The sequence below is a fragment of the Tunturiibacter gelidiferens genome (genome assembly GCF_013410115.1).
Classification (GTDB): domain Bacteria; phylum Acidobacteriota; class Terriglobia; order Terriglobales; family Acidobacteriaceae; genus Edaphobacter; species Edaphobacter gelidiferens.
Window position 1 is genome coordinate 230,686 of sequence record NZ_JACCCV010000001.1, and the last position, 57,671, is coordinate 288,356.

Sequence of the window (57,671 nt, forward strand, 5' to 3'; positions counted from 1 at the left end):
CAGCGGCGGAAGAGATTGGATTCTTCAGAGGAAAATCCGCCGAAGCTTGTGATCCTGCGACAATGGCGTCGCCACTCGCATCGACGGTCAATGCAGTCGATTGATCGGTGCTAGGACCGTTGTAGGGATCCACGCTGCCGCCGATGAAGGTGGAATAGATTACCGCGGTCCCTGCGGGGTTCAGCTTGGTCACAAACACTGCAAGCTTGTTCGTCCCGGTGACGCAGCTGTTACACGTCGCCGGATTCGCCATGGCTGGAAAGGCTACTGGAGCTTCGCCAGTGATGTACGTGTCACCGCCGGCGTCAACTGCAACTGCTGTCACAGACACGGACGCATTGCCAAGGAAAGTCGAATAATCCAACACCGGGTCAATCACTAGCGGCTGCGTGCGGTCGTAATCTCCCAGATGAAAGCTTACGGCTCCATCTGCCAACACAAATTGCGCCGGAACCTCGCGACGATCACCGCCAATCATCTGGTAGGCGTGCGGATGACGCAACGTAATTTCGCTCTCGTCCAGGGAAATACGCAGATCACCGGAACCGGTCAGATCGACCTTGCGAGCACCATCGAGTTGCAGGCGAATACTTGAAGGCGTAGCCCCAGGATGCACGATGTAGTCATGCTCCACCTGGGATCCATTGCCATAGTAGGTAAGGTCGATTCCGCGGTAGACCTCCTCATATGTCACTCTGCCGTACCGCTGCACATGTTGGTGCCAAGCGGAGATTTTGTCACCAAGTAGATAATTCGACTCTCCGCCGAGCTTGTCCGCGGCATGAGATGGTGCATCTGCGCGGGCGCCCGCTAAGCGAATCGAGAGCTGCTGGCTCCGTCCGTTTGTCTGGGGAAGCGACAGGCGCATCCAATTGGCTGAGAGCTCTGCCTGCATGGCTCCTGTAAGTACCAGATAATCTGTGCCCGGAACTGCCTGTCCGACATTGGCTTCGAACGCCAGCGGGAGCCGCTGCAACCGAATAGAAGCGCTGTCGGGGTCTCGTCGAGGCGCCGAGGTGTCGTTGGTTTGCCCATAAGCGCAAACTGAAGTTAGTAAAAAGCACCAAAACAGGTAGGGGCAACGCAAAAAGTGGCGCATCAATTCTCCAACACGGCAGGTGTAGCTCGATTTCTACGGAACTAAATCACTTTATCGCGAGCACCTCTTTTTGCATAAGGAAAAACCACTCGACAGTCTGGCCGTTGATCAGCATCTCCGCTTGGTTGTGCTTGAAGGATGGAGTAGGCAGAACCGGAGTGAGAAATACGTCGTACTTCTGGAAGTACACGGCATAACCATCGTTCAGTCGCTCCGCAGCTTGCACTGCGTCGATGTAGTCCGCCGCTGGAGTGTCAGACAGTGAGAGCATGAACCTGGCCATGTATGAAATTTCATCCTCGCTGCGGCGCGCCGTCTTATTCACGAATCCGGGCTTCATCTCGAGGACATGCAGACGACTGAACACATCGAGCGCGAAGTCGCGCTCGATGTGCAGGAATGCGCACGGACTCGACTGTGTGCCCGAGTTCCTTGAGCACTTCAGCAGCAGCTTCCACCGTGGCCGCGACCTCGCCGTCGATCGGACCACAGCCAAGCCCCACCAGCCAGCCCACACGAAGCGGACGCTTGTTGGAACTCCCAATTCCGTTATCGAACGAGATGGCGTTGCTGGAGTAGTCGTCCTGTCCGTCCGGCCCAGCGAGTTGGGAAAAAGCCAACGATAGATCGCGGATACTGTGCGCCATCGGGCCTACATGCCAGAAACGGCGCGGCTCACGCGGCCAGATACCGGTCATGGGGACACGCCCGTGGGTGGCCTTGAGCGAGAGAATGCCGGTGTGCGCTGCAGGCCCCCGTACGGAGATAGCAAGGTTAGTACCAGGCCAAGCGGAGACATGCCTGCCGCAATCGCCGCCGACTCGCCACCTGGAGCCACCCGGCGTCAGAGCCAAGTTCCAGGAATGAACCGGGACGACATGAAACCACGTACCGAATCTACTCTGACGCGCCTTCCACTGCGATACCAGAGTTGAGCATAAATACCAAATCGCAGGTCGAGCTTTTCTTACCGCAGTACACAACCGCATCGCGCAGCACACGCGCAGACGATCCGGCTGGCTCCGCGCCGGGCAAACGCAGCGACTTTGCCTCGTCCAGCAGGGGCTTCAGTTTTGCATCACCGGAGACGAGCATAGCTGCCGCGATACCATCGGCGTCCAACTGGAGACGTACTGTGCCGCCACCCTCCGCACCCGCGCCATTCTTCACGTGGTAGCTGCGAAAGTCCTGCATCGACGTTGCAAAGTGCTCGCCGCTGGGCGCCTTGACCCCGGCCTTCTCAAGACGCGCAATGGCCGCAGCCACTTCGGCAAAGTCCTGCTTCGCATCGGCCGCATGCTCCGCCTGCTTCGCAAGCCGGTACATCCACAGCGCATCTGCATTGCGGTCCAGACCCTCGAAGGCCTGCGCCAGGTGATTGCCGACGATTACGTTTTGCTGTGAGAACCATGCTGCGCGCAGGTACGGCTCGGCCTCCTTCGGCTTGCTCTCAAGCAGCAGAATGTAGCCCAGCGTGTCCCACGAGGCTGTTAGGTTCGCCGACTCGGCAAAGGCCTTCGTATTCGCCTCTTCCAAAACGTGCGAGGCGGTCGCCTTTTCCAGCAGATCGACCGAACGGCGCGACTGCGTCTCCGCGAATGGCAGATCGATCTTCGTCTCCGACAGCACGTAGACGTTATTGTTGATGACATCCGGATCATCGCTACCGTCCATAGCCTTCTTCGCGGCCATGGCGGCTTCTTCGTTGCGATGCAGTTCGTACAGCGTGCTTGCCACCTGCGAGGCCACCGCGCGGTCTTCAGGCTGGCGCGCCTGCAGATCGCGCAGAACTCCGAGCGCATGCGTGTAGTCGCCCTGTTTGCCAAACACATAGACTCGCATCTGCTGAACCCGTTCGCCGCTACCGCCGTATCTGTTCAGTAATCCCTCCGCATCGCTGTAACGCTGCTTGTTGCTGTATTCCTGGGCCAGTCCGAGAACCATCCAGGGGTCGTCATCGGGATGTGCCTTCATCTCCGCTTCGACATCGCGGGCGCCGGAGTCAAGATCCCCGTCATTCGCCTTGACGAGCCCAAGCATACCCAGGACGTAAGGCGCATCCGGCGAACTCTTGCGTAAAGCTTCGAGGCGGCTGCGGGCCCCACCCAGATCTCTTCGCTGCAGCATAGCGGTGATCTCTACCAGCTGCTGTCGCGTGTCAGAGGGGTTCGGGGGCTCGGCCGCAGGCGTCGTATCCTTGGCCGGCGTGGTGGATGTGCTCTTCGCGCCCTCCTTGTTGATCGTGAGGTGATCGGGCGGGATGAGCCGCAGGTAAGGCTCCCCATCGTTCACCAGAGTTGCTTTCTGAAAGGCAAGGTAATCCTTCCACCGGTCACGCGGCAGCTTATGCACCTTGACGACCAGCTTGCGATCGGCGATGACCTTCCCGTCGACAAGGCGATATGTCTTGTCGTAGGTTGCGAACTCCCGGGAGACATGAACGGCGTCGGGCAGCTCTGCACGATAGCCCGCGGGAAGGGCCATAGTGCTGTGAGCCTCGACGGTACGCGGTGCGCCAAGGTCGATATCGTGTTCGGGCGCCTTCTCTTCGCTCACAAGAGTGAGTTCAACTGCGGGGAAGAGAGGCAACGATTGATTGTTCTCCCATCCAGCGTACTTCTCGCGGCTGTAATCGTAGGTGATCTTCACCGGCGCAGCTGCGTTGGTCTGCCGCATGTCCGTGCCGCTCACCTTACCGCTAAACCCCATTGCCCCCGAAAGGTACTGCATCGCGTCGTCCCATTGCGCGGGTGATAGCCGCTGCATCATGGAGCGCAACTCCAGCTCAGTGTCAGATCTCGCAGTCAATACCATGTGGCTCTTCAGCAGGCCGTCACTGTCCAGCGTGCCCTCGGCGACAAAGTCTTCGTGGTAGGCATAAGGCGGGTTCGCCGGAGTCTTCTCAATTGTGGCCGGAGCCTTATCTGGGATGACAAGCGCCTGCTGGTCGCGGATGACGGGCATAAGCACGCGGAAGGGTGCGACCTCAGCGGTGGAGTCGATCCAGACTCGCTCCGGCTTGCCGGCAGCGTCAGGCAGTTCGAGTGTCGTGATGGCGTGGTTGAAGACCGCGGGTGATGGCACATCCATTACCGGCGCAATCCCCGCCCCGATCAGCACCGGTGCCGTGGTCATCCCTTTCGCGCGCAGCAGGCTCTCCAACAGAGTGTCCTTGTCCTTGCAATCGCCGTAGCCGTGGTCCAACACCTCGTCGGGTGTATGCGGCTGGAAGCGGCCAACACCGAATGAGAGCGAGATGTAGCGGATCTGTGTCGCAACGAAGCGATAGAGCGCCTCTGCCTGTTCCTGAGGTGTCTTCGCATTTTTGGTCAGCTCATCGGCCTTTGCTCGCACGCTGGCGGTAGGCTGGAGGCGCTGCTCTGCCAAACTGCGGTACCAGTCGCCCACCTCTGCCCAGCTATGAAAGGTGGTCCATGCCACGCTGGGCAGCTTGCGTCCGTCGGAGTCCTCGTCCGGATCCTTCACCTCGGCCGCAGTCATCTTGCCGTTCTCGTCGCGTGCGCTGGCCTTGGTCTGCGAGGAGGTCCACGTCCACACCCTCATTCCGTCGCGCGTCACCGACATCGTTTTGTGGTTAGGGCTCCAAACCTGCACGTAGGTCTTTTCCGGCACGGCAAGCGTTAGACTCTGTTCCAGAACCACGCCACCCTGCACCAGGAAATGCTCCGCCCCCCAGAATTGTCCCGGCGCTTGCGCCTTGGTAAGGACTGTGTGGAACTGATATTCGAGCCGGTCGCCCGACGCAAGGCTACGCACGGGGAGGTGTTTCTCTTTCAGGTCCGAGTACATCGGCGCTTCGCGGGTTACTTCTGCGGGCATCTCCATGGCGTCGTCGACTGGCGTGTTTACCGTGCCGCCGTCCGGCTTATGCACGCGTACGAATTCCATCGTCGCGGTTGAATTTGCTGAAGCGTAAGGCAGATTCAACACGCTGAACTGCCGCGCCACGCCGTCTGACTGAATGCGCACGATCACATGCTGCACTATGTCTCCGGTGCCGTCGGCCTTCATTGTTGTAGTGGTGTCGTACCGCTCAAAGACAAACGGCTCGTCGCGGTACGGATCCACGGAGGAAGCCGGAGTTTGAGTATGGGACGGCAGCGGCAGAGTCGCAATTACGGCAGCGGACAACACAATCAGACGGAGTTTCATGGATGTAACTGCGTGTATAGCAGATTTCGGGAACCGGGTACATACCCCACATTGCCCCCCGACCAGCCACCACAGTTAGAATGACCTAGCCCGTCCCTCGTCCATGTGACGATTGCTCAACGTAAGCCGACTTATCGGTACTGACCTGCTTAAATGAGCGTTGGGCAACATCGATGGACCTACAATTAAGTGGCGGTTGGTAATAAATAAAAGATGTACGTTCCGATTGGAATCGATTCCCATGCAACGTGCTCCCTTGGTTAAACTTGTCTTTTTCCTGGTTTTGTTCTTCATCTCGGCAACAGTCCAAGCCGTAGACGTTCAATCAACCGAGGATCACCCGACCTGTCCTGGGTTGAAGCTGGAGATTGGAATCCCCGACGATGTCGTTCGTCCTCAATCCGATGTGCTTCTGGAACTGAGGCTGACAAATGTCGCGCACGAGGCGATACTACTTCCGTCAGGTTCACCAGACTTCTGGTCCTACGAATTCGAACTGAAAGACGAGCGCGGTGCTCTCGTCCCGCGAACGGCGGAGTGGATGCATGCTCTTTCACAACGTCCTACGATCGTCACGGCAAACGTGTCCATACCACTTTCCGCCGGAGCCTCGCTGACAAAGGCTGTGTTGCTTGAAAAACTCTTCGACCTGACCAGGCCGGGTCGATACACACTTCGCGTCTCATTTGGTTCGGTCATGTGTGGCAACTCAGCTAAACACGTCACCTCCAACTTGGTTCAGTTCACTGTTGGCGCTCCCTCAATTCGGCCTTTAACGCCTAAAGCCGCTGAAAACGTTTGAGAAATGGGTTTCCCGAACAGTCCATAAGGCTAGGACGAAGGCACTGAATAACCGTCTCCTTCTCGACTCCAACCGCCATCGCGATAGAGTTTATGAGCGGGTTATTATCCGCCATCGAATCCAGCGTCCCAAGTTGATCGTCGTTTTCAAGCCATGCGCAGAGGCTTCTGACGGACACGTCGTTCCCGACCGCAATCCTGAGCATCCAGGACGACAGAATCTCATCATTAAGGTGGCCCGGATGCCATGGTAAGAGATTTGACACCTTCGTCACCCCCTTATCTGGCTGGCCGCGTACAACGCTACTTCGTACTGGTACGAATTATCGTTGTTCAGCACGAATTAGCGGTGTTTTTGACAGCCAGCCCCGTACTCTCCGCCTGCTCCTGCGCATGGTAGCTGCTCCGCACCAGCGGCCCGCTCTCCACATGCCTGAAACCCATCCCCACCGCCTCATGCTTCAGAAAAGCAAACTCCTCCGGCGTATAGTACCTCGCCATCGGCAGATGATCCCTGCTCGGCCGCAGATACTGCCCAATCGTCAGAATATCCACCTTCCGATCTGCCAGGTCGCGAAACACCGCCAGCAGCTCGTGCATCTCCTCGCCCATCCCCACAATAATGCCTGTTTTGGTTACAATCTGGTCGCCATCCCGGTCGTCGAACATCTCCGCAGCAAGCTCCTTCGCATGCTCTAAGAACCGCAACGACTTCTCATACCGCCCACCCGACTTTGCCACCCGGTAAAGCCGCGGCACCGTCTCAATGTTGTGGTTCAGAATCTCCGGCCTCGCCGCCACCACCATCCGCAGCGCCTCTTCGTTCCCCTGAAAGTCCGGCGTCAGCACCTCCACCCTGCACCCCGGAGCCTGCAACCGGATCTCATCAATCACGCTCACAAACGCCCGCGCCGCGGCCACATTATCGTCATCGCGATTCACGCTCGTAATCACCGCATGCGCCAGTCCAAGCTGCGCGACAGCATAAGCCACCCGCCGCGGCTCATCGAAATCGATCGGCTCCGGCTTCCCCTTCGGCACCGCGCAAAACCCGCACCGCCGCGTGCAAAGATTTCCCAGCATCATGAACGTCGCAGACTTCTGATTCCAGCACTCCCCAATATTCGGGCACTGCGCGCTCTCGCACACCGTATGCAGGTTCAGCTCCCGCGCCATCTTCTTCAGGTTATGAAAGGTCTCCCCCATCGGAGCCTTCGCCTTCAACCACGCCGGCTTTGGCGCAGGTTTGCGCGGCGTCAGATCAATCTGTATCAGCTCTGCATTCAATTGGGCCACCGGTGGAGTCATCCCATCCATTGTATCCAACCCGCCCAAACGAGCCGAAGACCCGCCTCCGCTAGCCAGCCTTAGCGCGTCGGTCTGTGCCGTTTCACATCTCTCAACAATGGACTACAAACAGCTCTCCCAAACAACATGAGCCAGCGAAACGCTGGATTCGCTGGCTCTTTCCGCATCGACAAAGTTGACATAGTCAAAGGCGATCACACCTACCCAGTCCTATAGGTTCAGCGTCACCTTAGCGTTATCGACTACTTTCGCCCATCTAGGATCTGTCGAGCCGCTCGAGGCGTATTCATCGTGCCAGTTCCACCACTTATACGGCGGCGTCTGCGGATAGCCCGCAGGCGAATCCTCCCACTCCTCCTGCCGTCCAAGCGCGGTCATGTCGAGATAGCTCCACACGTTGCCCATCGCCTCATCGCCACGGCTGTTGATGAAGTAAGTGCGGTATATCTTGTCGCCATCACGAATAAACGAATTATGGCCGTGCCACTGGTCCACACCGAAGTCCACGTCGAAGCTATCCGTGATGGTGTACCACGGCATCGTCCAATCCATCCGCTTCTTCAGGCGCTCAATGTCGGGCTGCGACGCACGCGAGGCGTAAGCCAGAGTCGTGTCACGCGCATTCAGATGCGACAGATGCGACACCTGATCGGCGCCCAGCGAGCAGCCGCGGCACGCATGATCGGGCCAGCCAAACACCCCCGGCTCGAAGAAAGCCCGATAGACGATCAACTGACGGCGCCCGTCAAACAAATCGAGCAGGCTCGCCTTCCCGTTCGGTCCGTCGAACTCATACTTGTTCTCCACCGCCATCCACGGCATCCGCCGGCGCTTGGCAGCCAACGCGTCGCGCTCGTGCGTCACCCGCTTCTCCTCGGCCAATAGACTCTCGCGAGCCGCCATCCACTCCTCTTGCGACACGACCTTCGCATTCTCAATCACGCTGGTTGCCATCTTGATCTCTCCTTTGATTTGAGTTCGAGACAATACCTCCTGCTCCATTTCCCCTTCCAAACAGCTTGGATGGAGTTGGTTCAGGATGGTTGTCCACAGCGTTCTTCACACCGAACTTCTTGATTGCGATCGCCGAAAGTCCGCCCGTAGAGGTGACACTGCCGGCGATCAGCACTGCGGTTGCGATGCACACTGGACACATGGGCTTCTCCTCCCTGCGGTGCGGCTGACTTACGCCGGCTGAGGTTCCTGCTGGAGAGCTGAGCGCTCGTCGGCGCTCGGGCCCCAGCTTGACGGCACAGGAACGTCGAGCAGGCGCAGGTAGACGCAGAACTGACCGCGGTGCTGGTACCAGTGGTTGAGCATGATATTGCGCAGGAAGACGACGCGCGGCATAGCTGCGATCTCCTGATCGCCGGCGACGATGCGCCAGGTTGCGTTCATCGCGGCGTCATCGAATCCCGGCAGAACCTCGCGCACAGTGGCCACGCTCTGGTCGAAGGTGTCGAGGACCTCCTGCACGCTTGCGGGCTGCGGGAATTGGAACTCTGGCGGCGGGATCTGATCCTTCTGAGCGCCGCGGACGACTCCTCCAGGCACGAAGGCGAGGTGATACGCCAGTTGCCCAGCGGTCAAGGACCTGGAGTGAGGCTTCCAGGTGAGCTTGTTGTCAGGAAGGCGCTCGAGGAATCTCCGCGTGACAGGAACCTGATCTTCAAATTCTGCCAGTAAGGATTGTGCGAGCATGCGGTTCTCCTTTCGGGTTTGTGTCCTTAAGACGGATTGGGATTTGAATTGGCCTAGTCCCGGGTAGGGACGCTAGAGCTGCCTCTGCCTCGAGCTGCTATTTGCGAGAGGCCTCGGCATGCCTGCGAACACGCTCATGCATTGAGTTCCAGCCCTTCGGCATCCCTGCCTTGTGTTCCTCAGTCAGCAGTCCGAGCGCCGTGTGCCGGAAGACGATCAACGTTCCTCCATCGACCTCCTTCAGCCGGTACTGGACGTTGTTGACCATCGGGAACGATGCAAACAACGGACCTGCGAACTCCAGCAGCGTAGGCCGCTTGATCGCCTGCACATTGGCCCAGAAGTGCCCATTGCCGTCGCCCAGGTCGCGATACCACCTTCCACCCGGCCACGGTTCGATCTTCATGTTCATCGATTTGCCATCCTCGGTCTCGTTGCCGGGCCCCAGCTGCTCGAGCAGCGCGGCAAAGGTTACGTCCAACGGCGCCTTAACGTGGATCTCCTGATTAAGCGTAAAGGTTAGGTTTTCAAGGGTCTGTTCTGGGGCAATCATCGTCTCTCCTTTGGGTCTGAAGGATTGAAATCCGGGGAATTGAAATCTGCTGAGCTCTGGCGGACCGTTGCTTCCGCCAGCTCCTTCACACGAAGCAACTGGTGCTGCCAGTAACGCTCGAACGTTCCGGCCCACTCGTGCAGAGGGCGTATCGCCTCCGCATTGGTCCGGTACAGCTTTCGGCGCCCCTGGCACCGCATCCGAACCAGCCCCACGTCGTGCAGCACGCGCAGGTGCTTGGAGATCGAAGGCTGCGGAAGGCCCAGCGCTGCCACAATCTCGCCGACCGGCCGCTCGGCTCCGGCAAGATAGCTCAAAATCTCCCGCCGGCGGGGCTCAGCAACCGCGTTGAACGTATCCGAAGTGGTGGTCGCTCTTGCCATGGCAAAACATTACATACCCATATAGGAATATGTCAAGCGGTTTTGCCTTTGACTTCCGCACAAGGCTGACAACTAGAGCAAAGTAGCCGCTGGCGTAGAGTCTGCCGTGTCCTTTGGTTGTCATTTCCGAATGGAATCTGCGGTTGCCTTCCTCCACACCAACAGCAAATCCGCTTCAACCAGTGGCAAGGGAGCCCTCTTCTCTAGCCTCATCCGAAGGATGATGGACCGGATGACCTCGCCAGTCGCGGAACCATGACTCCTCACCCCGGTACACACAAAGTAATGACCCGGAAGTCGTAGACGTAACTAAAGAAAGAGCATCAACAGATTACGAACAGGGGATATGCTCGCCTCAAGGACTCTTACGACCCCATGCGCCGTCTTCGACCGGCCGCGCAAAGCCGAGAAATACGGAGGATCCACCTCGATGACGCGAACCTCAATCATGCGGACGATAACGCGAACGAAGACCATCTCTCTCTCGGGATTGCTTGGCTTGGCCCTGGCTTTCTCCTCGACGGGCCGCGCCGCTGCGCAGATACAGACCGCACCGCAGATACAGCCCGCCCAATCAGCCCCCCAGCCCGCCTCGCCAGTGCAGCCCACAGACGCATCCCAGCCTACAGACGCGTCCCAGCCCACAGCCGGGCAAGGGCAGACCAGTCAGCCCCTCGATGACAACAAAGTCACATCGTTTCCAGCCATCTCGCAACCCGCCGCACCCATCGTTGCGAAGGATAAAAAAGGAAAGCAGGAGTACACCGGACCGACGACACTGGTGGAGCTGCCGCCCACGCCGATGCTCGACGCAGAAGGCAAGCAGCAGCAGGACCCCGAAGGCAAGCTGATGTTCAACCCGCCCATCCGGCAACAGCGCGACAAAAAAGGACACCCGCTCTTCGACGCTGAGAACAAGCCCGTGATGCAGACCAAAAACGAACTCGGATACGACGAGAACGGCAAGAAGCTGCACGCCCCGAAAGAAAAGCCGCCAAAGACCGTCTCAGTCTCCATCAGCCGCGGCACCCTCACCGTCGACGGAATGACCGGCAAGGCCGCTCTCAACTACGAGATCAAGGACCTCAAATACATCTACGTCTACGTCCCCGGTGTCGGCACCACGATCATCTCAAACGATCCCTTCCCCGGCGCCGTCGAACAGAAGAGAGCCTTCGACGACAAGACGCTCACCGTAACCGTCGGCGATCACGTCCTGCAGTTAGCCTCCGACAATCGTCTTCTGGGCAAGGCCCCGGAGTCTGCCTACGTCCTCGTCGACAGAAGTTTTTCCGTGCCGACCAAATTCCCGGTGGTCGGTTACGGACCCATCCGTGTAGCTCCTTATGCATGGCCCGGCTCAAAGGAGAACGAGGTCTTGACCGGCGCAGTTGAGGCCCCTCCCCTGCCTGCTGATCTGCGCCCAACTCCGCTTCTGCAGCCTTGCCCTGCAGGCCAGATGCGAACGGCCGGCCCTGCCGTGCTCCCTGGGCAAACCGCCGCGCCGCGCCCCTGTGTCCCCATCGCCTCGGTCCAAACGAACGCGACCTACGCCAACCAGGCAGCTCTACCCATGAGAAACGCAAGCAAATAATCGAAGCAAACAACCCGGACAGAGAGCGAGGCGAGCAAGATAAGAAGTGAAGGGCCGGAAAACCTGCGCCCCCGACCGAAGGGAGGACCCACGCCCCGAACCCGCCAAGACCGGTACACAAGTCACGAAGTGACCGCCCTCCGCGCAGGAGGCCCGTCCGGCAGGACCAAAAATAAATCCGAAAAAGCTGGCGTATCTTTCAACCCCCAAAAACACGCGGCGAAACACCACACTCCCACCAGCAATCCACCACAAACTCACCACCAAAACACCACACCCAAAACCAGCTTTTTTCCAAAACCCCCTCAAAAACACCAGCAAAACAGCAAAACCATCACCCGCCACCACCCCGCAATTTTTTTCTCTCCTCATGCGCTTTTTTCGTCGCGCAGTAGATCACCCGCTCCACCTCCGCGACCACTCCCCCCGCATCGTCCTTCACCTCCACCAAAAATTTCACATCCGCCCGCCCCTCCCCCTCGAGCAGCGCCCAAACCTCAGCCAGCCGCTCCGCCGTCAACCGAAACTCCGCGCGAACCCGCCCCAATCCAGGCTTTTTGTAACGTATCGAAGCCGCCTTATCCCAGACCACAAACTCCGGTCCAAGATTCGTAGCCAGCATAATCATGTAAAACGGATCAGTCAGCGCGAACAGCGACCCGCCAAACTGCACCCCCACATAGTTGCGATTCCACGGCCGCAGCGGCATCTCCACGTCAATCGCGCGCAGATCCTTATCCAGCCGCGTCACCTTGATGCCCGTCCCAAACAACGGCGGCCACCAACCGATATGGCGCAACCACCAACTCATCGCAACCGATCCCGCACTTCCGTCCTCACCAGATAAAGAAAGAACACCAGCGCAAACAATCCCTGCACCAGGAACGGCCCAGCGTGCGTCTTCTCAAACACAAACAGATTGCCGAGGCAAAGCGTCAAACATCCACCCAACACCAGCGCCCATCCCCATCGCCGCAGCCGCAGCAGCCCAAACACTCCCGCCGCCAGCAGCGTGCACAGCGCCAGCACACCATACTTTCCCGGTCCTGCACCAAACTTCCCGTTCAACGCAGCGAACGCGTTCACCATCGTCAACACCAGCATGAACAGCGCGATCCCCGCCACACCCGGCAACATCCCATGCGCCCGCGCTTCGAGCTTTTTTATCTCATCCGGATCACTCATAAAGTATGCAGATACGCCAGCAAATCATCGAGATCCTGCGGATCCAGCGTATTCCCTTGAGCAGGCATCAGATTGCGTCCATGCACAATCGTCTGCGTCACGCGCTCATCATTTGCGGGCGCGCCACTCGACAAATACGGCTTCTTGAACATCCCAATCAGCGCCGGCCCATGCAACGGCGCATCCTTGCGGTCGTAGTGGCACTGGGCACAATGCGCCTCATACACCCCATGTCCATGCATCTGCTGCGCATTCAAATCCGCCAGTGGAGTGGGCGGCGCTATAGACTTACATCCAACAAGAACCCCCGCCAAAAACATCAGAGACAAAGCCCGAATCATCCTCTAATTCTCTCATCCATCTCGCGAAATCAGTTCTCTGCCGCAATCGCTGCCACAATCTTGTCCATCACATCGCGGTCCGCATGCGTCTGCGGCAGATGGTTCCCCACCATGATCGAAAAGATCACCGTTCGCCCGCTCGCACACTCGACGTACCCACTAAGTGCACGCGCCTCTCCCAGCGTCCCGGTCTTCGCAAACACCTTCCCCTTCAGCGGAGACTTCGCAAACCGCCCCTCCAGCGACCCATCCACTCCACCCACCGGCAGGCTGCTCTTCCAATCTGCAAACCACGTCTGCCCGCTCGCATACTGCAGCAAACGCGCCGTCGCCCGCGGCGTCACCAAATCATGCCCACTCAACCCAGACCCATCGAGGAAGACAAAATCATCCTTATCAATCCCTGCATTCACCAGAAATTGCCGCACCACCCGCGCCCCTTGCGCAATCGTCCCATCTCTCCCCCTCGCCAAGCCAAGCTGGCGAAGCAACAACTCTGCATGCAGGTTTTGGCTCGTCTTATTCGTCACTACGACATCCTCAGCAAGCGCATGGGACACATGACTCGCAAGTGTTCTCTCTTCACCCGTAACAGCAGCCTCAAACGCCGCATCATCCGCCGGTTCAATCCTCTGCTGCGGCGACCCCCCCTTCGTCGCAGCATCCTCAATCGCGCCCGACTCTTTCCAGAAACTCTCCGTATCCATCAACACTCGATGCCGAGCCCTCGCCTCGCCTGTCACATGAACTCCGCGAGCGTCCAGCATTCCCTTCAGCGCCAGCGCCGCATACTGTGCCGGATCCTCAATCGCAATCTCCTCCACATCCGGCTGCCCATGCAATCCGATCGCTCCATAGATTCGCAACACCTTCGATCCCGGCGCCCGCTCCATCTGCACCGTGCTCCCACTCTTCACCGCTCCCGTCGTCCCTGCAACATCCAGCGTGTAATAAGTCATTGCCGGATCGAACACCACACTCGCGGGCGCGCCCACCGCGTCTCCCGGCGTTATCGTCACCTTGATCTGGTTATCGTTGACCGACAGAGCCGACACTGGCGCACCATACCCCCAAACCGCATCGTCGATCGCCCAGTCCTGTGCATAAGGCTCCCACGGAAACACCGTGTCGTCCCCAATCACATCGCCCTGCACACTCTTCAATCCAGTCGCGGCCACCTGATCCGCCATCTCCTCCAGATATCGCAACGGAGCAAAGCCGGAGTCCTCTGCTGCAGCCTTCTCTCCGGGCACCGGCGCAACATAGGGCAACACGCGGCCCGACAGATTCGCATCCCCGTTTCCAACCAGCACCAGATGTCCCGTCAGCTTCCCGCCATCGTCAAAGACACCCCGCGCCAGAACCTTCGTCTGGTAGGTCGCCTTTGCTCCCAGCAGGGCCATCGCTGCCGCAGTAGTAAACAACTTCGCATTACTAGCCGGCTGAAAAAGCTGACCGTCATTCAGCGCGTAAATCGGCGCCCCATCGATTCCCACCACCGCGATGCCCCAGTGATCTCGCGCCACTACAGGCTCCTCCAACAAGCCGGCAATCGCCTGCGCCAGAGACGTGCAAGGCCCGCTTCGACCAGCCTTCAACACAACCGACGCGTCGCATCCAACGCCCTGCGTCTGCGCCAAAAGCGTCTGCGCGCACACCGCAACTCCCAGCAAACAACATGGACCCCATCCGGAAAGCCTCATCATCCGCGCAGTCTAGCATCCTGTTTAAAGATCACGTCCTGCCGGACGAGCTCCCTGCGCGGGAGGCGGTCACTTCGTGACTTGTTTACCTTTGTATTGATGAATCAATCTGTAGTAGTCCTCCCGTTGGTCGGGCACAGGCTGATTCCGACCAGCGGGAGGACCCAAGCCAACCATCCTGCCAAGACCGGTACACGGGTCACGAAGTGACCGCCCCACGCGCAGTGGGCCCGTCCGGCAGGACAAAGCTAAAATCCAACCATGCCTTTCACCCCCCGCACCCAACACGACTGGCACCTCCGCACCCGCACTTTGCAACTGGGCCAGAGAACCATCGTCATGGGCATCCTCAACATCACACCCGACTCCTTCTCCGACGGTGGCTACTTCTACTCTCCCCACCACGCCCCCGAGCGAGCCCTCGCCCAGGCCCTCAAGCTCCTCGAAGAGGACGCCACCATTCTCGACCTCGGCGGCGAATCCACCCGTCCCAACGCGACACCTCTCACCACAGACGAAGAACAATCCCGCATCCTCCCCGTCCTCGAATCCATCCTCAAAGAAAAACCCGGCACCATCCTCTCCATCGACACCTTCCACGCCACCACCGCGCGCCGCGCCCTCGAAGCCGGAGCCGAGATCATCAACGACGTCAGTGGCCACCTCTGGGACCCCGACATGTCCAAAACCTGCGCCCAGTCAGGCTGCGGAGCCATCCTCATGCACACGCGGGGCCGCCCTCAGGACTGGTCAACCCTCCCTCCACTAGCACCCGAAGCAGTCTTACCCCTGATCCTCACCGACCTAGCCGAGCGCCTCGAAGCCGCCACCGCCGCCGGCATCCAACGCAACAAAATCGTCGTCGACCCAGGCTTCGGCTTTGGCAAGCGCCTCGACGAAAACTACCCGCTCCTCGCACACTTTGCCCAACTCCAGCAGTTCCACCTGCCGATCCTCGCCGGCGTCTCCCGCAAAGGCTTCCTCGCCCACACCCTCACCCAAAGCCCTAGCCTATCCGTTCTTCTCGAAGGAGCAACTCCCTCGATGGACGACCGTCTGCACGCCACCACCGCCGCCAACGTAGCCGCTATCCTCGCCGGAGCCCACATCCTCCGCACCCACGACGTTCGCCCCACCGTCGAAGCTGCCGCCATCGCCGACCAGATCCTCAAAGCGATCTGAGAAACGGTGTCCTGCCGGACGGGCCTCCTACGCGGAGGGCGGGCGTTCCCACGCCTTTCTAAAGCTTCGCGCGGTCCTCCCGTTGGTCGGAATCATCTTCCTTCGCGACCAACGGGAGCGCCACGCAAAGCGGTAAACAAGTCACGAAGTGAGCGCCCCACGCGCAGTGGGCCCGTCCGGCAGGACAAGCGCCTCTAGACCGGATTTCCCGCCGAATCCGTGCTCCAGCTCTCCGTCTGAAACGCAATAAACACAGCCGTCCAGGCCCCCTTCGACGGCAGATTAATAAACAGCGCCCCATCCTGCCAAACGCCATTATCCCCACTGAAACCACCGCCGCTGCCGCCCACAGGATTCCCCTGATTCATATGAATATCGTGAATCCCATCCACCTTCCCCGAATCGGCAAACGCGCTCCCAAACGCATAGATCACGCCGTCCTTATCCGCGATCGTCATATTCAGCAGCGTCACCACAGCGTTTTCGAGTGCCTTCGCCCGCGCCCGCTGCACCATCTGCTCCTCTGCGCTCCCACCCTTCGCCTGCGCCTTCAGTTGCGGCAGCAGAGTCATCTGCGCTTTCGTAATCATCGGCCCGCCATTCACGGTACTCCGGACAAAATCCAGTGCCAGCCCACCCGCCTCACTCTTCAGCGCCGTCATTCCCATCGGCAGCGTGGTCACTCCCGCCAAATCCGGCGGCGTAAAGTCTTCAACAATGTCGTACAACACCTCCGAACCATCCACCGACTGAATATTCACCGCCACCGTAAATGGCCCACCCGGAGCCTGCATCGTGATCTGGTAGTGCGTGCTCGCGCCCGTAACCACCTTCCCCGCCGTCGGTTTTCCCGCCAGCACACTGTAGTTCGTAATCGGCATACCTATTCCTCAACCTTTCGAAAACAAAACGCATCACGGACACGATCTCACACACCCGCCTCGTCTTCTACGTCTTCCTCCTCGTCATCTTCATCGTCCTCTTCCTCCTCTGCGGCGTCGTCATCTTCTTCCTCAAGCTCCTCATCACTCCCATTTCCTGGTGTCGCCGCAGCCGCAGCCACACTGCTGACCGAGTTATCAAACATCGCCGTCGCATCCGGCCCAATCGTGCGCAAGATCTCATCAAATCCATAGTTCCTGATAGCGTCTGCCATCTCATCTCTCCTGTTTCCACAAAAATTTAGCGGCCCGCTACGGCCGGTATCTCCAACCTGCCCCGTTGGATGCTGATTGATCCCCCATAGCCAACCTTCCCATTTTCCAGAGCTTTCTTCTTCCACCCGCGGTATCCTCAGGGGAGAAGGAAATACGAATATGCTCGCAGCCCTGCTTGCCCTCGCCGCCGCCAATCTGATCTGCCTCATCCTCCTTCTGCTCCGTAAGCAACCGGTGCCCGCAACGGACGCACGCCTCGCCCAGCTGCCCGACCAGCTGACCCGCCTCGACGCGAGAAACGAGGCGCTCGATCGTCACCTCCGCAGCGAACTCGCCCAGTTGCGCTCCGGTGCCGCCGACGAGGCCCGCCGTACCCGCGAAGCAGCCGCAGCAGACTTCACCAGCCTGCGCACCGAGATCACCGCCACCATCGCCGAACTCAGCGGACTTCTCCAGAACGGCCTCAACGCCTTTCGCAGCGACAACAAGACCTCAGACGAAGTCCTCCGTACCGCCGTTCAGCAGAACCTCGACGCCATCGCGCAGCGCCTCACCTACTTCATCGGCGAGGTCAACCGCAATCAGATGGAAGCCCGCGAAGCCCTGCACAGTCGCCTCAACGAGCTCTCCGGCGAAGCTAACGACCAACAGGAAAAGCTCCGCTTTACCGTCGAAGACCGCCTTACGAAACTCAACGACGCTAATACCGCCAAGCTCGAGGAGATGCGCGTCACCGTCGACGAAAAGCTGCACGCCACGCTCCAGACCCGGCTCACCGAATCCTTCGGCCAGGTCACCACGCACCTCGGCGAAGTCCAGAAGGGCCTCGGCGAGATGAAGGAGCTAGCCACTGGCGTAGGTGATCTCAAACGGGTTCTCTCCAACGTCAAATCACGCGGCGTCGTCGGCGAGTTCCAGCTCGGCCAGCAGCTCGAGCAGATGTTCTCCCCCGAGCAGTACATCAAAAACGCCCGCATCAAACCCGGAACCCTCGAGTCCGTCGAATACGCCCTCAAGTTCCCCTCCGGCGAAGGCCAGACCGGCCCCGACAGCTACACCCTCCTCGCCATCGACGCCAAGTTTCCCAAAGAGGACTGGGAGCGCCTCGAACACGCCTACGAGACAGGCGAAGGCATTGAGGTAGCCGGAAAGGCCTTCGAGCGTGGCATCCGCGCCGAAGGCAAACGCATCTGCGACAAATACATCGACCCACCCACCACCATGCCGCACGCCATCATGTTCCTACCCACCGAGAACCTCTACGCCGAGGTTGTCCGCCGCCCCGGCCTCCAATCCGAGATACAGTCCAGCTGCCGCGTCACCATCGCCGGGCCCTCCACCTTCATGGCCATCCTTACCAGCTTCCAGATGGGCTTTCACACTCTCGCCATTCAGAAGAAGGGCGACGAGGTCTGGCGCGTCCTCTCCAGCGCCAAAAAGGAGTTCGAGACCTACGGCGGCCTCATGCAGAAGGTCGAAGACCAAGTCGGCACCGTTCAGAACACCATTCAAAAGCTCGGCGTCCGCACGCGGGCTATTAACAAGGCCCTCAAAAACGTCTCCTCGATCGACCCCGGCGTCCCCATATCCAACCTCATCGGCTTTGACGAGCTCTCGGGCGTCGCCCCGTTGCTCGCAGCATCGGGCGAGGAAGACTGAAAAGATCCTCTTGCCCACTCTCCCCGGCCGCCCGCTGTTGCTTTACACTCACTGAGGCGCTCAGTATGCTTGAGGTTGGCCGTGTCGACCTTGAGCGACAAAACATCCAGGCTTCAGATTCCAGACGTAAACAGGAGAACGAAATGGCAGCAGTAGACGAGAAGGTAAAGCAGATTATTGTCGAGCAGCTTCAAGTGGATGAAGCAGAAGTCACCCCGGGCGCAAGCTTTCAGGAAGATCTCGGTGCAGACTCCCTCGACGTCGTCGAGCTCGTCATGCAGTTTGAAGAAGCATTCGACATCCAGATCCCCGACGAGGATGCCGAGAAGATCAAGACCGTCAAAGACGCCGTCGACTATATCGAAAAGAACCAGAAGGCCAAGTAAACAATGGAGCATCGTCGCGTAGTTGTCACCGGCCTCGGCCTGATCTGCGGGGTCGGCAAAACCGCCCCTGAGGTTTGGGAAGGCCTCATGGCCGGACGAAGCGGTATGGCCGAGATCAAGGCATTCGATCTCACAGGTCATCCAGTCCGCTTCGCTGCAGAGGTTAAGGACTTCGATCCTCTCCTCTTCGTCGAAAAGAAAGAATCCCGCAAGATGGGCCGCTTCATTCACTTCGCCCTGGCCGCAGCAGCCGAGGCGATGGCCCACTCCGGCCTCAAGATCACCGAAGAGAATCGCGATCAGGTCGGCGTTCACATCGGCTCCGGCATCGGTGGCTTCGACGTCATCGAGCGCGAACACTCCAACCTGCTCTCCGGCGGCCCGCGCAAGGTCTCGCCGTTCTTCATCCCGGGCTCCATCATCAATCTCGCCGCCGGCCACGTCTCCATCAAGTACGGCGCACGCGGACCTAACGAAGCCACTGCGACCGCCTGCACCACCTCAGCGCACTCCATCGGCGACGCCTTCCGCATCATTCAGCGTGGCGATGCCGACGCCATGATCGCCGGCGGCACCGAAGCCTCCATCACGCCTCTGGGTGTGGCAGGATTCGCCGCCATGCGCGCCCTCTCTACCCGCAACGACGACCCCGAGCACGCCAGCCGCCCCTTCGACAAGGATCGCGACGGCTTCGTAGTCGGCGAAGGCGCAGGCATCCTCATCCTCGAAGAGCTCGAGTTCGCCAAGGCTCGCGGCGCGAACATCCTCGCCGAAGTCATAGGCTACGGCCTCTCCGCCGACGCCTTCCACATGACCGGCATGGCTCCCGAAGGCGAAGGCTGCTACCGCTCCATGCAGCACGCGCTCAAAGTCGCCGGCATCTCGCCCGACCAGATCGACTACGTCAACGCCCACGCCACCTCGACGCCCCTCGGCGACGCCCTCGAATCGAAGGCCATCGAAAACGTCTTCGGCGAACGCGCGATCGACGGCAAGCTCCTGGTCAGCTCTACAAAATCCATGACCGGCCACCTTCTCGGCGGCGCCGGCGGCCTCGAAGCCGGCATCACCATCCTAGCCATGCAGCACCAGATCGCGCCCCCCACGATGAACATCGTCGAACTCGATCCCCAGTGCCGCCTCAACTACGTCCCCAACAAACCTCTGCCCGCCAAGATCGACTACGCCCTCTCGAACTCCTTCGGCTTCGGCGGCACCAACGGCTCCCTCGTCTTCAAACGCTGGACCGAATAATCTCTCACCAGAATCACTACTGAGGTCCGGCGAAAAGTCGGGCCTCTTCGCTTCTCTCGCCCCTCAGACAATCGTCATCCTGAGCGCAGCGAAGGATCCCTGTATTTGCAGTTGCCTCTCCCTCGTCTCCCATCCAAACAAAGTCATCTCGACCGAAGCGCTTCACGGTTTCATCGTGAAGCGCGCAGTGGAGAGACCCCCGCATTTCGCTTCCAAAGCCAAACCCCAAAGCATCCTCAGCCCACCCGCTTCCAGTGAGATAAATAAACGAAACCTTCCGCATCTTCTCCTCGTCAACACACTCGTCGCTCAAGTTACAAAAAAGTAGTCGGAGACCCGTTCATGAAGTTTCGCCTCACCCTCTGCCTCTTCGCCGCAACCCTCACCACGCAAGCCGAAGTCTCCCTCCCCAAAATCTTCTCCAGCCACATGGTCCTCCAGCGCGACATGCCCATCCACATCTGGGGCAGCGCCACACCCGGCGAATCCATCACCGCCACTTTCCACGACCTCACCAATACCGCTACCACCGACGCCACCGGCCGCTGGAGCCTCTATCTCCCCCCGCAGCCCGCCGGCGGCCCCTACACCCTCACAGTCCGCGGCTCCAACACCATCACCTACGACGACATCCTCCTCGGCGATCTCTGGTTCGCCTCCGGCCAGTCCAACATGGAGATGCCTCTCTCCGGTTTCGACCCCCACACTCAAATCCAAAACGCCGAAAAAGAGATCGCAGCCGCCAGCTATCCCAACATCCGTCTCCTCCGAATCGAAAAAGACTCCGCTGACTACCCCGCCGAAGATGTCAAAGCCACCACCGGCTGGTCTCCATGCACCCCCGAATCTGCAAAAACCTTCTCCGCCGTCGCCTACTTTTTCGGTCGCGATCTGCAAAAGGCCCTTGCCGACAAGCAGCAACACATTCCCATCGGCCTCATCGACTCCACCTGGGGAGGAACCCTCGCCGAGGCGTGGACCAGCCTCGACACCCTCGGCTCCAACGCCTCCCTCCTGCCCGTCTTCGCGGCCCGCGCCGAAAAAATGAACCACGAGACCACCGAGATCCGCCAGGACGCACTCGACAAAGCGAACCGCGAACAAGGTAAGCCGGTCGCCATCCGTTGGCATCCCGACCCCGACTCCTGGCGTCCGGCCGGCCTCTACAACGCGATGGTCGCTCCCTTCACTCCGTTACCGATCAAAGGCGTCATCTGGTATCAAGGCGAAGCCAACTCCGTCCTCAACACCGTCGACCTCTACGACAAACTCCTCCCCGCACTCATCCAGGACTGGCGTCAGCACTGGGCCCAGGGCAACCTCCCCTTCCTCTACGTCCAGATCTCCGCCTACGCCAGCACCCCACAGGAAAACTGGGGAGAACTCCGCGACGCCCAGCGAAAGGCCCTCTCCCTCGTCAACACCGGCATGGCCGTCACCATCGACATCGGCAACGAGTACGACGTTCACCCCGCCAACAAGCAGACCGTAGGCGAGCGCCTCTCGCTCCTCGCCCGCCGCCTCGTCTACAACGAAGACCTCGCAGCCTCCGGTCCGCTCTTCCGCCTCGCCTACCCCGACAAAGGAGCCATGCACGTCTGGTTCGACAACGCCGCCGGCCTCCACACCAAAAACGGCGCACTCGAGGGCTTCGAGGTCGCCGGCTCCGACCGCGTCTTCCTCCGCGCCAACGCCCACATCGATCACGAAGCGAGTGGCGACACAGTCATCGTCGCCAGCCCTGCCATCCCCAACCCGCAGTACGTCCGCTACGCCTGGCCCAACTTTCCCCAGGCCAACCTCTACAACGGCGCGAACCTCCCCGCCTCCACCTTCACCTCACTCCAGCTGTCCGCGCAACCTTAGCCGCTGATCGCCGCCGACACCACACTCAAAATGAAGATCAGCACCCACCAACCCACCACCACCGCCGCAGCCTTCCCACGGCTCACCTTCGCCACAATCGAGGTCCCAATCACCAGCAGAATCAAATTCCAGATCCCGATCACATCAAAAAAACTCAACGCGGTCTTCAGCCACGGCGCCGCATCCGGCATAAAGTAAGCCGGGTTCGTCCCCACCGCATTTTTGATATTGAAACTTTCCGCACTGCTCCCAAAAATAACCGTCACCATCGTCAGCAACCCACTCAACAGCCGCGGCAGCGACGCGTACATCCACACGCAGAACATCTGCGCAAACGTCGTCTTCGCCCCCAGCCCGAAATTAAAGCTCGCCCAGTTAATCAGCGCCCCAATCGCCGAGATGAGCAGAATAATCACCGGCGTCGCATACGACACATACTTATACCCCTTCGACATGCTCTGCATCCTGCCCGCACGCTCATCCGCCGTCAGGCTCTGCATCTGCTCCTCCTGCTTCGGACTATCCAGAATCACGTTCTCTACCACACGACCGAAGCCCACCTGCTTATCGATCGTGAACGTGACACCAAGCGACACAACCACCGCCAGCAGAAACGGCAGCCACCAACTCGTGCTCCGAAGAATATCCGTGAACGTCTTCGACGGAGCGACAAACGTATCCACCACCCGCTCCACCTGGCTCAACCCCGGTTGTCCCGGCTGCGCCTCCACCGCCACAACGTCGCTCATAAAGCCTCCTCGCGCAAATTCTTCGACCAGCGCAGCAAATTAACGCTCAAGAATGTCTCCGCATTCTAGCCCACCTCGCCATGCCGCCCAACAGAATCGAAAAAACACCCAAAAAACCAACGCCCTCCAGAGCGAATGACGCTCTGGGGAATGACGCTTTATAGGTAGACATCTCTTACCCAGAGGGTGATACAGTTCCGCTGTACTTTGGATTGGTGCGCGCTATGAAGTGTAAGGCTGTGTTCCTCCTCTCTAGCCGGTCGCAGCCTCGACCCGTCTCCTGCACGATATTCCTCCTTGCCTTGATGTCTCTCTTCGGCGCGACTGCAGGCTGCGGAGGCAACTCCTCGGGCGGAAAATCGCCTGGAAACGAAACCCCTCCGGCCAATCTGGTCTATCCCCAAACCACCATCGCCGCTACCATCGGCCAGGCCATCGCCAACAACACTCCAACCGTCACCGGCACAGTAACCTCCTACTCCGTCAGCCCGACACTTCCTCCGGGCCTCAGCCTCAACGCGACAACCGGCACCCTCTCCGGCACCCCCACCTCCGCCACTCCACAGGCGACCTACACCATCACCGCAACAAACTCCGCAGGTTCGACGACCGCGACCGTATCCATCGTCGTAAACCCTCCGCCGCCGACAAACCTTGTCTACCCACAGACCACCATCGCTGCGACTGTCGGCCAGTCCATCGCCACTGACACTCCTACCGTCACCGGAACCGTAACCAGCTTCACCGTTAGCCCTGCACTTCCCGCTGGCCTCAGCCTCAACGCATCGACCGGAGCAATCTCCGGAACCCCCACCGCCGTCACCGCACAAGCGACCTACACAATCACGGCAGCGAACTCCGCAGGCTCGACGACCGCGACCCTGAAGATCGCCGTGAACCCCGCTCCGCCGACCAATCTCGTCTACCCGCAACCTACCATCGCCGCAACAGTCGGCCAGGCCATTACCACTGACACTCCCACCGTCACAGGAACAGCAACCAGCTTCACCGTCAGCCCCACACTCCCTGCTGGCCTCAGCCTCAACGCAACAACCGGAGCAATCTCCGGCACCCCCACCTCCCACACCGCACAGGCCACCTACACCATCACCGCAGCAAACTCCGCAGGCTCGACCATCGCAACCGTACAGATCGCCGTGAACCCCCCTCCGCCAACAAACCTGGTCTACCCTCAGACCACCATCGCCGCGACCGTCGGCCAGGCCATCACCACGGATACTCCCACCGTCACCGGAACCGTAACCAGCTACACCATCAGCCCCGCACTTCCCGCTGGCCTCAGCCTCGACGCGACGACTGGAGCAATCTCCGGCACCCCCACCTCCGTCATCACGCAGGCGACCTACACCATCACCGCAGCAAACTCCGCAGGCTCGACCACCGCCACCGTACAGATCGCCGTGAACCCTCCCCCGCCAACCAACCTGGTCTATCCACAGACCACCATCGTTGCGACCGTCGGCCAGTCCATTCCCACGGATACTCCCACCGTCACAGGAACCGCAACCAGCTACACCGTCAGCCCCGCACTCCCCGCTGGCCTCAGCCTCAACGCGACGACCGGCGCGATCTCCGGCCCCCCCACCTCCGCCACTCCACAGGCGACCTACACCGTCACCGCAGCAAACTCCACTGGCTCAACCACCGCCACCGTACAGATCGTCGTGAACCTTGCCCCGCCAACAAATCTTGTCTATCCCCAAACCACCATAGCTGCCACCGTCACCCGAACCATTCCCACCGATACACCCACCGTCACCGGCACTGTAACCACATACACCGTCAGCCCCGCGCTCCCCGCTGGCCTCAGCCTCGACGCATCGACCGGAGCAGTCTCCGGCACCCCCACCTCAATCACATCACAAGCTACCTACACCGTCACCGCGACAAACTCCGCAGGCTCCACGACCGCAAACCTTACGATCACGGTCGCCAGCTTCAGCGCCTTCACTCTGCTCGATCTCGGCCACGCCAACTCGCTTGCCGTCATGCGGCTTCAACCCACCCGCCTCTTCAGTCAGGACACCAGCGGTCATTGGGCGCTCTGGGATTACACCGCCACAACCGAGCTCGCCAGCGGCGACCCCGCCACCCTTGGCCTCATCTCCCCCTATCCAGCCGACATGGCAGGCTCCGTCCTCGCCATCGGCACCGCAAACGCGGTCGAAATCCGCTCCAACACGGATGGAAGCCTCATCACAACTCTCACCTCGCCCAGCCTCGACCCCGTCCCCTTCGCCGCCGCCTGGTGGAAGCTCTCCGCCGACGGCACCTACATCGCCTCAGGCTATGCTTCCGGCCTCTCCGTCTGGAGCACCACCGACGGACATCTTCTCTTCTCCCGCACCGGCGACTACTCCAGGGCAAGAGCCTTCGCGGCCGCCGGACAGCTTCAAATCGGCCTCGGCCCCGCCGGCAATAACGTCATCGAAACCGACTCCGTTCCCTCCGGAACCTCCTCCACCGGTCCTGCCTTCACCGCCAACTTCAACTCATGGTTCACCGACGGCAGCCACTTTTTCACCAACACCCCCAACCTCAGCCCGCCCAACACCCCCCCGGTCTATGACGTCTACACCTACTCAGCGGCCACAGTTCAACAAGGCATGCTCTCCCTCGGCTACCTGAACTTCACCGGTTACGCCAACTGGTTCTGGACCTACCCCGTCAACGTCCTCAGCGTCTACCCCATCGGCGCCACCACTCCCACCGCCACCTACACCCTCAGCGCCGACACCGCCGTCATTCCCTCCGGGTCCACCCTCGGCGTGCTTCCCTACGGAACCCCCGCCGCCTCTACCATCGATATCTCCGGCACCACTCCCACCCTCAGCACCGCCGTCAACCTTCCCGTAGCCTACGAGTCCGCCTTCGCCGCACTCTCTCCCGCACAATGGGCCGTCGGCAATCAGCACGGTGTCGTCCTCGACGGCCCCAGCGCCACCACCACACCGCGCTTCTTCGGATACGGCAACGCCTTCAGCATCGCCGGAGCACCCGGCCACGCAACCATCGCCACCGCCATCGGTAAAATCCTCGACTACGATCCCGCCTCCCAAACCATCCTCAGCACCATCAACTTCACCAGCTCAAAGCTTGCCCTCTCCACCGACGGAACCGTCCTCGCCGCCAAAGCCAGCGACATCGACTCGCAATACGAACCCGACCGCACCCTCAACATCTACTCACTCCCCGCCGGCACCGTCACCAGCACCTTCCCTTATCAACTCAACGACCAGTCCCCCGCAACACCCTTCCTCTTTGACTACTCTCTCTCCAGCTCAGGCACCGCACTCGGCCAGTATCTGGGCACCTACAACGGGCTGTACTTCGACTACACCCGCCAGGTCACACCCATCCCCGGCTCCCCCATCGTCTGGTCCGATAACCCACCCTCCGGCGTCTACGACGGCACCACGCCCATCCTGCTCTCCCCCGATGGAACCCTCGTCGCCGTCTCCACCGGCGACTACTCCTCCACCTCAACCACCAGCATCTACAAAAACGGTGTCCTCGCCGCCACGGTCAATGGCTTCGCCGTCGGCTGGATCGACAACAATCGTGTCCTGGTCAACACCTTCGGCCCGCTGGGGACCCACGTCTACCCACCCTATCTCGGAGCCGTCATCTACGACGCCACCGGCACCCAGCTCACCACCCTTACCGCACTCCCGCAGCTCCCACCCGCCGGCCAGAGCCTGCCCTTATCCACCACCGCCTTCTTCCCCGTCGACTCCAACTCCATCTACTCCCCCTACACCTACACCATCTACTCCCTGACCACCGGCGCCGCAATCTGGACCGAAACCCTCCCGCATCCCGGAACCACGACCGTACCCTACATCGGCGCCTCAGCCGTCTCCGGCAATTACATCGTCTTCACCTCCGGCGCCCACATCCTAGTCGACCTCCCCTGACCGCCGCCCGCCCCAAATCTCGCCGTCCGCTCTATATCTCAATCTGAGATGCAGGCCTTCGCCCAATCCGCGAACCGCTCTCCCTAGACCCACGGCACCCCTTGAAACCGTTAACACAGTTTCCGAATCAATGTCTGATAACTATTCTAAAATTAGCGTGACAGGGTAGGCGCATCAAAGCTGATAACCTGCGGGGAGCGGGTGTAGGGGTATGCTTAGGGCACCTTACGGAGAGCTTCCTGTCGATGGTAATGCAGAGATTTAGCGACTTCTGGTCTGCTGAGAAGTCAATTACTGAGGACATATTTTTTGCCCCAAGTGCTGGACACACGGACACTTTCATCTTCGATGAAGTCGGGTTTGTGGGAGAAAATTGCGATGGCATATACGTCACGGGAGATTACAACTGTAGGACCGGAAGCATGGCAGTCAATTTCCAGATAAAGGGTGTTGGAGCTATACGCCGATATTGCCTTGGAGGGCTTGCTCACAAAGATGTGGGTAGATATCACGAACACATTATGCAGAAGGAAAGTGACGTCGCCCCTGGCAGCAATCTCCCTTTTGCGATAGACCGCCTAGATTTCGTGGAACTGACACCTAAGGTTGCATGGTTAAAGATTTGCCAAGAAGCTAAGATTGCTCACACTGCCGACTTCAAAGATCCTGAAGAATGGTGCAAATGAAAATGGACTGTTCAGCCCTAGAACGTATCGCACACACTCTTCCTCTGGTAAGAGCATGTGATGTTGTGCGTAATGGTTCCTTGCGAATGTCCACTCCGTTTACATATCCGAATGGCGACTACATAGACGTTTTCTTGGAATCCAGCAAAGGGACACTTTTCCGCACACTCTCCCTATCTGATTATGGACAGACTTCACTTTATTTGAGAAGTGCGCAGGTTCAGATGGAGGGGACCGCTCGGAAGAAAGAGATACTTCTTACAATCCTCGCTAACCTAAACGTGAAAATGAGTAACGGGGATCTTTTCGTAGATATAGAAGAGCCTGAACCGGACGATCTTACTGATGCGATTTTCAGGCTGTCTCAGGCTTGTCTGAGAATTTCCGAGTTCGCTTCTCATCAGCGCCTCCGATCCACGAATCCATTCCGTGACGACGTAGAGGGATTTTTTGAGGCTAGCGGCCTCTCCTATATACCCGATGTGAAAGTTACCGGACGGTTTAAGAACTCCGTGCCCATAGACTTCGAGGTTTTTAGCAAAGAAAAAAGGTCCTATGTTTGTGTGCTCGCTTCCATGAGTAAGACCGCGGCCCACACATCAGCAACCGAAACCTTTAGGAAGTGGTATGACATTGCTTCAACCGATAATTCATCGCATAGCCTCGTGACTGTTTACGACTCAAAATCGACGAAGCTGAAAGACTCAGATAAGCAAAGATTGCGGGATTATTCCACACTAGTAGCCTATCCATCCGACCAAGAATTTTTGAAGGCAGCTTTGGCCTCTTAGCTCTGCCTTACAGGAGCGGCCTCTGAGCGTGGTTTTCGAAAATCAAGTGGCATTCACCTTCTATGTTTCACGAACCAGCCGGGTGCCCCACATCTCGATCTTGAGATGTGGGCATTCGCGTAACGCGCGAACCGCTTTCCGTGGACTCATCGACCATCCTCACGCGAAGATGGTCTGCGACCCAACATCCAAAAACCTGTCAAGCCCCTAAACTGCAAATCACCGCGCCAATCCAGCACATTCGCGTGGCGTATTAGTTACACACCAACCGCTATAATGAATACAGAGATCCAAAGCCCTCGAATCCATCGAGGGCTTTTTTCATGCACACAGGGCTAAGTCGTTTGGATAGAAGAATTTGCCCGTAACCCTTTTAGAAAGACGTATTTACGAAAACCTAATTTTACTAAGTCGCAGATTCAGAGCAGGTTATGAGCGAATATCCCCCGGGGGGTGGGGCCGGAATAGAAGAGGAGCGACGGAACTGCAACAGCTCACAGAGAGAATCCCCTCTCGACAGCTCAAATACACGGGGAAGCTACTCCACCACCACCAGCACATCCCCGGACCCGACCGCATCGCCCACCCCAACCGTAATCTTCGCCACTCGTCCGGCCTTGGGAGACTTCAGCTCGTTCTGCATCTTCATCGCCTCGATCACGACCACCGCTTGACCCACTTCGACCTCATCTCCCACCTCAACCAGCACCCGCACCACTCGCCCCGGCATAGGAGCCTTCACTGGCCGAGGCCCATCGGTCCCAGCCCCCGCCCCACGCCTCCCCTGCAGCGACCGCGGGTCCGCAACCTCAAATCCGAACCGGCGCCCCCCAACCAAAACTCCATCGCCATCCAGAACACACCGGTACTGACGCCCATCAATCAGCAGCGACAACACACCAGCCTGCAGAAACCGGACATCCGCCATGATCGACCGCCCATCGACCAGACACTCAAAGGCTCCAGACCCCGCGCCGATCTCACCCGGAAGCTCAACCCGCCGCTTCTCTCCCTCAACCTCAAGCCAGACCGTCACAGACGCAACCCCTCCCGCCGCCCTGCCACCGCCCATCGGCTCTCCTCAGAGACAACGGGCGCAGCAGCCAACGTCTCCCGCCGCGCATACGCCGCAAACAGCGCTGCCGCCAGCGCCACAACATCCTCAGGAACCTCCTCCTCAACCGGGGCCACCCCCTCAGCCAGCAACCGCTCCAGATACCCCGTATCGATCCGGGCCGCGCGAAAATCTTCATCCATCAGGATCCGTCGAAACAGCCCGATATTGGTCTTGATCCCGCCAATCACATACTCATCCAACGCCCGCAGCATCCGGTCGATGGCCTGCTCCCGCGTCGGCGCAAACGCCACCAGCTTCGACAACATCGGATCGTAGTCGAGCGGTACATTCCACCCCTCATACACGGCGCAGTCCTCCCGGATCCCCGGCCCGCTCGGCTGAATCAGCCGCGTAATCAACCCCGGCGACGGAAAAAAATGATTCTCCGGATCCTCCGCATAGATCCTGCACTCAATCGCATGCCCGCGCAGCCGAACATCTTCCTGCGTCAACGGCAAAGGCTCACCCATCGCCACGCGAAGCTGCAGATGCACCAGATCCAACCCAGTCACCATCTCGGTCACAGGATGCTCCACCTGCAGCCGCGTATTCATCTCCAGGAAGTAGAAGTTCTCCGCATCATCCACGAGGAACTCGACCGTCCCGGCATTTACATACCCAGCCGAAAGCGCCAGACGAACCGCAGCCTCGCCCATCCTCCGCCTTAGATCCTCGCTCACCACGGCGGAAGGAGCCTCTTCGATCACCTTCTGGTGCCGTCGCTGCACCGAGCACTCGCGCTCGCCCAGATACACGCAGCTCCCATGCTCGTCCGCCATCAACTGGATCTCAATATGCCGAGGCCGCTCGATCAGCTTCTCCAGATACACCTCGCCCGACCCGAAGCTCCGCTCCGCCTCACTGCTCGCCGCCCCAAACGCAGCCGCCAGATCCTCTGCCCGCGTCACCGCCCGCATGCCCTTCCCGCCGCCTCCAGCCGCGGCCTTCAGCATCACCGGATACCCAATCCCGGCCGCCACGCGCAACGCCTCAGCCACATCGGCCAGCCCCGTCACACTTCCGGGAACCCGTGGCATCCCGGCCGCATCCGCCGCCTGCCGCGCCCTGGTCTTAGACCCCAGCACCCGCATCGCGCTAGCCGGTGGCCCGATAAACGCCACCCCCGCAGCCGTACAAGCCTCCGCGAACTCCGCATTCTCCGACAGGAACCCATATCCAGGATGCACTGCATCCGCCCCCGTCCGCCGTGCCACCTCCAGGATCAGATCCCCCCGCAGATAGCTCTCCGCCGCCGGTGCCGGCCCCAGCCGGTAGGCCTCATCTGCATGCAGCACATGCAGAGCCCCCCGGTCGGCATCCGAGTAAACCGCCACCGTGGCCACCCCCATCTCCCGGCACGCACGAATCACCCGCAGCGCTATCTCCCCGCGGTTCGCAATCAGCACTTTTTCTATCAACCGTCGCAAGCGGCCATTCTATCGCAGACGACAGCCGGATTTGCGACTCGTCGGGAACGATAGCTGTAAGCAGAAGAGGCCTCCCGTTGGGGAGGCCTCTGGTACTGCGATTGCGAGACAGCGGCTACTGCATCGAAACGCCACCCTGCGTTGCCTTTTCCTTCTTCAATTCATTTTCTCTACGAGCGCCCATGGCCTTCTGGATCCACGAATCGACCTGAGCCATATCAGCCTTGCGAGCCGCTTCATCACCGCACTCCAGATCCGCCTTACGACGATAGGTCAGTTGCAGGTACTGCATGGCGTCGTCATAGGTCGGATTCAGCTCTACTGCTTTGTTCAGATACTGCAGTCCTTCGTTCACGAGATCGGTGTTAGCGGCCTGCAGCTTCTGGCAGGCACCCTTGCTCTTCTTGGGATTACCATCGCCCTGATCGGTCAGCCCATCCGCCGCAAGAATCGTGATCGCGTTCTTATATGCCAGCGTCCAATCCACGAAACCCACCGTGTAATAAGCTTCGGGATCGTTTGGCGCAATCGCGATGACCTTTTTCTCGTACTCCTTCGCCACATCGAACTTCTTGATGTTGCGATTGATCGAGGCGATCTGTTTCAGCGCGGTCAGATCGTTGGGGTCTTTCGCCAGAACAGCATTGAACCCATCCAGAGCCTTTTGCGCGATCGCAAGATTCTCCGGCGTATCAAGATTCGGAACCACTTGATAGGAGTACGCAGTCGCCAGATACAGCTTCGCGTCTTCATAATTGGGATCGAGCGCGATTGAATTCTGGAAGTGGTTCACAGCCTCTTCGTATCGTGCGTTCTTAAATGCCTGCACTCCCTTGGTCAGCTGATCCCGAGCCTTCAGGCGATTACACCCGGTTGCAGTGATAAGCATCAGCGCCAGCAAAGCAGCCGTAACCGGAATCCGTGCGGTGAATTTCATTGGGCGAATCATCTCCTTCAAAATGGGCGCGAGTTTCTATTCCAAAGACCGGGAAAGACATATAACCAAGTTTCGGCGTTCGCTTGATTGTAATGGTATATGTCCTAGCGTGACTAGAGCAGCTTTCTTTCCCTTCCTCAGATGGGAATAACGTCGGTCTTTTGTACTACAACTATGGAGCTTCTGCATAGTTCGAACTGCTCTTTCAAGATACGATGCATTCTGGCTGCGGAGCGGCCAACCAAAAAACATAAACAAAGTGGGCTAAACTATACGCCCATCCTTCATCTTGACGATCCTATCCGCATACGAGGCAGCGTCAGCGTCATGTGTGATCATCAGAATCGTCTGGCCCAGGCGGCGGTTTAGATCCTTCATCAATTTCAATACAGCAGCCGAATTTTCACTGTCCAGATTGCCCGTAGGCTCGTCGGCCAGCAAAATCGCCGGTGAATTCACTAGTCCCCGTGCAATGGCCACCCTTTGTTGTTGTCCGCCAGAAAGAGCGCGAGGCTTGTGTTTCAACCTGTCGGTGATTCCAAGCAGCTTGAGAATCTCTTGAAATGCCGGGTCAAAAACCGTATCGCGGCCACCGATATACTGCACGATCCGGATATTGTCTTCCGCAGACAACGTCGGCAGCAGGTTGTACTTCTGAAACACAAATCCCACCGTAGTCTTGCGAAGTTCCGTCCGCTCGGCGTTCGTCATACCCGCCAGATCACGCGCATTGATTTGCACCGTGCCTGTGGTCATCGGCGTCAGACCGCCAAGAATGTGAAAGAGGGTCGACTTTCCCGAACCGGAGGCGCCAATAATCGCTACAAACTCACCCTTCCGGACCTCCAGATCGACGCCACGCAATGCATCCACGACGACATCTCCCACCTGGTAAGTCTTCGTCAGACCGCGCACTTCAATAATCGACGGCTCACTCATAGGAGAGAGCCTCTGTAACATCCTGCTTCACGGCTTTGACGCCCGGGACGATCGCACCCAGAAGCGCTCCCACCACCGCAATGCCGGTGGAGATCGGCCACCAGTCGTAGACCGTCTCCTGCGCCAGGCTCACCGACATAGCATGTTTCATCAGCCACTGCGTTCCATAGGTCAGGAGAATGCCGACCACCGAACCGAGTAGCGCCAGCAATAACGTCTCGCGAAACAGGATGTTCAAGATCAATCCCGAAGACCCGCCGACTGCCTTCAAGATCCCGATCTCCCGCGTTCGCTCCAACACCGCCGTGTACATCGCCATAAACACCACGATGAAACCCACGATCACGGCAACCCCAATCACTACCCCGATAAAGCTTTTCAGCATTCCAACATTGCTGATGGAAAGCATTGAGGTGAACTCTTCCATAGTGTAAATCTGGTACCCGTGATACTTCACTCTCAAAGCATCCACCACTGCTTGCGCGTTGTTTGGGTTATCCACCTTAACGAAGATCTGGCTTAGACGGCCTTGGTTTCCAGTCATCGCCTGAAGAATCCGCAACTTTACGCAGATGCGAGAGAGCTTACCCGATTCGAAGATTCCCACCAGTTTCCAATCATGATTGACCAGATTAAGGGTATCGCCCAGGTGTAGGTGTTTTTGTTGGGCGTAGTATTCGTCGACGATCACGTCGTTGTCGTCGACCAGCGGCCCACCTTTCAAATAACGGAACCCTCCGTTCAGTCTCTGAAAATCGTCAAGGTCGAGCCCCGTCATCGCATCGAACCCAGAGAGGGGTTGAACCATGGTCCCCATCGCAAACGTGACGTGCGGCTCCTGCATCAGCAGGGCAGGAATCTTATCGCTCATCGGAGCCGAGCTCAGTCCGATCGCTGAAGACCCCGGCGGCCGAAACCATATATCGGCGCCCACCCCACGCGCCCTTTGAGCGGATTGATCCAACGTTCCGTGGCTGACCCCAACCAACGTCAGGATCATCGTCACCTCAACGGCAATCGCAAGCACGCTCAGCAACGTGCGGACCGGTCGGTGGCCAAGATTCGCGAATATCAGCTTATTGAGCAAGATCAGATTCTAATCGAAATCTCGGCGGGCCAAATAAAGTACCGAAGGAATTCATTGAGCGACACTTCATACTCTCGCCCGCCCGCAGACAGTATTGGCGTGCTGATGCCTGAACACCAGTGATCAACCCCAGGCTTCGACTCCAGCAGCCTGCGCTGCGTCGATCACCTCTGCAATGACTCCGAAGTCCAGACCCGCATCCGCAATCAAATTCGCCGCGTCATCTGCCGTGACAGCAGTTCCGACAGCAGCGGGCCGAACTGACCCTTGTCGGCCCCAACACCATTAATGCGATAGATGACATGCGCAGACCGGAGCTCAACCTGCACCATGATCACTCGATTCGGCGCTTCGTCAACGGTACTCGCACGACCGGTCGCAGGAAGCGCGGCAGCCAATCCACGCGGCATTACCGGCACGATCACCATAAAGATGATGAGCGTCACCAGCAAGACGTCGATCAGTGGGGTTACGTCGATCTCAGAGGAAAAACCACTACCTTCCGAACTTCCAGTCGTTGAGAATGCCATGACTCATCTCCCAATGCGTTATTGGGTAAGCAAGCACTCGATCAACGTACCTTCCCGCACGTACAGAAAGCTTCAGGCGACTGGTCACCTAACCAGCCGCCTGTGCGAGAGCTTTCGTTACAGAACCTACTGTCCTGCTTCCACTCGAGGTGTAATGAGACCAATATTATCTACGCCAGCTTGATGACCGAAGTCGATAACCTCAGCAACCTTGCTGAAGTCGAGATCCTTGTCGCCTTTTACGAACATGACCTTCTCCTGCCGAGTCGCGAAGATTTCCACTAGCTTGGGCTCCAAGTCCGACTTGTTGAACGAATTATCGTTGATCTTATAAGCGGGTGCAGCCGCTCCGTTCGACAGCACCTGCACTACGATCGTACGGTCGTTGACCGGATCTTCGTGGTGCTCCTTGGGCGGCTGAGGAACCAGCGTCTCCAGGCCTCGAGGCGTTACCGGCACGATGACCATGAAGATGATCAACAGCACCAGAAGAACGTCGATCAGCGGCGTTACATTCATGTCCGACATCGCTCCGCCGGTATTTCCACCACCCATTCCCATAGCAATCTCCTCGGATACTCTTGCCGCTCCAATAAATGCGAGTTCGACACCCTACATGTCTACTTCTTGGTAGTCGCCGTTCCGCTGTCGTCTGTTCTTTCGGTCAGCAGGCCAAGCTGGCTCACACCGGCGGACCGGATTCCATCAACCGCGTCCATCACTTTACCGTAGTTGGCACGTATATCCGCGCGCATAAAGACCTCTTTGCTGGTCTTATTTTCCAGCTTCGCAGAGATCTTAGGTCCAAGATCATCGAGCGTTACCTGGTCGCCGCCCAGAAACGTCCTGCCATCGCGAGTCACAGCGACTACAACGGCGTCTTCCTTATTGGCATCTTCCATCACCACCGCGGCGTCAGCCTTCGGCAGGTCCACGTTGACCTTGTTGTTCAACATGGGAGTGATGACCATGAAGATGATCAACAACACCAGCATCACGTCCACCATCGGCGTCACGTTGATGTTGGAGTTGACCTTCTTGCCTTCCTCCCGCTTATTGATACTCATAACGTATGCTCCGTCCGGTTTGCTGTATTTGCTTTCCTGCGATGCCTGTTAGGCCTCCGGCTGCCGTTCGCTGGCGACATCCGGAGGACCTATCAGAGATATGATTCCCGCAGAGTACTGCTGATTGGCCTTACGCTTCTGGACCGAAGCCCTACCGGTGGCTCTGCTTGATGAAGTAGTCGACCAGTTCGCTCGAGCTGTTGTCCATTTCGACGTCGAAAGCCTCAACCTTACCGGTGAAGTAGTTGAACGTCATAACGGCAGGGATGGCGACGAGCAGACCGAAGGCGGTCGTTACGAGGGCCTCCGAGATACCGCCGGCGACTGCACCGATACCAGAGGTTTTCTGAGTTGCAATCTGTTGGAAGGCGTTCAAAATACCGACTACGGTACCGAACAGACCGATAAACGGCGCCGTCGAACCGATGGTGGCCAGACCGCCCAGACCGCGCTTCAGCTTGGCATGAACGATAGCCTCAGAGCGCTCAAGTGCGCGCTTGGAGCTCTCGATCTGCTCGTCGGTGATCGTACCGCCAGAACCGAAGCTGCGGAACTCCTGCAGACCAGCCGTGACAACTTCGGCGAGGTGCGACTTCTTGGAACGGTCAGCAACCTTAATCGCCTCATCGAGACGGCCGTCCTTCAACGCGCCGGCAACCTTCGGCGCAAACTCACGAGACTGCTTGCGGGCTGCAGAGAAGTAAAGAGCGCGATCGATGATCACAGCGAGCGACCAGATCGACATGATGAAAAGGAAGATGACAACGCAACGAGCCAGCCAGCCCATGTTGGACCAGAGACCCATAACACTGAAGCTGACCTGCGCCTCTTCAAAGTACAGGGCGAGGGAAGCAGGAACGTGAGCGAAGGTTGTTGCTAGATGAGCGAGAATCACTGGAATATTTCCTCCTGGTAGAACTCTAACTTTCAGAATCTTGACCCGGGAATCCCCCAAAAGTTCGACACCTTTGGGAGACCCGCGAGAGACGTTGCTGCGTGATGAGCCTTGGTTTAGCCGCCGCCAAAGTTGAAGTTGACGGTGATCTGTGTGTCCACCTCGGTCGGCTCGCCATTGAGGAAGTACGGCTTGTAGCGCCAACCTTGGACGGCCGATACAGCCGCGGACCGAAGCATCTCAGGACCGCTGACCACCTCGAGCTTTTCGATCGTACCGCTCTTCGAGATCACGGCGTGCAGAACGACAGCACCCGAGACGTGAGCAGCCCTTGCGATCGGAGGATAAACCGGATTCGACCCCGAAAGCTTGTTACCAGCCACTACGCCGCTTGAAACGCGCTGCGGACCCTTCGGAGGAGCAACTTTGACAACCGGAGTCGGCGCAGTACCGATTCCGCCCATCACTCCACCCGGGACGCCGCTGCCGCTACCCATACCCGCCATGCCAGCAACACCGGCAACCTGCGGAGGAGGTGCAGCATCTTCCTTCAGCATCTTGATATCTTTTGGAATTTTCGTAGGAGCGTGAAGACCTGCGTCGATCTCTGACACCATCTTGATCGGCTTGACGATCTGTTGCGGTGGCGGAGGGGGTGGAGGGGGAGGGGGTGGAGGCGGCGCTGTCAGCATCGCGGTCATCGCCGTCTTCGGCAAAGCCTCCGGATACAGCAGCGGAATAAGGATCATGGTTGCCAGGATCGCGCCATTGAAGATGAAGGTCCCAATCATCCAGTACTTGGACTTGGTCTTGATCTGGCCGCCGGATTCCATCAACGAGGATTCGAACATATGCAGCCTCTTTACTGTGAAGAAGAGCTATTCTCCTTTAGACACCACGTTGTTGCTTTTTGTTCCCAGCCATTTCTTTTGTTCCGGTTATTACATCGGCAGAAGAGCCAATCCCTACACCTTCGCGCGCTTACCCGCAGGTAACGTCACCGACTTGCCCTTGCTTACCCGCCAGTCCTGGTACGCCACCAGCATCGGTGCCGCCACAGCGATCGACGAGTAGGTACCAATTAGGATGCCGACAACGAGCGCAAAGGAAAACCCATGCAACACCTCACCGCCAAATAAATACAGGGAAAGCACCGTCAGAAAGGTCAGTCCCGAAGAGATAACCGTTCTGCTCAGCGTCTGATTGATGCTCCGATTGACAACATCATGCAGCGACTCCCTCCGCGAAAGCGCCAGATTCTCGCGTATGCGGTCGAAGACGACGATCGTGTCGTTCATCGAGTAACCAATCAGTGTCAGGATTGCAGCGATAACGGTAAGCGTAATCTCCTGATTCGTCAAACTAAACGCGCCAACCGTGATCAGCGTGTCATGGAACACCGCCACCACCGCCGCCACGCCATAGATCAGCTCGAATCGGAACCATAGATAAATCAACATTCCTATCAGCGAGTACAGCGTCGCCAGCCCTGCTTGTTTCCGCAACTGCATCCCAGCCACAGGCCCAACGATCTCAACCTGCTCCACCGTAAACGCGGAGTCGTGGTAGTTGGCGCTCAGGGCGCTCTCCACGCTCTGCCGCCCGGCATCATGCGACTGGTCGGTCGCCGTCGACTCTGGCAGCGCGATGATCACCTTGTTCGCCGCGTGGCCGCTGGGATCGCTGACGCGCTGAATTCGCGCATTGTGCACACCCGCGCGGTCCATCGCCTGCCGAATATGATCCTCATTCGGAGTCTGGTCAAAGGCCACGCGAACCTGCGTGCCTCCCTTGAAGTCAACCCCAAGCGGAATGTGATGCCAGAACAGCATGCTCAGCACACCGAGGACAGAAAAAATCAGGGAAAACCCAAGGAAGTACCACTTCTTCCCGAGCCAATCGATATTCGTTGTACGAAACAGTTCCAAGCTAAACCCTCAGCGGCAGCCACTGGCTCCGCAATCTCTCGAAAATCTAAATAGACAGCGCCGCGCCGCGTTCCTTCTTTTGCAGGATCGTGTCAAAGATCACGCGCGACACCAGCACCGCGGTAAACAGGTTGGCGAACAGACCGAAGGCCAGCGTCACCGCGAACCCGCGCACCGGACCCGAACCGAAGAGGAACAGGATCATCGCCGAAACGATAGTCGTCACGTGGGTATCGATGATCGTCACCCAGGCATGGGCAAACCCCTGCTGCACCGCGGCCGCAGCCGTCTTGCCAGCCCGAAGCTCTTCGCGAATGCGCTCAAAGATCAGCACATTCGAGTCCACGCCCATACCAATCGTCAGGATCACACCCGCGATTCCAGGCAGTGTCAACGTCGAGCCGGTGAAGCCCATGAACCCAAGCAGAATCACCAGGTTCAGCATCAGCGCCAGGTCCGCGTTAATCCCTGCGCCGCGGTAGTAGATCAGCATGAAGATCATGACCGCCAGCATGCCGGCAATCGCCGCGACCACGCCCTGATGAATCGAAGCAGCGCCCAGGCTCGGCCCAACCGTTCGCGTCTCGAGGTAAGAGATCGAAGCCGGCAGCGCGCCCGTGCGCAACATCAGCGACAGATCGTTCGCCTGCTGTTGCGTAAACGCACCGGTGATCTCACCGCTATCGCGAATCGCCGACTGAATTCCCGCAACCTCGCGAACCTTGTTATCCAGCACAATCGCCATCGAACCCGGCGTCGCGCTCGAAGCCGTATGCGCCTCGGTATATTTGTAGAAGCGATCCCCTGCCTCAGTCGTCAGGTTGAAGCGAATGTTCGGCCGGCCGTTCTGATCCTGTCCCGGCTGCGCATCGCGGAAGTCCGTACCCTCCACCTCGCTCACTCGCTTCAGCAGCCAGATCTGGTCCGGTGCGCCGGCAGAGCCAGTGCCATGCACCAGCATCGAATCGGGAGGAATCGCCCCACCGTTCGCCTGCAGAGCAGCCTGATCGGTCTCGTAAGGCCCACCCGTCACCGCATGAATCGACAGCTTAGCGGTCGACTGAATAATCTCTTCCACACGCGCTGGATCATCGACGCCCGGCAGCTCCACCAGGATCTGGTTCTCGCCCAGCCCGTACTTCTGAATCACCGGCTCGCTCACACCCAGCTTGTCGATGCGCTCCCGGATCGTCTCGATCGAGGTATCAAGCGTCCTCGTTTCCAGATCGCGAACCGCGCCAACCTTCATCGTCAGCGCAGAGTTTCCATCGGCCGTGGTCGCAACGTCATACGTCGAATAATCGCTCCCCTGCAGCACCGAGCGAGCATCGCTCAACTTCGCCGCCGGAATACCAGAAACGATAATCGTCTGTGGCCGCGACGGATCCGTCTTGCCTACAGTCGCTCCCACAACTCCAGCCTTCTGCAGATCGCCCTCAAGTCTCGCGACATCGCGGTCCGTAGCCGAACCGATCGCCTCAGCCACATGCACTTCGAGCACCAGGTGGGTGCCGCCCTTAAGGTCGAGCCCCAGGTGGATACGATCTTTGATCGACTGCGTGAGCCCGCCGTGGGGAATGCCCACGATGCCGAAACAGAAGATCACCAGTACCGCAACGATGAATGCCGATTTCCCGGCCAGATTCTTGCCCATGATCTTTATTGAAGGATGCAACCGCAGCGCCATGCTCCGGTACCGCCGTCGCTATCCTTGTTTCTTCCTCGTCCGTTGTTAACGGTTCAATCTCAACGTGCCTACATCTAATATTTGCTACAGTTTATTTGAAGAGTTCGTTCAGGCAGCCTGTTCGTCCGTCGTCACAGCGGCAATCGCGCTCTTGACGAACTCAAGCTTCACGCCGTCCGGCTGAACCCGCAGGATAACCAGATCATCCTTGACGGTCAGAACCGTGCCGCGAATACCGCCATTGGTAGTGACTCGATCGCCGGTCTTTAACTGCCCCAGCATCTCCTGCCATTTTTTCTGCTTCCTCTGGTTCGGCGCAATCATCAAAAAGTAAAGCACCACAAAGAACAGGATCGGCAGTGCAAGACTGCCAAGATTGCCCAGTCCGCCCATCGCACTCTGCAACCACATCGCAAACATCAATCAAAACTCCGTTCAACCACTCAATTCTTCTTAGCGGCAACCAAACCGAAAATACACGCAAGCGCGCCCAACTGCACGCAACTTCGCTCATTGTGCAAAAAGTGTGCCTAGCCCCTAAGCATCGCGTAACCGCAACACCCTGTCAAGGCGCGGCCACCGCTCATCGCTTCGCCAAACGTCGCTTCCAAGCCATCTTCACAGCCCCCTCAAGCACATCCGCGCTCACCACATCCAGCCGTACGCGGGTGGCTCCCCCGCGCCCCCACCCGCCAGGGACAGGAGAAAACACGTCCGGCGCATCCTCCACCAGACCAGCCTGCTCCTCGGGGCTGAGCTTGAGAACGCCATAGCCCTCCTTCTCAAACGCAAGAGTACAAAAGATCTTCCCTCCCACCCGGAAGTCGGGATGCCCCTGATGCGATCCTTCGGAAGCTCCCGGCAATCTCAATGCAATCCGTCGATAGTCCTGTGCGGTCATCCGCACTCTCCTCTCAAACGAGCTCTCAAAGCCTACGCCCATCCGTACGAACTTCGCGCAAACCTTTGCCGCAAGTCGGAACGTCAACCTTCTATCTCATAAACTGTCTGCAACGAGTCGTTTGAACCATGTTCGACCGAAGCAGGAAGGAAGCGCCGCTCATGCCCATCCCCGAAGACCTCGCCGCAATCGCTCGCCAGGAAGCCGAGCTCCACTTCTCCGCCTTCGACTACGACACAGCCTGGCGTCTCGGCCAAAGCCTCCGCGATCTCGCCGTCTCCCGCAATCATTCCCTCGTCATCGATATTCGCCGCTTCGGCCAGCCTCACCAGCCGCTCTTCTACGCAGCCCTCGCCGGCACCACGCCGGATAACCCCCGCTGGGTGCAGCGCAAATCCAACGTCGTCGCGCGCTTCCATCGCAGCTCCTACGCCATCGGCCTCGCACTCGAGCAGAGCAACCGCACCTTTAGCGAACGCTACAACCTCCCCGACGCCGACTATGCCGCCCACGGAGGCAGCTTCCCGCTCCACGTCACCGGCGCAGGCGTCATCGGCTGCATCACCGTCTCCGGCCTGCCGCAGCGCGAAGACCACAACCTCGTCGTCGAAGCACTCTGCCTCGAACTCAAGCAAAACCACGACTCCCTGCGCCTTGCATAACCAGACCCTGCCGCGCTGCATTCCGCCAACAGCTGCAATGCTCTAATAAAAGTTCGTCCGCGAAGCAGCGGCACGGACGGGAGCATCGAAGCCATGTCGGATCGGTCTTACGCCATCACCCGGACACTCTCCTCCGTGTTCCTCGTGGGGTGCCTTCTTCTATTCGTCATCCGCACCTGGCACTGGCCTCTCATGGGCGACGCCGCCCTCATGCACTACGTCGTCTTCCTCATGGATCACGGCATGGCCCCCTATCGCGACATCGTCGATCCCAACATGCCCACGACGCTCCTGATCGAACGCGCCGTGATGCACCTCTTCGGCGGCAACTCGCTCACCTGGCGACTCTTCGACCTTGCGCTCCTGGCCCTCTCTGCAATCGCCATGTTCGTCATCTGCAAGCCCTACAGCCGCTTCGCCGCCCTCTTCGCCTCGTCCCTCTTCGCGCTGATCCACGGCCGCGACGGCCTGGTCGAACTAGGCCAACGCGACCTGACCATGACCGTCTGCCTGCTCATCGGCTATGCCTTTCTCTTCACAAGCCTCAGAACAGATCGCGCAGCGCACTCACCCAGCAAAACCATGCCATGGATGACCGCGCTCTTCGGATTCTTCTGCGGGGTCGCCACCACCACCAAGCCATCCGTCCTCCTCCTCCCCCCAACCGTTCTGCTTCTGGCCGCCATCACCCTCCGACGCAGACGACAACCATTTGCCTCGCACATCATCGCTGGGCTTATCGGCATGCTGACGCCCATCCTTCTGATCTTCGGTTGGCTCCAACACCAGCACATCACCGCCGACTTCCTCCGCACCCTCACCCAACTCCTCCCCTACTTCCTCCTGCTAGGCCCCCGCTCTTACCCTCATCTCATCCTCCACAGCATCTCCTCCGTCATACTTCCCGTCGTGCTGCTCTGGCTTCCCATCGTCATCCTCAAGAAAGACTGGATCACCCGGGAGCGCGCCGCCCTCCTCGTCGCCGTTCTCTTCGGACTGGCCTCGTTCTATCTCCAAAGGAAGGGCTTTCCCTATCACCGCTACCCCTCCGAAGCCTTTCTTCTCCTCCTCATCGCCATCGACTTCACCACCATCCTCAAAACCAAACCAGCCAACCGGCGACTTCGTTTCACCACAAATAACAAGCTTCTGCCGGGCCTCGCCATGGCAGGCATCGTAGTCAGCGTCTTGTTCATCGGAGTCGGCTCAACTGCCCACGCACTCTGGCAGGACTGGCACAACCAGGAGTTCGACACAATGCTCCGCGCCGACCTCAACCGATTGGGCGGCGCAAAACTTAACACCAGCGTGCAGTGTCTCGACATGGCCGACGGCTGCATCCCCACCCTCTACAACATGCGTCTCGTGCAATCCACCGGCTACCTTTACGACTGCTACATGCTCTCCGACCAACCCGGCGCCGAACGAGACCGATCCCGCGAAGCCTTCTGGCAGGCCATCACGAAGAATCCCCCCGCCGTCTTCGTCGTCTCAAGCAACGACTGCGACCCAGCCACCCAGCGCCCCGGCTACGCCTATCAAAAGATGAGCCGATGGCCCCAGTTCAACGACTACCTCAACGCCAACTACCACCTCGACGTCGAACAAATCCCCCCGCACATGGTCAACGCTGGCAGCAGCCCATCGAAGCCGCTAGGCTACAGAATCTACGTACGCAATAATCTCAAATAGCTTCCCCAGCCCCAGCTAGATACCCACGCACCCGCTCCATCGTATCCAGATAAAACGCGATGTTGTGCACGCTATTAAGCACCGCGCTCAACGGCTCTCCCGAAGCAAACAAATGCCGCAGATAAGCCCGCGTATAGCGCCGGCACACCATGCACCCGCACGTCGCATCGATCGGCCCCTGGTCTTCCGCAAACTCCTTCTTCTTAATATTCAGCCTGCCCTTAGACGTAAACAGCAGCCCATGCCGCCCCGCCCGCGTCGGCAACACGCAGTCCATCATGTCCACACCCATCCGCGCATACTCTTCAATCTCATCCGGATACCCCACCCCCATCACATACCGCGGCTTGTCCTTCGGCAGATGTTCCAGCGTCCGCGCAATCATCTCCCGCGTCACCTCCCGCGGCTCCCCCACGGCCAGGCCGCCGATCGCGTACCCCGGCAGATCCATCTCCACCAGCCGCTTCGCGCTCTCCTCTCTCAAATCCGCGTACATCCCACCCTGCACAATCCCGAACAGACTCTGTGTAGCGCCACCCAGCGCCTCAAACCACGGCACCCGATCCTTATGTAACTCAAAATGATCTTTTGACCGCTGCGCCCACGCATGTGTCAGCCCCATCGACTCCCGCGTCCTCTCCCACGTCGCCGGCGTCTCCACGCACTCGTCGAAGACCATCGCAATATCCGCCCCCAGCGCAATCTGCACATCCATCGAGTGCTCCGGCGAAAAGAAGTGCTTGCTCCCATCCAGGTGCGACCGAAACTCCACCCCCTCCGGCGTAATCTTCCGCAATTTGCTCAGGCTAAACACCTGGAACCCGCCCGAATCCGTCAGCATCGGCCGCTCCCAGCTCATAAACCGATGCACGCCGCCCATTCGCCGCACCAGCTCATGCCCCGGCCGCAGATACAGATGGTACGTATTCGCAAGGATGATCTGCGCCCCCTTCCCCCCCGCGCCAACCTCCTCCAGCAGACTCTGCGGCACCGCCTTCACACTCGCCGCCGTCCCCACCGGCATAAACACCGGAGTCTCCACCGCCCCATGCGGCAGCCTCAGCCGCCCCCTCCGCCCACCACCCTCTGCGGTCCGATCTACCTCAAATGAAAATCCCATTACTCCGATTGTAAGAGGCCCATCCACTTCGGCCTCAATGACGCACTGGCCGCCCCTTTGGAGAAGTAACACTCCATTAATTCATCCGGCATTCAACTTCAATTCACAAATCCAGTCACTTTCAGACCTAACAATAAGGAGCACCGCATCTCTACCAACTTTTGAGGCCTCAAAAATGATTCGGAAACTTCTCGCCCTCTCGTTGTCCACGACCCTTATCCTAAGCGGCTGCGGCCAGGGCACGGTCAGCACGCCTCCAGGCAACGGCAACGCCAACACCACCCCGCCGCCAACGCCGACCACAGCCCCGGCCGCCATTAAGCACGTCGTCGTCATCTTCGGCGAGAACATCTCCTTCGATCACTACTTCGGCACCTATCCCAACGCCGCGAACCTTCCCGGTGAAACGCCCTTCGCCCCAGCCACCGCCGCCACTGTAGCCGCTGCGACCCTCGCCGGAACCACCAGCCTTCCGGCCACACCGGCCAACATGGTCAACTACATCAGCACGCCGTCGCTGCTCACCGCGAACCCGAACCTGAACAGCGCCAACAACGTCGCCGGGATGAACTCGAACCCGTCGAATCCGTTTCGTCTAGCTCCTGCCCAGGCCGCCACAGCGGATCAGGACCATGCCTACAATCCCGAGCAGCTTGCGTTCGACAACGGCAAGATGGACCTCTTCCCGATCTCGGTCGGCACGCCGGACAGCTCCGCCCTTCCGTTGTTACCCAATCTGGCGGCGGTCACCAACGCCCCTCCGCAAGCTAACACCACTGCGCTGACCATGGGCTACTACGACGGCAACACCGTCACCGCCCTGTGGAACTACGCGCAGCATTACGCCGTCAACGACCACTCCTTCGGCACCACCTTCGGCCCCTCCACTCCTGGCGCCCTCAATCTCGCCTCCGGCCAGACCAACGGCGTCATCAACCCCACGGGTGCGGCCTCCGCAATCGTCGCCGACGGTCAGGGTGGCTTCACGGACATCAACGATGACGATCCCACCGGCGACATCTGCTCCTCCACCAGCGCCAACTTCAGCATGTCTGGCAAGAATATCGGCGATCTCCTCAATGCCGCCAAGATCACCTGGGGCTTCTTTGAGGGCGGCTTCGACCTCACCGTTACCAACTCCAACGGAACCACCGGATGCGGCCGCAACACCGCCGCAGTCAACATTCCCACCCACCCAACAAAGGCCGACTACATCCCGCACCACCAGCCCTTCCAGTACTACGCCAGCACAGCGAACCTGAACCACCTGCGTCCTACCGCAGCGATCGGGACCACCGACCAGGCCAACCACCAGTACGACATGCACGACTTTACCGACGCTCTCGCCGCCGGCAACATGCCAGCCGTCAGCTTCCTCAAGGCCCCCGGCTTCCAGGACGCCCACGCCGGCTACTCCGACCCCCTCGACGAGCAGACCTTCGTCGTCAACACCATCAACGCCATCGAGAAGTCGTCCTTCTGGTCCTCCACCGCCATCATCATCGCCTACGATGACTCCGACGGCTGGTACGATCACCTCACCGACATCGTCAATGGCTCCGCCAGCGTCTCCGATGCAGCCATCTGCACTGGCGCAGCCGCTGCCTCACTCCCCGGTCCCAACTCCAACGGCGCTCCCGTACAGGGGCGCTGCGGACACGGCCCCCGTATGCCGTTTCTGGTCATCTCCCCCTGGGCGAAGAAGAACTACATCGACAACACCCCCACCGACCAGGCCTCCATCCCTCGCTTCATCGAGGATGTCTTCCTGTCCAGCCAGCGAATCGGCGGCGGGTCCTTCGATGCCTCTGCTGGAGCACTCACCGGTATGTTCAACTTCACCAGTACGGTTGTTCCGAATCCCAACGTGGTCGTTCTCGACCCCACTACCGGCAAGGTCACCAGCGGCAACTAGCTGCCGTTTCACGAAACCGTCACATTCACCCGTTACGCTCAAAGGCACGCACTCCCCACGGAGTGCGTGCTTTCTTTTGCCCCGGAGAATCCACCCGTTGTCTGACCCGACCCATCCCCTGTCATCCCGCCGCCGCTTCCTCCAGCAGACCGCCGCCCTCAGCCTTCTCGGCCCCAGCGCTCTCGCCCAAATGGAGCACATGCAATCCGCAATGCCCGCGCACATGGCCCCCAACGCTCCCGACGCGAAACACCCCATGCTCCATGTCCTCGAGCTTCCCCCCTTCGTCGACCCCCTCCCCGTCCCATCCGTCGCCATGGGTACCCCCTCTCCGCGCAAACTCCGCATCACCATGCGTGAGATCCAGTCCAAAATCCACCGCGACGTCCCCCCCACCCGCATGTGGAGCTACGGTCCAACCCCGCTCGGCCCCGTCATCGAAGCCCGCTCCAACCAGCCCGTCGAAATCACCTGGGTCAACAATCTCCCCTCCAAACACTTTCTCCCCGTGGACTTCAGCCTCCACGGCAGCGGACGCGACCTGCCCGAGGTCCGTACCGTCGCCCACCTCCACGGTGCCAAGGTTCCCACGCGCTACGATGGCTACCCTACCGACTGGTTTCCCTCCGGCCAATCCAAAACCTGCCACTACCCGCTTCAGCAGGAGTCCGCCACCCTCTGGTATCACGACCACGCCATGGGTCTCAATCGCCTCAACACCTACGCCGGCCTCACCGGTCTCTTCCTCATCCGCGACCAGGTCGAGGACGCCCTCAACCTCCCATCCGGCCCCTTTGAAATCCCCCTCACCCTCTGCGACCGCAACTTCACCACCGACGGCCAGCTCTTCTACGCCACCTCGGGCGACCCCGACCACCCCTGGATCCCCGAGTTCACTGCCGACGGCATCCTCATCAACAGCAAGCTTCGCCCGTTCTTCAACGTAGAACCCCGCCTCTACCGCTTTCGCGTCCTCAACTGCTCCAACAGCCGCTTCTTCGGCCTCGCCCTCGACAACCACCAGCCCATGATCCAGATCGGCAGCGACCAGGGTCTTCTCGCCACACCCGTAGAGCAGAAGTTCTTCGCGCTCGCTCCCGCCGAACGCGCCGATCTCCTCATCGACTTCAGCCACCTCGCCGGCCAGACCATTCACTTACGCACCGGAGCCTTCGACATCCTCCAGTTCCGCGTGGCGAATCAGACCTCCACCATGCCTCTTCACTCCATCCCCAAAACCCTCCGCACCCTCCCCCGCACCCCCGAGTCCTCCGCCACTCTCACCCGTACCATCACCCTCAACGAGCACCAGGACCGCCTCCAGAACCCGATGGTCATGCTCATCAACAACAAGCACTGGCACGAGCCCACCACCGAGTTCCCCAAACTCAACACCACCGAGATCTGGGAGTTCGTCAACCAGACCGAAGACACCCACCCCATGCACATCCATCTCGTGCGTTTCCAGATTCTCGACCGCCGCACCTTCGACCAGTTCGAACTGATGACCAAGAAAAACCTACGCTTCCGCGGCCCCGTCGAAGCCCCCGCCCCCAACGAGATGGGCTGGAAGGACACCATCCAGTGCCCCGCAGGACAGGTGACCCGCGTCATCATCCGCTTCGAAGGCTACCCCGGCAAATATCTCTACCACTGCCACATCCTCGAGCACGAAGCCAACGACATGATGCGTCCCTTCGAAGTCATCGCCTGATTTCTTCGAAAAGATATGCCCTGCCAGACGGACTCCCTGCGCGGGAAGGTCACTTCGTGACGTATACCGCTTCGCCAGGCGCTCCCGATGGTCGCGAATCTAAATCTCATCCCGACCAACGGGAGGACCACGCAAAGCTCTAAAAAGGCGTGCAAACGCCCGCCCTCCGCGCAGGAGGCCCGTCCGGCAGGACACCGTCTTTCCCATGCAAGCGAATCGGAGTAATCTACCTCCAAGGAGATCGCGCCATGCTAAGGAGAGACTTCCTTCGCCGCACGACCCGCACCCTCGCGGCCACGCTTCTCACCCGCACCGCCATCGCCCGCGCCGCCCTGCTCGAACCGGATCCCCTCCCGCAAAAGTTCCACGCGCAAGACGAGGTAGTCCTTGGAAACACCGGCATCCGCACCAGCCGCCTCGCCATGGGAACAGGCACCATAGGCTACGGCGGCTCCTCAAACCAGACCCGTCTCGGCGACTCACCCTTCACCAAACTGCTCCTCGACGGCTACCACGACAACGGCCTCCGCTTCTTCGACTCCGCCGACTCCTACGGCAGCCACCCTTACGTCGCAGAGGCCCTCAAGCACATCCCCCGCGACAAAGTCACCGTCCTCACCAAGACCGACACCCGCGACGCAGCCGGCGTTCGCGCCGATCTCGACCGCTTCCGCAAAGAGCTAGGCGTCGACTACATCGACATCGTCCTCATCCACTGCGTCACTGAAGCCGACTGGACCACTCGCTATCGCGGCATCATGGACGTCCTCTCCGAAGCCAAACAGAAGGGCACCATCCGCGCCCACGGAGTCTCCTGCCACAGCCTACCCGCGCTGAAGGCCGCAGCCGCCTCGCCTTGGGTCGAAGTCGATCTCGTCCGTCTCAACCCCATCGGCTCCCACATGGACGCCGACCCCGCCACCGTAATCAGCGTCATCAAACAGATGCGCGCCCAAGGGAAGGGAATCGTCGGCATGAAGATCCTCGGCCAGGGCGATCTCCGCGACAAACCAGCCGAGGCCATCCGCTACGCGCTAAGCACCGGAGTCCTCGATGCCTTCACCATCGGCGCTGAATCCCAAAGAGAGCAGAACAATCTCATCCAGCGCGTAGCCGCAGCCTGAAGGACGTATCATTCCGACCAACGGGAGGACCAGGCGAAGCGGTACACAAGTCACGAAGTGACCGCACTCCGCGCAGGAGGCCCGTCCGGCAGGACGCTACCGCTCCAGCATCTCCACCGCCTGCGCAACGCTCATATCCGCCGGCATCTGTCTAAATTCACTGTGAACCAGATGCTCACTCCTGCTGATTTCTTTGAACAGCAGCGCCTTCCCCTCGATCGCAGTATTAACCGTTGCGTCCTTCCAATCGCCGCCCGGCTCCATCTCATGCGTCGTACTAAAGCTGCTGCCCGCGTGCACCGTACCCAGCAGGCCATAACCCAGACTTACATCTGCAGGCATCTTTCCTTCGATCCGGTGTAACTGCATGGTTCGCTGATCCACCACGACCGTACCCCACATCGCATGCAGCACACGCTCCTCGAGCGACTGCGTCTTATACGCAGGATCAGGTCGAAACACAATCTGCAGATCGCTCCCTTCCACGCGCGGATCTTCAAAAAGAAATGCCTTCCTCAGCAGTGCCAGCATCTGCTCCGCGTGCTCTTCGTCACTCTTCATCGCCTGCTCCCGCCTCTGAAAAACCTCGGGATGCGCAACGATCTGCGCGAGCCGTTCTCTCTCCGCAGCCGCACGCTCCGCACTCAACGGCTTGCCATCTTCGGCCAGCAGCAGCCTCACCTTGCCCAGCGACGTCTCCACCACGCGCTCCTGCCACAGATGTCCACCCGTACGCTCCGACCGCTCCTCCGACAGATACATGTATCGATTGCCGTGCTCTGCCGGATCATTCTCATGGGTCAGCATCGTGTCGACAATCTGCTTCGCCGTACTCGAACTTTGAGCGCGCAAACCTGCGCCCAGCAGGCAAATCAGCACCGTCACCCTTGTCGCAAACCGCATTGACCCTCGATCCTTGTCTCGTCAGCAGAAATCACCGTTCCGCCAACACCCAGTAAAGCATGCCCTCAGCAAAACCCCACTACATTCCCGCGACTTCCCGTACGATGCGCCGCAGGACTCGCACGCCACACCTTAACGCCGAAATATCCAAGAAAGAGCCATAAAACTCACGTAGACTGCCATCAATCGCATGGCCGAATCACCACAAAACTCGTCGCAACCGATCACGACGCCCGAGTCCGTGGCGCCGGATCCAATGATGACCGAGCCCGAAATCGTCAGCCCCATCGAACCCGATATCCCCCTCACTCCAAACCCACCCCCAGGCCGCCGCGCCGCCGCCACCTTCATCTTCTTCACCGTCACCCTCGACATGCTCGCCCTCGGCATGATCGCCCCCGTCCTCCCCCGCCTCATCGAAGGCTTTCTCCACGGCGACACCTCCTCAGCCGCCCGCATGCTCGGCCTCTTCGGAACCGTATTCGCCGCCATGCAGTTCTTCTTCTCCCCCATCCTCGGCTCACTCTCCGACCGCTTCGGCCGCCGACCCGTCGTTCTTCTCTCCAACTTCGGCCTCGGCCTCGACTACATCCTCATGGCCTGGGCTCCCGCGCTCGGCTGGCTCTTCGTAGGCCGCGTCATCTCCGGACTCACCGCCTCCAGCATCCCCACCGCCATGGCCTACATGGCCGACGTCACCCCACGCGAGCGCCGCGCCGCAGCTTTCGGCATGTTGAACGCCGCATTCGGCATCGGCTTCGTACTCGGCCCCGCAATGGGCGGACTCTTGGGCAACATTAACCCACGCCTGCCATTCTGGGTTGCAGGCCTCCTCAGCCTCATCAACGGACTCTACGGCCTCTTCGTCCTTCCCGAGTCTCTCTCCCTCGCAAATCGAAGCCCCTTCTCCTGGGCACGCGCCAACCCCGTCGGCTCCCTCAACCTCTTAAAACGCGGCGGTATGCTCGCCATCTCCGGCGTCCTTCTCCTCGGCTACATCGCCCAGCAGTCGCTCATGAACGTCTACGTCATCTACGCCGACTATCGCTACCACTGGACCGACCGCACCGTCGGCTTCTCCCTCGCCACCATCGGCATCTTCACCGCCATCTACGGCGCTCTCCTGGTGAAGCGTGTGGTCGCAAAGTTCGGCGAGCGCGGTGCCATGACTCTCGGCCTCATCGGCGGAGCCATCGGCTACTCCATGTTCGGCTTCTCAAAGACCGGCCTCATCTTCTGGCTCGGCATCCCGGTGCTCAACCTCATGTCCTTCACCTGGCCCTCCGCTCAGAGCGTCCTCTCCCGCAAAACCAGCCCCTCCGAACAAGGCCAGCTGCAAGGCGCCATCAACAGCCTGCGCGGTATCGCAGGCCTCATCGGCCCCGGCTTCTTCACCTACATCTTCAGCCAGTCCATCGGAGCCCACGCCATCGTCCGCATCCCCGGCACACCCTTCTACGTCGCCGCCTCCATGCTTCTCATCGGCCTCATCCTCGCCCAATACGCTACGCGCCACTCCCAACCTGCCAGCTGAATTCATCGGCAGCGGCGCCAAATTCTGACGCTCTCACTGAGTGGGCGAGTTTGCGTCCGCCTCCACGTCTATTTCGATCTCGACGTCCGTCGTCATTAACCCGCCCAGTTCCTCGAGATTATCGCGCGCCCCCATGCCGAAATCGGCGCGCTTCAGCCCCGCGGACCCATGGAACGCCATGCGCGCCGGCCTGCCAGGCTTCACATCAGAAAACGCCCCATTGAAGGTGAATGTCAGCGGCACCACCCTGGTCACGCCGTGCATGGTCAGCGAGCCGTCCATCATCCAGGAGCCTCCAGCCACACGGCGAATGCCGCGACCGTGGTAGGTCATCGTCGGGAATCTCTTCACATCAAAGTAGACGGGGCTGCGAAGGTCCTCGTCGCGCTCGCTGATCTGCGTATTGATGCTGGAGACGTCGATCGCGACGTCGACACTGCAGGCGGCCAGGTCCTGCGATGCTGTAATGGTTCCCGCAACCTTGTCGAACCTGCCCCGCACCAGCCCGACCACATGGTGACGAGCACCAAAGTACGCGAAACTATGGTCCGGATCGATCTTGTATGTCCCTGGAGCGGGGAGCGCCTGCGCCACCGCAATCTTCTGGGCAGGTTGAGCGGAAGGATCTGCCGCAGCAACCTTGGTCGAAGGCGCCACGCAAATGGTAAAAAGCAACACGCCCATTGCGAATAAATTGAACAGTCTCTTGAAGATCATCTTTTCTCCATACTTGTTTGTCTGCAATTCGGGATGCAGTTGTACGGTACCCGGATGAGAGCCGGAAAGTCCTGAGCTCAGTCTGAAACACCCTGAATACTTCTGAAATGGAGTTGAACGGCGGTAGCACAAGTAGGTAGCGCTGCTGGGCTCAACCCCGGCCCGAACGCAGCCAGCATCTCCTCGCGATGTTGTTACAATCAGCGAGCCCGCTTTTCCGCTTAGAACAAAGGACAATCACCAGTCCTGCATGGAACGCCCGACTATGACAATGCTTCGCATCGGCGATTGGTCCGTCAATCCAGCATCCAGCCAGATTTCACGAGATGGAGAAACCGCTCGCGTAGAGGTGCGGACGATGCGGCTGCTGCTGTGCCTCGCCGAGCACGCCGGCAAGGTCGTCAGCATCGATGACCTGCTCAACCAGGTCTGGCCTGAAGTCACCGTCTCACCAGACTCCGTCTACCAGGCTGTGGCATCCCTCCTCCGTCTGCTCGGCGACGACCCCAAAGAGCCCACTTACATCGCGACAGTCCCGCGGCTAGGATACCGGATGGTAGCGACGGTCAGTCCCTGGGCCAATGAGACCGATGAACCCATCGCCCAATCCACCGCACAGCCGGGTTCTTCATTGTCTTCAAACGGCGAACAACCGCCCCCGATCACCACCGATGCGCCGCCCCCAAGCCCACGCTCCAGAGTCGGCTTCGCGTGGGCTGCCGGCGCGGCACTTTGCCTCGCACTCATCGGTGCCTTCCTGTTCCACAACAAGATCGCGAACAACCATCACGCAGCACCACCTGCCATTCTTCCGCGGCCACAGAAATCCATCGCCGTGCTGCCGTTTCTCGACCTGACCGAGGGGATGAAAGAGGAGGAGTTCGCCGACGGCATGACCGAGGAGCTGATCGACAAACTCAGCAAGATCCCAGACCTTCAGGTGCCTGCCCCCACGGCCTCGTTCTACTTCAAGGGCAAGCAGATATCTGTCACCGATATCGCAAAGACGCTCGGTGTCGCTTATGTGCTCGATGGGAGCGTGCGCAAGTCGGGCGCCAGGCTGCGAGTAGCCGCACGATTGGTTCGTGCAGACAATGGATACGTTGTCTGGTCTGAAACCTACGATCGGCCATTCGACGACATCCTAATGGTCCAGGACGATATCGCCGGAGAAGTAACGAAAGCACTGAGGGCATCCACGGAATTTAAAGCACGATAGTTCGGTTTGTCAGTAACTCGGAAACCGTCCCCGGCAGCTCTCGTCAAATAACCAGTCTCACTTCGCCGCTTTCTTCCCCGGCATCTTCAGCGACTTCACCAGCTGCTTCCAATCCACCTCTGTCTGATCCGCGTACGCCTCCGCAAACGCACCTACTGCCTCATCAAACCGCGCCGAAGTCCCCACGTAGCCCGCCACCATCGCGCTATCCCCAGCCCGCGCATGCCCCCTCGCCAGCATCTCGCCGCATACCCCCGCATACTCCAGCAACCCGGCGGCCTTCAGATCCTCCAGCTGAATCGAAGCCTTGTGGTCGTTCAACTGCCTCACCAGGTAGTCTCTGCCCTCCATCGTCGTCCATCCCAGAAACGGATCGGACTGCAGCTGCATCGCACGCTCTCCATTCACCACACGCTGTCCCTGATGCTGCTTTCCTCTCCTTCCCTTCAGAGCTCCGGCGACGTAAGGCGCATATCCCGAAGCAACCTCCTCCTTGATCTGCAGAAACAGAGGATCCTTCACCCCATTTCCCTCCATCAACACCACGTAGTCCCGCAGCCCCACCGACCCCGTCCCCACCACCTTGAACGCCACATCCATCGGCCGGTACTGCGCCAGAAAATGCCTGCGCTCCGGCTGCAGACTCTCCGCATAGATCGCGAGCGATCCAACCACCTGCTCCGCCAGCGCTCCCGTCACCCGCTTTAGGTTCGGCGGAATCGTCCGAAACACCCGCTGCGGCCGCTCCGAACTCTTCGCCGCACCCTTCACCGTCTTGACGCCCTTCTTCTTCACCACCGAAGGCCGCCCTTCCACCTCCGTCAACGTCAGCAGCGTATGCATCGGCGTAGCCCTCTCCGCCATCCGCAAAATCCCCGCCACCGGCGACACATTTCCCAGCCGATGCACCTGGTACTTCGCCACCTCCAGCACCGGCATTCGCGCAAACGAGTGCATCATCGTCCGGTACCGCTCCAGAAACACCGCCGCGGCCTCCCTGCAATGCAGATTCTTCGCGCCCGCCGCACGCCCCGCCAGCACCAGGCTCGTCGCCATCCGTTTCACATCCCACTCAAACGGCGCAACAATCGTCTCGTCGAAATCATTAATATCGAACACCAGCCGCCCATCTGGTGCCGCAAACGCGCCCAGGTTCCTCACATGCGCGTCGCCGCACAGCTGATTGCAGATGCCCGTATTACCCACCAGCGACAGGTCATACGCCATCACCGGCACCGCCCCGCGAAAGTACCCAAACGGCGACGCCGCCATCAACTCGTTCTTCAGCGCCACCAACGTCGGCACCCGTCCCCGCGTCGACACCTCCAGCAGCTTCAGTGGACTCTCCCGCCGCTGCTTCGCCGTCCACGTCTTATGGTGCAGCCGCTTCATCTGCTTCCGCCGCTCCCGTCCGAAGGCATAGCGTTCCCTCGCGCTCACCAGCTGCGTCTTGTCCATCGATCCTCCTCCAACAAATCTGCAAACAAGAGTTTAGCCTACGCGCGACGCAATAAACCCCCGCCCCTCAGCACGCTTGATGTATTCTTGCCCGCATAAGCGCAGAGCATTCATCAGGTCCCACGAGGTCTTACAACTCCCATGTCCCGCGCTCGCACTACCGAGATCCCCAGGGTTGAGCCTCTCCTCGTGCTCGCCGTCATCGTCCTCATCCTCTACTTCGCGCGCGAGCTCCTCATCCCCCTCACCTTCGCGCTCACCCTGTCGTTCCTGCTCGCCCCCGCCGTCAGCCGCCTGGAAACCCGCCGAGTTCCACGCGTTCTCGCCGTCGCCCTCATCGGCATCCTCGCCTTCCTCAGCATCTTCAGCATCGGCTACGTCGTCGCCCGCCAGCTGCTCAACGTAGCCCGCACCCTCCCCGCCTACCGCCTCAACATCCAGCAGAAGATGGCCACCGTCCACTCTCCCGCCGAACAGTCCCTCGAAAAGGCCTTCACCGCCGTAGAAGACATCAGCGGCGACATCACCCCCTCATCGCCCACGCCCCTCGCGCAATCCCCCGTACAAGTTCAGCCCGTCCGCGTCATCGACCCCGACCGCACCCAGCTCCAAACCACCACCGAGCTGCTCATGCGCTTCCTTCGTCCCATCGGAACCGTCGGTGTCGTCATCGTCTTCACCATCTACCTCCTCATGAAGCGCGAGGACCTCCGACACCGCATCCTCCTGCTCGCCGGCATGGGCCGCATCAACCTCATGACCCAGGCCCTGCAAGAGGCCGCCACCCGCATCAGCCAATACCTCCTCTTTCAACTCGCCGTCAACGCAGCCTACGGTTTCCTCTTCGGCGGAGGCCTCTACCTCATCGGCGTACCCAACGCTTTCCTATGGGGAGTTCTCGCTGGCATCCTCCGCATCGTCCCTTACGTCGGAACCGCCACCAGCCTCGCCCTTCCCCTCATCGTCTCCGTCGCCATCTCCACTACCTGGTGGCCGCCCATCCTCATCCTCTGCCTCTTCCTCGCGCTCGAGCTCACCGCCACCAACTTCGTCGAGCCCTGGCTCTACAGCACCCGCACCGGCATCTCATCCCTCGCACTCCTCGCCATGGCCATCTTCTGGGCGCTCCTCTGGGGATGGCCCGGCCTCATCCTCTCCACGCCCCTCACCGTCTGCATCGTCGTCATGGGCCGGCACGTCCCCCAGCTGTCCTTCCTCCACACCCTCCTCGGCACCGACGCCGAGCTCTCTGCCGAGGCCCTCTTCTACGAGCGCCTCCTCGCCATGGATCAGCGCGAAGCCCGCGCCGTCGCCAACCGCTTCCTCGACGGCAAGCCCCTCGTCGAGCTCTACGACTCCGTCCTCATTCCCGCTCTCGCCCTCGTCGAGCAGGACCGCCACCAAGGCAACCTCGACGACAAGCGCTCAGACTTCTTCTTCCTCACCATCGGCGAAATCGTCGCCGAACTCACCGACTACCACCAGAAAGAGCCTGCGAACGCCACCCCCGCGACCGCACCACGCCTCTCACGCACCATCGAAAAAGAGTTCGCCGTCATCTGCATCTCCGTCAGCGACCAGGCCGACGAGCTCACCACCCTCATGCTCGTCCAGCTCATGGAACGAGCCTCCCATCAAACCCTCCTGCTCTCCGCTGCCTCCGTCTCCAGCGAGATCCTCGACTCCCTCGCCTCCGAGCCCGACACCGTCGTCTTCATCTCAGCCCTTCCACCCTTCGCCTTCTCGCAAGCCCGGGCCATCTGCCAGCGCGTCCGCTCTCATCTTCCCAACAACCGCATCGTCGTCGGACTCTGGAACTCTGCCAACGACCCCGACCAGACCGCCGAACAATCCATCGAACGCTTCGGCAGCGGCAAACCCAACGTAGTGGTCAACTCCCTCGCCCAAGCCCTTCACCAGATCACCCACTGGCACCACCAACACCACAGCCAATACATGCGCTTCTAAAAAACCTCGTACCTCCCACAGTTGCAAAGCCGCTGCCACTGCTATTGCTTTTGCCGTTGCCGTTGCCGCCGCTGTTGCCGTTGCCGGTTTTTTTGTTGTCATTCCGCAGCGCAGCGGAGGAATCTGCTGTTGCCTTTCGTTGTGAAAAAAGAAAACTCGCGAATCCTTCCAACACAAAGAAAAAGGACCAGACACCCTCGCCTGGTCCTCATCATTCAAGCAAATAACTCCTTAGTTAACCACCAGCCGCTGCCGCTCCACACCATCCAGAGCAACCCAGAGCGCCTTCGCCGCCCGCTCTCCAGCCGCCAGCACCGCCTCTTCGTCCTCAGGCGAGCCCGCAAGTTGCTTATCAATCAACTCCCGCCAAACACTCGCATGAGCAACGTCAGCCGTCTGGTGCAGCGTAAAGTACCGCGCCGCCGCACCCTCGGTCCCATAGTGCTCCGCAAGCCCCTCCGCCTTGGTCGTAGCGATTGCAGGCACCTTCGACTCATACGCATACAGCGCCGCCATCGCAGCCGAAGCCCTCTCCTCCTGCATCAGCTCGCGGAACGTAGCCATCAGCGCTGTCATCTCCGGCTGAACCGCGCGCCCCTCAACCTCATCGCGAGTCGCACC

At 59.5% G+C, this 57,671-nt stretch carries 54 protein-coding genes (2 of these 54 only partly in view); 19 read left to right on the plus strand and 35 right to left on the minus strand.

What is annotated here, in order from left to right:
- The 4 genes in view from HDF12_RS00920 to HDF12_RS00935 are tightly spaced (at most 46 nt apart) and all read right to left on the minus strand, a layout consistent with a single transcriptional unit that may run on beyond the window.
- Positions 1-1,099 carry the start of a DUF7948 domain-containing protein gene (locus tag HDF12_RS00920; RefSeq protein WP_179580485.1) on the minus strand. It extends 4,220 nt beyond the left edge of the window, so only the first 1,099 of its 5,319 coding nucleotides appear in the window; it begins with the start codon at positions 1,097-1,099; its stop codon lies beyond the left edge, outside the window.
- 46 nt (positions 1,100-1,145) lie between these two features.
- Positions 1,146-1,382, minus strand: coding sequence for an amidase family protein (locus HDF12_RS00925; protein ID WP_179580486.1), 237 nt, complete (start codon positions 1,380-1,382; stop codon positions 1,146-1,148).
- Positions 1,383-1,416: 34 nt separating this feature from the next.
- Positions 1,417-2,088: an amidase family protein gene (locus HDF12_RS00930; protein WP_179580488.1), complete on the minus strand. Its 672-nt coding sequence runs from the start codon at positions 2,086-2,088 to the stop codon at positions 1,417-1,419.
- Entirely contained in the window at positions 1,997-5,272 is a 3,276-nt protein-coding gene (locus HDF12_RS00935; RefSeq protein ID WP_179580490.1) for a transglutaminase family protein, read from the minus strand. Before HDF12_RS00935 ends, HDF12_RS00930 begins: the two co-directional genes overlap by 92 nt.
- Positions 5,273-5,432: 160 nt before the next feature.
- On the opposite strand from HDF12_RS00935, the gene HDF12_RS00940 reads away from it, so the two are divergent.
- A complete protein-coding gene (locus HDF12_RS00940; protein ID WP_179580492.1) occupies positions 5,433-6,074 on the plus strand; it encodes a hypothetical protein in 642 nt (213 codons plus the stop codon).
- A gap of 332 nt (positions 6,075-6,406) precedes the next feature.
- Here HDF12_RS00940 and lipA read toward each other — a convergent pair whose 3' ends face one another.
- Positions 6,407-7,381, minus strand: coding sequence for a lipoyl synthase (lipA, locus tag HDF12_RS00945; protein ID WP_179580494.1), 975 nt, complete (start codon positions 7,379-7,381; stop codon positions 6,407-6,409).
- Between the two features lie 210 nt (positions 7,382-7,591).
- A complete protein-coding gene (locus HDF12_RS00950; protein WP_179580496.1) occupies positions 7,592-8,335 on the minus strand; it encodes a DUF899 domain-containing protein in 744 nt (247 codons plus the stop codon).
- Between the two features lie 89 nt (positions 8,336-8,424).
- On the opposite strand from HDF12_RS00950, the gene HDF12_RS00955 reads away from it, so the two are divergent.
- Positions 8,425-8,565 carry a hypothetical protein gene (locus tag HDF12_RS00955; RefSeq protein WP_179580498.1) on the plus strand — a complete coding sequence of 47 codons (141 nt, stop codon included), beginning with the start codon at positions 8,425-8,427 and terminating at the stop codon, positions 8,563-8,565.
- A 1-nt stretch (position 8,566) separates the two neighbouring features.
- On the opposite strand, the gene HDF12_RS00960 is transcribed toward HDF12_RS00955, so the two are convergent.
- The 3 genes from HDF12_RS00960 to HDF12_RS00970 all read right to left on the minus strand — a co-directional run bounded on the left by HDF12_RS00960 (position 8,567) and on the right by HDF12_RS00970 (position 10,018).
- A complete protein-coding gene (locus HDF12_RS00960; RefSeq protein ID WP_179580500.1) occupies positions 8,567-9,082 on the minus strand; it encodes a DinB family protein in 516 nt (171 codons plus the stop codon).
- Positions 9,083-9,179: 97 nt separating this feature from the next.
- Positions 9,180-9,635: an SRPBCC family protein gene (locus HDF12_RS00965; RefSeq protein ID WP_179580502.1), complete on the minus strand. Its 456-nt coding sequence runs from the start codon at positions 9,633-9,635 to the stop codon at positions 9,180-9,182.
- Positions 9,632-10,018 carry an ArsR/SmtB family transcription factor gene (locus tag HDF12_RS00970; RefSeq protein ID WP_179580504.1) on the minus strand — a complete coding sequence of 129 codons (387 nt, stop codon included), beginning with the start codon at positions 10,016-10,018 and terminating at the stop codon, positions 9,632-9,634. The genes HDF12_RS00965 and HDF12_RS00970 overlap by 4 nt, the downstream gene beginning before the upstream one ends.
- A 430-nt stretch (positions 10,019-10,448) precedes the next feature.
- On the opposite strand from HDF12_RS00970, the gene HDF12_RS00975 reads away from it, so the two are divergent.
- Positions 10,449-11,612, plus strand: a complete 1,164-nt coding sequence (locus HDF12_RS00975; protein WP_179580506.1) for a hypothetical protein — start codon at positions 10,449-10,451, stop codon at positions 11,610-11,612.
- Between the two features lie 334 nt (positions 11,613-11,946).
- On the opposite strand, the gene HDF12_RS00980 is transcribed toward HDF12_RS00975, so the two are convergent.
- From HDF12_RS00980 to dacB, 4 genes are read right to left on the minus strand one after another with little or no spacing between them, the layout of a single operon-like run.
- Complete coding sequence (locus HDF12_RS00980) at positions 11,947-12,423, minus strand: DUF4442 domain-containing protein (protein ID WP_179580508.1); 477 nt, start codon at positions 12,421-12,423, stop codon at positions 11,947-11,949.
- Complete coding sequence (locus tag HDF12_RS00985; protein ID WP_179580510.1) at positions 12,420-12,797, minus strand: hypothetical protein; 378 nt, start codon at positions 12,795-12,797, stop codon at positions 12,420-12,422. The genes HDF12_RS00980 and HDF12_RS00985 overlap by 4 nt, the downstream gene beginning before the upstream one ends.
- A complete protein-coding gene (locus tag HDF12_RS00990; protein WP_179580512.1) occupies positions 12,794-13,138 on the minus strand; it encodes a c-type cytochrome in 345 nt (114 codons plus the stop codon). The genes HDF12_RS00985 and HDF12_RS00990 overlap by 4 nt, the downstream gene beginning before the upstream one ends.
- 29 nt (positions 13,139-13,167) lie before the next feature.
- Complete coding sequence (gene dacB, locus HDF12_RS00995) at positions 13,168-14,844, minus strand: D-alanyl-D-alanine carboxypeptidase/D-alanyl-D-alanine endopeptidase (RefSeq protein WP_179580514.1); 1,677 nt, start codon at positions 14,842-14,844, stop codon at positions 13,168-13,170.
- A 258-nt stretch (positions 14,845-15,102) separates the two neighbouring features.
- On the opposite strand from dacB, the gene folP reads away from it, so the two are divergent.
- Positions 15,103-16,023: a dihydropteroate synthase gene (gene folP, locus HDF12_RS01000; protein WP_257025291.1), complete on the plus strand. Its 921-nt coding sequence runs from the start codon at positions 15,103-15,105 to the stop codon at positions 16,021-16,023.
- Between the two features lie 194 nt (positions 16,024-16,217).
- Here the strand turns inward: folP and HDF12_RS01005 are convergent, their stop codons facing one another.
- Together HDF12_RS01005 and HDF12_RS01010 are read right to left on the minus strand one after the other, a co-directional pair.
- Positions 16,218-16,904 (minus strand): YukJ family protein, encoded by a 687-nt coding sequence (locus tag HDF12_RS01005; RefSeq protein ID WP_179580516.1) that lies wholly within the window; start codon positions 16,902-16,904, stop codon positions 16,218-16,220.
- A gap of 47 nt (positions 16,905-16,951) precedes the next feature.
- Positions 16,952-17,179 (minus strand): hypothetical protein, encoded by a 228-nt coding sequence (locus tag HDF12_RS01010; RefSeq protein ID WP_179580518.1) that lies wholly within the window; start codon positions 17,177-17,179, stop codon positions 16,952-16,954.
- Positions 17,180-17,339: 160 nt separating this feature from the next.
- Between HDF12_RS01010 and HDF12_RS01015 the strand changes: the two genes are divergently transcribed.
- The 4 genes from HDF12_RS01015 to HDF12_RS01030 all read left to right on the plus strand — a co-directional run bounded on the left by HDF12_RS01015 (position 17,340) and on the right by HDF12_RS01030 (position 22,345).
- Positions 17,340-18,839, plus strand: a complete 1,500-nt coding sequence (locus tag HDF12_RS01015; RefSeq protein WP_179580520.1) for a DNA recombination protein RmuC — start codon at positions 17,340-17,342, stop codon at positions 18,837-18,839.
- A gap of 143 nt (positions 18,840-18,982) precedes the next feature.
- Positions 18,983-19,225 carry an acyl carrier protein gene (locus tag HDF12_RS01020; RefSeq protein ID WP_179580522.1) on the plus strand — a complete coding sequence of 81 codons (243 nt, stop codon included), beginning with the start codon at positions 18,983-18,985 and terminating at the stop codon, positions 19,223-19,225.
- 3 nt (positions 19,226-19,228) lie between these two features.
- Positions 19,229-20,479 carry a beta-ketoacyl-ACP synthase II gene (gene fabF, locus HDF12_RS01025; protein ID WP_179580524.1) on the plus strand — a complete coding sequence of 417 codons (1,251 nt, stop codon included), beginning with the start codon at positions 19,229-19,231 and terminating at the stop codon, positions 20,477-20,479.
- A gap of 342 nt (positions 20,480-20,821) precedes the next feature.
- The gene (locus tag HDF12_RS01030) at positions 20,822-22,345 is read left to right on the plus strand and encodes a sialate O-acetylesterase (RefSeq protein WP_179580526.1); all 1,524 of its coding nucleotides are present in this window, start codon (positions 20,822-20,824) and stop codon (positions 22,343-22,345) included.
- On the opposite strand, the gene HDF12_RS01035 is transcribed toward HDF12_RS01030, so the two are convergent.
- A complete protein-coding gene (locus HDF12_RS01035; RefSeq protein WP_179580528.1) occupies positions 22,342-23,094 on the minus strand; it encodes a YIP1 family protein in 753 nt (250 codons plus the stop codon). The genes HDF12_RS01030 and HDF12_RS01035 overlap by 4 nt on opposite strands.
- Before the next feature lie 224 nt (positions 23,095-23,318).
- On the opposite strand from HDF12_RS01035, the gene HDF12_RS22620 reads away from it, so the two are divergent.
- From HDF12_RS22620 to HDF12_RS01050, 3 genes are all read left to right on the plus strand, one after another.
- Positions 23,319-27,032 carry a beta strand repeat-containing protein gene (locus HDF12_RS22620; protein ID WP_179580529.1) on the plus strand — a complete coding sequence of 1,238 codons (3,714 nt, stop codon included), beginning with the start codon at positions 23,319-23,321 and terminating at the stop codon, positions 27,030-27,032.
- A gap of 245 nt (positions 27,033-27,277) precedes the next feature.
- Positions 27,278-27,718: a hypothetical protein gene (locus HDF12_RS01045; RefSeq protein WP_179580530.1), complete on the plus strand. Its 441-nt coding sequence runs from the start codon at positions 27,278-27,280 to the stop codon at positions 27,716-27,718.
- Between the two features lie 86 nt (positions 27,719-27,804).
- Complete coding sequence (locus HDF12_RS01050; protein ID WP_179580531.1) at positions 27,805-28,509, plus strand: DUF1828 domain-containing protein; 705 nt, start codon at positions 27,805-27,807, stop codon at positions 28,507-28,509.
- A 538-nt stretch (positions 28,510-29,047) separates the two neighbouring features.
- On the opposite strand, the gene HDF12_RS01055 is transcribed toward HDF12_RS01050, so the two are convergent.
- From HDF12_RS01055 to HDF12_RS01120, 14 genes are all read right to left on the minus strand, one after another.
- Positions 29,048-29,581, minus strand: coding sequence for an acyl-CoA carboxylase biotin carboxyl carrier protein subunit (locus HDF12_RS01055; RefSeq protein WP_179580532.1), 534 nt, complete (start codon positions 29,579-29,581; stop codon positions 29,048-29,050).
- Positions 29,542-31,044 carry an acetyl-CoA carboxylase biotin carboxylase subunit gene (gene accC, locus HDF12_RS01060; RefSeq protein WP_179583195.1) on the minus strand — a complete coding sequence of 501 codons (1,503 nt, stop codon included), beginning with the start codon at positions 31,042-31,044 and terminating at the stop codon, positions 29,542-29,544. The genes HDF12_RS01055 and accC overlap by 40 nt, the downstream gene beginning before the upstream one ends.
- Before the next feature lie 124 nt (positions 31,045-31,168).
- Positions 31,169-31,990, minus strand: coding sequence for a tetratricopeptide repeat protein (locus HDF12_RS01065; protein WP_179580533.1), 822 nt, complete (start codon positions 31,988-31,990; stop codon positions 31,169-31,171).
- Between the two features lie 264 nt (positions 31,991-32,254).
- The gene (locus HDF12_RS01070; RefSeq protein WP_179580534.1) at positions 32,255-32,929 is read right to left on the minus strand and encodes an ABC transporter ATP-binding protein; all 675 of its coding nucleotides are present in this window, start codon (positions 32,927-32,929) and stop codon (positions 32,255-32,257) included.
- On the minus strand, positions 32,922-34,016 hold the full coding sequence (locus tag HDF12_RS01075; RefSeq protein ID WP_257025292.1) for an ABC transporter permease: 1,095 nt from the start codon (positions 34,014-34,016) through the stop codon (positions 32,922-32,924). The genes HDF12_RS01070 and HDF12_RS01075 overlap by 8 nt, the downstream gene beginning before the upstream one ends.
- Before the next feature lie 206 nt (positions 34,017-34,222).
- Entirely contained in the window at positions 34,223-34,546 is a 324-nt protein-coding gene (locus tag HDF12_RS01080; RefSeq protein ID WP_179580536.1) for an ExbD/TolR family protein, read from the minus strand.
- 126 nt (positions 34,547-34,672) lie between these two features.
- Positions 34,673-35,107: an ExbD/TolR family protein gene (locus HDF12_RS01085; RefSeq protein ID WP_179580538.1), complete on the minus strand. Its 435-nt coding sequence runs from the start codon at positions 35,105-35,107 to the stop codon at positions 34,673-34,675.
- Positions 35,108-35,166: 59 nt separating this feature from the next.
- Positions 35,167-35,613 carry an ExbD/TolR family protein gene (locus HDF12_RS01090; RefSeq protein ID WP_179580540.1) on the minus strand — a complete coding sequence of 149 codons (447 nt, stop codon included), beginning with the start codon at positions 35,611-35,613 and terminating at the stop codon, positions 35,167-35,169.
- A gap of 151 nt (positions 35,614-35,764) precedes the next feature.
- A complete protein-coding gene (locus HDF12_RS01095; protein WP_179580542.1) occupies positions 35,765-36,508 on the minus strand; it encodes a MotA/TolQ/ExbB proton channel family protein in 744 nt (247 codons plus the stop codon).
- Between the two features lie 116 nt (positions 36,509-36,624).
- Positions 36,625-37,359 (minus strand): energy transducer TonB, encoded by a 735-nt coding sequence (locus tag HDF12_RS01100; protein ID WP_179580544.1) that lies wholly within the window; start codon positions 37,357-37,359, stop codon positions 36,625-36,627.
- 114 nt (positions 37,360-37,473) lie between these two features.
- A complete protein-coding gene (secF, locus tag HDF12_RS01105; RefSeq protein ID WP_179580546.1) occupies positions 37,474-38,436 on the minus strand; it encodes a protein translocase subunit SecF in 963 nt (320 codons plus the stop codon).
- A 46-nt stretch (positions 38,437-38,482) separates the two neighbouring features.
- Positions 38,483-40,090 carry a protein translocase subunit SecD gene (secD, locus tag HDF12_RS01110; RefSeq protein ID WP_179580548.1) on the minus strand — a complete coding sequence of 536 codons (1,608 nt, stop codon included), beginning with the start codon at positions 40,088-40,090 and terminating at the stop codon, positions 38,483-38,485.
- 141 nt (positions 40,091-40,231) lie between these two features.
- On the minus strand, positions 40,232-40,516 hold the full coding sequence (gene yajC / locus HDF12_RS01115; protein WP_306457985.1) for a preprotein translocase subunit YajC: 285 nt from the start codon (positions 40,514-40,516) through the stop codon (positions 40,232-40,234).
- 190 nt (positions 40,517-40,706) lie between these two features.
- The gene (locus HDF12_RS01120; protein ID WP_179580552.1) at positions 40,707-41,024 is read right to left on the minus strand and encodes an MmcQ/YjbR family DNA-binding protein; all 318 of its coding nucleotides are present in this window, start codon (positions 41,022-41,024) and stop codon (positions 40,707-40,709) included.
- A 161-nt stretch (positions 41,025-41,185) separates the two neighbouring features.
- Here HDF12_RS01120 and HDF12_RS01125 point away from each other — a divergent pair, with 161 nt between their 5' ends.
- Together HDF12_RS01125 and HDF12_RS01130 are read left to right on the plus strand one after the other, a co-directional pair.
- Entirely contained in the window at positions 41,186-41,686 is a 501-nt protein-coding gene (locus tag HDF12_RS01125; protein WP_179580554.1) for a heme-degrading domain-containing protein, read from the plus strand.
- 93 nt (positions 41,687-41,779) lie between these two features.
- Positions 41,780-43,378 (plus strand): glycosyltransferase family 39 protein, encoded by a 1,599-nt coding sequence (locus tag HDF12_RS01130; RefSeq protein WP_179580556.1) that lies wholly within the window; start codon positions 41,780-41,782, stop codon positions 43,376-43,378.
- Here HDF12_RS01130 and tgt read toward each other — a convergent pair.
- Positions 43,371-44,498, minus strand: a complete 1,128-nt coding sequence (gene tgt, locus HDF12_RS01135) for a tRNA guanosine(34) transglycosylase Tgt (protein WP_179580558.1) — start codon at positions 44,496-44,498, stop codon at positions 43,371-43,373. The two genes, HDF12_RS01130 and tgt, sit on opposite strands and share 8 nt — an antisense overlap.
- 175 nt (positions 44,499-44,673) lie before the next feature.
- Between tgt and HDF12_RS01140 the strand changes: the two genes are divergently transcribed.
- From HDF12_RS01140 to HDF12_RS01150, 3 genes are all read left to right on the plus strand, one after another.
- Positions 44,674-46,413, plus strand: coding sequence for a phospholipase C (locus tag HDF12_RS01140; protein WP_179580560.1), 1,740 nt, complete (start codon positions 44,674-44,676; stop codon positions 46,411-46,413).
- Between the two features lie 97 nt (positions 46,414-46,510).
- Entirely contained in the window at positions 46,511-48,127 is a 1,617-nt protein-coding gene (locus HDF12_RS01145; protein ID WP_257025293.1) for a multicopper oxidase family protein, read from the plus strand.
- A gap of 248 nt (positions 48,128-48,375) precedes the next feature.
- A complete protein-coding gene (locus tag HDF12_RS01150) occupies positions 48,376-49,251 on the plus strand; it encodes an aldo/keto reductase (RefSeq protein ID WP_179580562.1) in 876 nt (291 codons plus the stop codon).
- Positions 49,252-49,347: 96 nt separating this feature from the next.
- On the opposite strand, the gene HDF12_RS01155 is transcribed toward HDF12_RS01150, so the two are convergent.
- A complete protein-coding gene (locus HDF12_RS01155; protein WP_179580563.1) occupies positions 49,348-50,154 on the minus strand; it encodes a hypothetical protein in 807 nt (268 codons plus the stop codon).
- A 256-nt stretch (positions 50,155-50,410) separates the two neighbouring features.
- On the opposite strand from HDF12_RS01155, the gene HDF12_RS01160 reads away from it, so the two are divergent.
- Entirely contained in the window at positions 50,411-51,688 is a 1,278-nt protein-coding gene (locus tag HDF12_RS01160) for a TCR/Tet family MFS transporter (protein ID WP_257025294.1), read from the plus strand.
- Between the two features lie 33 nt (positions 51,689-51,721).
- Here HDF12_RS01160 and HDF12_RS01165 read toward each other — a convergent pair whose 3' ends face one another.
- Positions 51,722-52,405 carry a YceI family protein gene (locus tag HDF12_RS01165; protein WP_179580566.1) on the minus strand — a complete coding sequence of 228 codons (684 nt, stop codon included), beginning with the start codon at positions 52,403-52,405 and terminating at the stop codon, positions 51,722-51,724.
- 265 nt (positions 52,406-52,670) lie between these two features.
- On the opposite strand from HDF12_RS01165, the gene HDF12_RS01170 reads away from it, so the two are divergent.
- Positions 52,671-53,624 carry a winged helix-turn-helix domain-containing protein gene (locus HDF12_RS01170; RefSeq protein WP_257025295.1) on the plus strand — a complete coding sequence of 318 codons (954 nt, stop codon included), beginning with the start codon at positions 52,671-52,673 and terminating at the stop codon, positions 53,622-53,624.
- Between the two features lie 57 nt (positions 53,625-53,681).
- Here the strand turns inward: HDF12_RS01170 and HDF12_RS01175 are convergent, their stop codons facing one another.
- Positions 53,682-55,082: a DUF2252 domain-containing protein gene (locus HDF12_RS01175; RefSeq protein WP_179580568.1), complete on the minus strand. Its 1,401-nt coding sequence runs from the start codon at positions 55,080-55,082 to the stop codon at positions 53,682-53,684.
- 141 nt (positions 55,083-55,223) lie between these two features.
- Between HDF12_RS01175 and HDF12_RS01180 the strand changes: the two genes are divergently transcribed.
- Positions 55,224-57,050, plus strand: coding sequence for an AI-2E family transporter (locus HDF12_RS01180; RefSeq protein WP_179580570.1), 1,827 nt, complete (start codon positions 55,224-55,226; stop codon positions 57,048-57,050).
- A 231-nt stretch (positions 57,051-57,281) separates the two neighbouring features.
- On the opposite strand, the gene HDF12_RS01185 is transcribed toward HDF12_RS01180, so the two are convergent.
- On the minus strand, positions 57,282-57,671 hold the 3' portion of the coding sequence (locus HDF12_RS01185; protein WP_179580572.1) for a CADD family putative folate metabolism protein. It continues 318 nt past the right edge of the window; only the last 390 of its 708 coding nucleotides appear in the window; its start codon lies beyond the right edge, outside the window — the gene reads right to left on this strand; the stop codon is at positions 57,282-57,284.

Bases quoted from the DNA above. Each gene is read 5' to 3' on its own strand.
- HDF12_RS00925 (WP_179580486.1), bottom strand. From the start codon at position 1,382: ATGGCCAGGTTCATGCTCTCACTGTCTGACACTCCAGCGGCGGACTAC.
- HDF12_RS00930 (WP_179580488.1), bottom strand. From the start codon at position 2,088: ATGCGGTTGTGTACTGCGGTAAGAAAAGCTCGACCTGCGATTTGGTAT.
- HDF12_RS00935 (WP_179580490.1), bottom strand. From the start codon at position 5,272: ATGAAACTCCGTCTGATTGTGTTGTCCGCTGCCGTAATTGCGACTCTG.
- lipA (WP_179580494.1), bottom strand. From the start codon at position 7,381: ATGACTCCACCGGTGGCCCAATTGAATGCAGAGCTGATACAGATTGAT.
- HDF12_RS00950 (WP_179580496.1), bottom strand. From the start codon at position 8,335: ATGGCAACCAGCGTGATTGAGAATGCGAAGGTCGTGTCGCAAGAGGAG.
- HDF12_RS00960 (WP_179580500.1), bottom strand. From the start codon at position 9,082: ATGCTCGCACAATCCTTACTGGCAGAATTTGAAGATCAGGTTCCTGTC.
- HDF12_RS00965 (WP_179580502.1), bottom strand. From the start codon at position 9,635: ATGATTGCCCCAGAACAGACCCTTGAAAACCTAACCTTTACGCTTAAT.
- HDF12_RS00970 (WP_179580504.1), bottom strand. From the start codon at position 10,018: ATGGCAAGAGCGACCACCACTTCGGATACGTTCAACGCGGTTGCTGAG.
- HDF12_RS00975 (WP_179580506.1), top strand. From the start codon at position 10,449: ATGACGCGAACCTCAATCATGCGGACGATAACGCGAACGAAGACCATC.
- HDF12_RS00980 (WP_179580508.1), bottom strand. From the start codon at position 12,423: ATGAGTTGGTGGTTGCGCCATATCGGTTGGTGGCCGCCGTTGTTTGGG.
- HDF12_RS00985 (WP_179580510.1), bottom strand. From the start codon at position 12,797: ATGAGTGATCCGGATGAGATAAAAAAGCTCGAAGCGCGGGCGCATGGG.
- HDF12_RS00990 (WP_179580512.1), bottom strand. From the start codon at position 13,138: ATGATTCGGGCTTTGTCTCTGATGTTTTTGGCGGGGGTTCTTGTTGGA.
- dacB (WP_179580514.1), bottom strand. From the start codon at position 14,844: ATGATGAGGCTTTCCGGATGGGGTCCATGTTGTTTGCTGGGAGTTGCG.
- folP (WP_257025291.1), top strand. From the start codon at position 15,103: ATGCCTTTCACCCCCCGCACCCAACACGACTGGCACCTCCGCACCCGC.
- HDF12_RS01005 (WP_179580516.1), bottom strand. From the start codon at position 16,904: ATGCCGATTACGAACTACAGTGTGCTGGCGGGAAAACCGACGGCGGGG.
- HDF12_RS01010 (WP_179580518.1), bottom strand. From the start codon at position 17,179: ATGGCAGACGCTATCAGGAACTATGGATTTGATGAGATCTTGCGCACG.
- HDF12_RS01015 (WP_179580520.1), top strand. From the start codon at position 17,340: ATGCTCGCAGCCCTGCTTGCCCTCGCCGCCGCCAATCTGATCTGCCTC.
- HDF12_RS01020 (WP_179580522.1), top strand. From the start codon at position 18,983: ATGGCAGCAGTAGACGAGAAGGTAAAGCAGATTATTGTCGAGCAGCTT.
- fabF (WP_179580524.1), top strand. From the start codon at position 19,229: ATGGAGCATCGTCGCGTAGTTGTCACCGGCCTCGGCCTGATCTGCGGG.
- HDF12_RS01030 (WP_179580526.1), top strand. From the start codon at position 20,822: ATGAAGTTTCGCCTCACCCTCTGCCTCTTCGCCGCAACCCTCACCACG.
- HDF12_RS01035 (WP_179580528.1), bottom strand. From the start codon at position 23,094: ATGAGCGACGTTGTGGCGGTGGAGGCGCAGCCGGGACAACCGGGGTTG.
- HDF12_RS22620 (WP_179580529.1), top strand. From the start codon at position 23,319: ATGAAGTGTAAGGCTGTGTTCCTCCTCTCTAGCCGGTCGCAGCCTCGA.
- HDF12_RS01045 (WP_179580530.1), top strand. From the start codon at position 27,278: ATGGTAATGCAGAGATTTAGCGACTTCTGGTCTGCTGAGAAGTCAATT.
- HDF12_RS01050 (WP_179580531.1), top strand. From the start codon at position 27,805: ATGTCCACTCCGTTTACATATCCGAATGGCGACTACATAGACGTTTTC.
- HDF12_RS01055 (WP_179580532.1), bottom strand. From the start codon at position 29,581: ATGGGCGGTGGCAGGGCGGCGGGAGGGGTTGCGTCTGTGACGGTCTGG.
- HDF12_RS01065 (WP_179580533.1), bottom strand. From the start codon at position 31,990: ATGAAATTCACCGCACGGATTCCGGTTACGGCTGCTTTGCTGGCGCTG.
- HDF12_RS01070 (WP_179580534.1), bottom strand. From the start codon at position 32,929: ATGAGTGAGCCGTCGATTATTGAAGTGCGCGGTCTGACGAAGACTTAC.
- HDF12_RS01080 (WP_179580536.1), bottom strand. From the start codon at position 34,546: ATGGCATTCTCAACGACTGGAAGTTCGGAAGGTAGTGGTTTTTCCTCT.
- HDF12_RS01085 (WP_179580538.1), bottom strand. From the start codon at position 35,107: ATGGGAATGGGTGGTGGAAATACCGGCGGAGCGATGTCGGACATGAAT.
- HDF12_RS01090 (WP_179580540.1), bottom strand. From the start codon at position 35,613: ATGAGTATCAATAAGCGGGAGGAAGGCAAGAAGGTCAACTCCAACATC.
- HDF12_RS01100 (WP_179580544.1), bottom strand. From the start codon at position 37,359: ATGTTCGAATCCTCGTTGATGGAATCCGGCGGCCAGATCAAGACCAAG.
- secD (WP_179580548.1), bottom strand. From the start codon at position 40,090: ATGGGCAAGAATCTGGCCGGGAAATCGGCATTCATCGTTGCGGTACTG.
- yajC (WP_306457985.1), bottom strand. From the start codon at position 40,516: ATGGGCGGACTGGGCAATCTTGGCAGTCTTGCACTGCCGATCCTGTTC.
- HDF12_RS01120 (WP_179580552.1), bottom strand. From the start codon at position 41,024: ATGACCGCACAGGACTATCGACGGATTGCATTGAGATTGCCGGGAGCT.
- HDF12_RS01125 (WP_179580554.1), top strand. From the start codon at position 41,186: ATGCCCATCCCCGAAGACCTCGCCGCAATCGCTCGCCAGGAAGCCGAG.
- HDF12_RS01130 (WP_179580556.1), top strand. From the start codon at position 41,780: ATGTCGGATCGGTCTTACGCCATCACCCGGACACTCTCCTCCGTGTTC.
- tgt (WP_179580558.1), bottom strand. From the start codon at position 44,498: ATGGGATTTTCATTTGAGGTAGATCGGACCGCAGAGGGTGGTGGGCGG.
- HDF12_RS01140 (WP_179580560.1), top strand. From the start codon at position 44,674: ATGATTCGGAAACTTCTCGCCCTCTCGTTGTCCACGACCCTTATCCTA.
- HDF12_RS01150 (WP_179580562.1), top strand. From the start codon at position 48,376: ATGCTAAGGAGAGACTTCCTTCGCCGCACGACCCGCACCCTCGCGGCC.
- HDF12_RS01155 (WP_179580563.1), bottom strand. From the start codon at position 50,154: ATGCGGTTTGCGACAAGGGTGACGGTGCTGATTTGCCTGCTGGGCGCA.
- HDF12_RS01160 (WP_257025294.1), top strand. From the start codon at position 50,411: ATGATGACCGAGCCCGAAATCGTCAGCCCCATCGAACCCGATATCCCC.
- HDF12_RS01165 (WP_179580566.1), bottom strand. From the start codon at position 52,405: ATGATCTTCAAGAGACTGTTCAATTTATTCGCAATGGGCGTGTTGCTT.
- HDF12_RS01170 (WP_257025295.1), top strand. From the start codon at position 52,671: ATGACAATGCTTCGCATCGGCGATTGGTCCGTCAATCCAGCATCCAGC.
- HDF12_RS01175 (WP_179580568.1), bottom strand. From the start codon at position 55,082: ATGGACAAGACGCAGCTGGTGAGCGCGAGGGAACGCTATGCCTTCGGA.
- HDF12_RS01180 (WP_179580570.1), top strand. From the start codon at position 55,224: ATGTCCCGCGCTCGCACTACCGAGATCCCCAGGGTTGAGCCTCTCCTC.